39 protein-coding genes (1 of these 39 running past the window's edge) are annotated in these 45323 nt (G+C 65.7%); 16 read left to right on the forward strand and 23 right to left on the reverse strand.

Annotated elements, in window-relative coordinates; translation table 11 throughout:
• The 4 genes from ACU8YE_RS19125 to ACU8YE_RS19140 all read right to left on the reverse strand — a co-directional run.
• Window positions 1-31, reverse strand: partial view of an SDR family NAD(P)-dependent oxidoreductase gene (locus ACU8YE_RS19125; RefSeq protein WP_147218435.1) — the beginning only. It extends 860 nt beyond the left edge of the window; only the first 31 of its 891 coding nucleotides appear in the window; it begins with the start codon at window positions 29-31; its stop codon lies off the left edge, out of view.
• A gap of 28 nt (window positions 32-59) precedes the next feature.
• Window positions 60-1682, reverse strand: coding sequence for a flavin-containing monooxygenase (locus ACU8YE_RS19130; RefSeq protein ID WP_232041241.1), 1623 nt, complete (start codon window positions 1680-1682; stop codon window positions 60-62).
• A 145-nt stretch (window positions 1683-1827) separates the two neighbouring features.
• Window positions 1828-6168 carry an ATP-binding protein gene (locus ACU8YE_RS19135; protein ID WP_446929362.1) on the reverse strand — a complete coding sequence of 1447 codons (4341 nt, stop codon included), beginning with the start codon at window positions 6166-6168 and terminating at the stop codon, window positions 1828-1830.
• Between the two features lie 4 nt (window positions 6169-6172).
• Window positions 6173-6841, reverse strand: a complete 669-nt coding sequence (locus ACU8YE_RS19140) for a response regulator transcription factor (RefSeq protein ID WP_232041239.1) — start codon at window positions 6839-6841, stop codon at window positions 6173-6175.
• Window positions 6842-7080: 239 nt separating this feature from the next.
• On the opposite strand from ACU8YE_RS19140, the gene ACU8YE_RS19145 reads away from it, so the two are divergent.
• Window positions 7081-8229 carry a cation diffusion facilitator family transporter gene (locus ACU8YE_RS19145; RefSeq protein WP_446929363.1) on the forward strand — a complete coding sequence of 383 codons (1149 nt, stop codon included), beginning with the start codon at window positions 7081-7083 and terminating at the stop codon, window positions 8227-8229.
• Window positions 8230-8239: 10 nt separating this feature from the next.
• On the opposite strand, the gene ACU8YE_RS19150 is transcribed toward ACU8YE_RS19145, so the two are convergent.
• Window positions 8240-9454 carry a hypothetical protein gene (locus ACU8YE_RS19150; RefSeq protein ID WP_446929364.1) on the reverse strand — a complete coding sequence of 405 codons (1215 nt, stop codon included), beginning with the start codon at window positions 9452-9454 and terminating at the stop codon, window positions 8240-8242.
• A 273-nt stretch (window positions 9455-9727) separates the two neighbouring features.
• Here ACU8YE_RS19150 and ACU8YE_RS19155 point away from each other — a divergent pair, with 273 nt between their 5' ends.
• The 4 genes from ACU8YE_RS19155 (at window position 9728) to ACU8YE_RS19170 (ending at window position 11412) form a co-directional block, all read left to right on the forward strand.
• The gene (locus ACU8YE_RS19155) at window positions 9728-9937 is read left to right on the forward strand and encodes a hypothetical protein (protein ID WP_024977449.1); all 210 of its coding nucleotides are present in this window, start codon (window positions 9728-9730) and stop codon (window positions 9935-9937) included.
• Window positions 9938-9981: 44 nt separating this feature from the next.
• Window positions 9982-10209 (forward strand): hypothetical protein, encoded by a 228-nt coding sequence (locus tag ACU8YE_RS19160; protein WP_232041236.1) that lies wholly within the window; start codon window positions 9982-9984, stop codon window positions 10207-10209.
• Window positions 10210-10546: 337 nt separating this feature from the next.
• Window positions 10547-10969 (forward strand): hypothetical protein, encoded by a 423-nt coding sequence (locus tag ACU8YE_RS19165; protein WP_316870699.1) that lies wholly within the window; start codon window positions 10547-10549, stop codon window positions 10967-10969.
• A gap of 41 nt (window positions 10970-11010) precedes the next feature.
• The gene (locus ACU8YE_RS19170) at window positions 11011-11412 is read left to right on the forward strand and encodes a hypothetical protein (RefSeq protein WP_232041234.1); all 402 of its coding nucleotides are present in this window, start codon (window positions 11011-11013) and stop codon (window positions 11410-11412) included.
• Between the two features lie 41 nt (window positions 11413-11453).
• On the opposite strand, the gene ACU8YE_RS19175 is transcribed toward ACU8YE_RS19170, so the two are convergent.
• Window positions 11454-12170 (reverse strand): glutathione S-transferase, encoded by a 717-nt coding sequence (locus ACU8YE_RS19175; protein WP_260803846.1) that lies wholly within the window; start codon window positions 12168-12170, stop codon window positions 11454-11456.
• A gap of 119 nt (window positions 12171-12289) precedes the next feature.
• On the opposite strand from ACU8YE_RS19175, the gene ACU8YE_RS19180 reads away from it, so the two are divergent.
• Together ACU8YE_RS19180 and ACU8YE_RS19185 are read left to right on the forward strand one after the other, a co-directional pair.
• Window positions 12290-13543: an MFS transporter gene (locus tag ACU8YE_RS19180; protein ID WP_446929365.1), complete on the forward strand. Its 1254-nt coding sequence runs from the start codon at window positions 12290-12292 to the stop codon at window positions 13541-13543.
• A 66-nt stretch (window positions 13544-13609) separates the two neighbouring features.
• Entirely contained in the window at window positions 13610-15880 is a 2271-nt protein-coding gene (locus ACU8YE_RS19185) for a mechanosensitive ion channel family protein (RefSeq protein WP_446929366.1), read from the forward strand.
• 273 nt (window positions 15881-16153) lie between these two features.
• Here ACU8YE_RS19185 and ACU8YE_RS19190 read toward each other — a convergent pair whose 3' ends face one another.
• The gene (locus ACU8YE_RS19190; RefSeq protein WP_316870704.1) at window positions 16154-17200 is read right to left on the reverse strand and encodes a porin; all 1047 of its coding nucleotides are present in this window, start codon (window positions 17198-17200) and stop codon (window positions 16154-16156) included.
• Window positions 17201-17487: 287 nt separating this feature from the next.
• On the opposite strand from ACU8YE_RS19190, the gene ACU8YE_RS19195 reads away from it, so the two are divergent.
• A complete protein-coding gene (locus tag ACU8YE_RS19195; RefSeq protein WP_232041229.1) occupies window positions 17488-18351 on the forward strand; it encodes a MurR/RpiR family transcriptional regulator in 864 nt (287 codons plus the stop codon).
• Window positions 18352-18421: 70 nt separating this feature from the next.
• Here the strand turns inward: ACU8YE_RS19195 and ACU8YE_RS19200 are convergent, their stop codons facing one another.
• On the reverse strand, window positions 18422-19198 hold the full coding sequence (locus tag ACU8YE_RS19200; protein ID WP_260772010.1) for a PepSY-associated TM helix domain-containing protein: 777 nt from the start codon (window positions 19196-19198) through the stop codon (window positions 18422-18424).
• A 90-nt stretch (window positions 19199-19288) separates the two neighbouring features.
• On the reverse strand, window positions 19289-20239 hold the full coding sequence (locus ACU8YE_RS19205) for a helix-turn-helix domain-containing protein (RefSeq protein ID WP_446929367.1): 951 nt from the start codon (window positions 20237-20239) through the stop codon (window positions 19289-19291).
• Window positions 20240-20356: 117 nt separating this feature from the next.
• On the opposite strand from ACU8YE_RS19205, the gene ACU8YE_RS19210 reads away from it, so the two are divergent.
• Window positions 20357-21277: an alpha/beta hydrolase family protein gene (locus ACU8YE_RS19210; RefSeq protein ID WP_446929368.1), complete on the forward strand. Its 921-nt coding sequence runs from the start codon at window positions 20357-20359 to the stop codon at window positions 21275-21277.
• A gap of 12 nt (window positions 21278-21289) precedes the next feature.
• On the opposite strand, the gene ACU8YE_RS19215 is transcribed toward ACU8YE_RS19210, so the two are convergent.
• The gene (locus tag ACU8YE_RS19215; RefSeq protein ID WP_446929369.1) at window positions 21290-22087 is read right to left on the reverse strand and encodes a MipA/OmpV family protein; all 798 of its coding nucleotides are present in this window, start codon (window positions 22085-22087) and stop codon (window positions 21290-21292) included.
• A gap of 202 nt (window positions 22088-22289) precedes the next feature.
• Here ACU8YE_RS19215 and ACU8YE_RS19220 point away from each other — a divergent pair, with 202 nt between their 5' ends.
• Together ACU8YE_RS19220 and ACU8YE_RS19225 are read left to right on the forward strand one after the other, a co-directional pair.
• Entirely contained in the window at window positions 22290-23021 is a 732-nt protein-coding gene (locus tag ACU8YE_RS19220) for a response regulator transcription factor (RefSeq protein WP_316881096.1), read from the forward strand.
• A 3-nt stretch (window positions 23022-23024) separates the two neighbouring features.
• Complete coding sequence (locus ACU8YE_RS19225) at window positions 23025-24332, forward strand: ATP-binding protein (RefSeq protein ID WP_446929370.1); 1308 nt, start codon at window positions 23025-23027, stop codon at window positions 24330-24332.
• A gap of 30 nt (window positions 24333-24362) precedes the next feature.
• Here the strand turns inward: ACU8YE_RS19225 and ACU8YE_RS19230 are convergent, their stop codons facing one another.
• The gene (locus ACU8YE_RS19230; protein ID WP_433865529.1) at window positions 24363-25160 is read right to left on the reverse strand and encodes a helix-turn-helix domain-containing protein; all 798 of its coding nucleotides are present in this window, start codon (window positions 25158-25160) and stop codon (window positions 24363-24365) included.
• A 282-nt stretch (window positions 25161-25442) separates the two neighbouring features.
• On the opposite strand from ACU8YE_RS19230, the gene ACU8YE_RS19235 reads away from it, so the two are divergent.
• Window positions 25443-26534, forward strand: a complete 1092-nt coding sequence (locus ACU8YE_RS19235; protein ID WP_260803837.1) for an ABC transporter substrate-binding protein — start codon at window positions 25443-25445, stop codon at window positions 26532-26534.
• Window positions 26535-26951: 417 nt separating this feature from the next.
• On the opposite strand, the gene ACU8YE_RS19240 is transcribed toward ACU8YE_RS19235, so the two are convergent.
• From ACU8YE_RS19240 to ACU8YE_RS19250, 3 genes are read right to left on the reverse strand one after another with little or no spacing between them, the layout of a single operon-like run.
• Window positions 26952-27743 carry a GNAT family N-acetyltransferase gene (locus tag ACU8YE_RS19240; protein WP_446929371.1) on the reverse strand — a complete coding sequence of 264 codons (792 nt, stop codon included), beginning with the start codon at window positions 27741-27743 and terminating at the stop codon, window positions 26952-26954.
• A 6-nt stretch (window positions 27744-27749) separates the two neighbouring features.
• On the reverse strand, window positions 27750-29051 hold the full coding sequence (gene tcuC / locus ACU8YE_RS19245) for a tricarballylate/proton symporter TcuC (protein ID WP_446929372.1): 1302 nt from the start codon (window positions 29049-29051) through the stop codon (window positions 27750-27752).
• Window positions 29052-29059: 8 nt separating this feature from the next.
• Window positions 29060-30298 carry an AGE family epimerase/isomerase gene (locus ACU8YE_RS19250; protein ID WP_446929373.1) on the reverse strand — a complete coding sequence of 413 codons (1239 nt, stop codon included), beginning with the start codon at window positions 30296-30298 and terminating at the stop codon, window positions 29060-29062.
• Between the two features lie 276 nt (window positions 30299-30574).
• Between ACU8YE_RS19250 and ACU8YE_RS19255 the strand changes: the two genes are divergently transcribed.
• Window positions 30575-32188 (forward strand): glucan biosynthesis protein, encoded by a 1614-nt coding sequence (locus ACU8YE_RS19255; RefSeq protein WP_446929374.1) that lies wholly within the window; start codon window positions 30575-30577, stop codon window positions 32186-32188.
• A 273-nt stretch (window positions 32189-32461) separates the two neighbouring features.
• Here ACU8YE_RS19255 and ACU8YE_RS19260 read toward each other — a convergent pair whose 3' ends face one another.
• Complete coding sequence (locus tag ACU8YE_RS19260) at window positions 32462-33088, reverse strand: DUF1415 domain-containing protein (protein ID WP_446929375.1); 627 nt, start codon at window positions 33086-33088, stop codon at window positions 32462-32464.
• 192 nt (window positions 33089-33280) lie between these two features.
• Here ACU8YE_RS19260 and ACU8YE_RS19265 point away from each other — a divergent pair, with 192 nt between their 5' ends.
• A complete protein-coding gene (locus ACU8YE_RS19265) occupies window positions 33281-33646 on the forward strand; it encodes a hypothetical protein (protein WP_045205362.1) in 366 nt (121 codons plus the stop codon).
• Between the two features lie 66 nt (window positions 33647-33712).
• Here the strand turns inward: ACU8YE_RS19265 and glpK are convergent, their stop codons facing one another.
• The 8 genes from glpK to glpD all read right to left on the reverse strand — a co-directional run bounded on the left by glpK (window position 33713) and on the right by glpD (window position 43225).
• Window positions 33713-35209 carry a glycerol kinase GlpK gene (gene glpK, locus ACU8YE_RS19270; protein WP_232041217.1) on the reverse strand — a complete coding sequence of 499 codons (1497 nt, stop codon included), beginning with the start codon at window positions 35207-35209 and terminating at the stop codon, window positions 33713-33715.
• Window positions 35210-35338: 129 nt separating this feature from the next.
• On the reverse strand, window positions 35339-37075 hold the full coding sequence (locus ACU8YE_RS19275) for an ABC transporter substrate-binding protein (RefSeq protein ID WP_232041216.1): 1737 nt from the start codon (window positions 37073-37075) through the stop codon (window positions 35339-35341).
• 168 nt (window positions 37076-37243) lie between these two features.
• Window positions 37244-37525: a DUF2160 domain-containing protein gene (locus ACU8YE_RS19280; protein ID WP_232041215.1), complete on the reverse strand. Its 282-nt coding sequence runs from the start codon at window positions 37523-37525 to the stop codon at window positions 37244-37246.
• Between the two features lie 144 nt (window positions 37526-37669).
• Complete coding sequence (locus ACU8YE_RS19285) at window positions 37670-38500, reverse strand: carbohydrate ABC transporter permease (protein ID WP_316870720.1); 831 nt, start codon at window positions 38498-38500, stop codon at window positions 37670-37672.
• Window positions 38493-39383, reverse strand: a complete 891-nt coding sequence (locus tag ACU8YE_RS19290; protein ID WP_232041214.1) for a carbohydrate ABC transporter permease — start codon at window positions 39381-39383, stop codon at window positions 38493-38495. The genes ACU8YE_RS19285 and ACU8YE_RS19290 overlap by 8 nt, the downstream gene beginning before the upstream one ends.
• The gene (locus ACU8YE_RS19295; RefSeq protein ID WP_260803830.1) at window positions 39380-40477 is read right to left on the reverse strand and encodes an ABC transporter ATP-binding protein; all 1098 of its coding nucleotides are present in this window, start codon (window positions 40475-40477) and stop codon (window positions 39380-39382) included. Before ACU8YE_RS19295 ends, ACU8YE_RS19290 begins: the two co-directional genes overlap by 4 nt.
• A complete protein-coding gene (locus ACU8YE_RS19300) occupies window positions 40464-41582 on the reverse strand; it encodes an ABC transporter ATP-binding protein (RefSeq protein WP_446929376.1) in 1119 nt (372 codons plus the stop codon). The genes ACU8YE_RS19295 and ACU8YE_RS19300 overlap by 14 nt, the downstream gene beginning before the upstream one ends.
• Window positions 41583-41647: 65 nt before the next feature.
• Entirely contained in the window at window positions 41648-43225 is a 1578-nt protein-coding gene (glpD, locus tag ACU8YE_RS19305) for a glycerol-3-phosphate dehydrogenase (RefSeq protein ID WP_446929377.1), read from the reverse strand.
• A gap of 77 nt (window positions 43226-43302) precedes the next feature.
• On the opposite strand from glpD, the gene ACU8YE_RS19310 reads away from it, so the two are divergent.
• Window positions 43303-44142, forward strand: a complete 840-nt coding sequence (locus tag ACU8YE_RS19310; RefSeq protein ID WP_446929382.1) for a DeoR/GlpR family DNA-binding transcription regulator — start codon at window positions 43303-43305, stop codon at window positions 44140-44142.
• A gap of 109 nt (window positions 44143-44251) precedes the next feature.
• Complete coding sequence (locus ACU8YE_RS19315; protein WP_446929378.1) at window positions 44252-45112, forward strand: CHAD domain-containing protein; 861 nt, start codon at window positions 44252-44254, stop codon at window positions 45110-45112.
• Window positions 45113-45323: the final 211 nt, after the last annotated feature.

Consider the following 45323-nt stretch of genomic DNA (forward strand, 5'->3'; position numbering starts at 1 on the left):
TGGCGGCAACCTGGTTGTTGAATGACTTCATGGCGTGGTCTCCGTGGGGCTGGCGCGCTTCAGACGCGGTCGAGCGCTTCTTCGTTGGGGGTGTTTTGGGCGGCCGGCACCGTGCGGGCGGGCACGCGCAGCGGCACACCCTTCGGGACGGCCATCGGGCGCGTGCGGTAATCGGCCAGCCGGAAATGCGCGGTGGCACGGCGGAACTGCCACGTGAATCCCGGCCACAGCGTGGTGTTCTTGCCGGTCTTCGGGTCGAGGTACCAGCTCACGCAGCCGCCGGCCGACCAGATCGCATTCGACAGCCGCTTCTGGATGCCGTCGTTGAAGCGGCGCTGCACGTCGGGGCGTACGTCAATGGCCGCCACGTTGTGCGCACGCATCGACTTCAGTGCGTCGACGATGTACGCCACCTGCGACTCGATCATGAACACCATCGACGAGTGGCCGAGCCCCGTGTTCGGGCCCACCACCATGAAGAAATTCGGAAAGCCCGACACGGTGGTGCCCAGGTAGGCCTCGGCGCCGTGCTTGTCCCACGCATCCACAATGTCGACGCCCTGGCTGCCAAGCAGCACGCCGCGCGGGAATGGGTCCGTCGCATGAAAGCCGGTGCCAAAAATCAGGCAATCCACCTCGCGCCGCGTGCCGTCGGTGGTGACGATGGCGTTGGGCTCCACACGTGCGATGCCGGAGGTGATCACGTCGACGTTCTCGCGCGTGAGCGCCGGGTAATAGTCATTCGAGATCAGGATGCGCTTGCAGCCGATGGTGTAGTCGGGCGTGACCTTCTCGCGCAGCACCGGATCGGCAATGCGGCGCTTGATGTGGCTGCGCGCCATGCGTTCCACCGCCTTCATCAGCTTCGGATGAATCACAAAGCCGAGCACGCGCGACTCCAGCATCCAGTAGATGCCCGTGCGCATCAGCTTTTGCGTGAACGGCAGGTGGCGGAAGAGCCAATGCTCCGCGCGCGACACCTTGCGGTCGGGCTTGGGCAGAATCCACGGCGGCGTGCGCTGATACAGGTCGAGGCGGCCGACCTTCGGCGCAATCTGCGGCACGAACTGGATGGCCGACGCGCCGGTTCCGATCACGGCCACGCGCTTGCCGCGCAGGTCGTAATCGTGCTCCCAGAGCTGCGAGTGGAAAGCCTTGCCCTGGAAGGTTTCGATGCCGGGAATGTTCGGCCAGGCCGGACGGCTCAGGCCGCCCATGCCGGAGATGAGCGTGCGGGCGCGGTAGCGGCGGCCGTCGGCCATTTCCAGGTTCCACACGCCGGCGGCTTCGTCAAACGTGGCGCGCGTCAGTTCGTGATGGAAGCGCACGTGCGGGCGCACGCCAAATTCATCGGTGCAGCGCTCCAGATACGCGCGAATTTCCGGCTGCGGCGAATACATGCGCGACCAGTCCGGATTGGGTGCGAACGAAAACGAATACAGGTGCGATTGCACATCGCACGCGCAGCCGGGGTAGTGGTTGTCGCGCCACGTGCCGCCCACAGACCCCGCTTTTTCGAAGACGAGGAAGTTGTCGATGCCGTTCTGCTTGAGCTGGATCGCCATGCCCAGGCCGGCAAAGCCCGTCCCAATGATGGCGGCATCGATCAGGGCGGGGGCGTCAGGGCTGCGCGGGGTCGGCGCAAAAGCGTCGGGGCGCGGAAAATCGGTCCGTGCGTTCACGTGGTGTCTCCGTGGGCACCACATGGGCGCCTCTTAATGTGACATTGGTCGATGTCATCGTAGGAGGCCGCCAGGACCGAGTCAATCGGGCGATTGGAGTTGCACGTCTAAAAGCGATGCATCGATCGCTTGAAACGGTTTTCCCTTATGAATCCGTCACTTGCGTGCGGTGCACAACGTCGGCTGACACCGGCAAGAAGGCGTTCAACAACGCGTTGATGTGCGTTAGCAGACGCAAAGCGCGCCTGCCGGCGGCGTGGATGTCGTCATGGCTGCCATCGTGCACGGCATGGCGGAAGGCTTCCGCCACAGCGTCGACGTCGGGGCTGTGCAGAAGTGCCAGTGCGCCGCCGGTGCGATGGGCCCACTGGCGCAGGGCGGGGCGGTCCATCGCGTCCAGCAGCGGCTGGAGCCGCTGCGCATCCTCGGCCAGCGACGACAGAAAGACCTGCGCCAACCCGGCTGCGGCCGGGTCCGTCCCGAGCGCGGCGTGCAGATCGTCGAGCGACAAAGTGAATGGATCTTCCGGGGGCGTGCCCGCAACCGCGAGACCATCGGGGCTCCACAGCGCAGACAGCGCTTCCTGCAGCGTGGCGAGGGTGGTTGGTTTCAGCAGGCTCGCGTCCATTCCAACGGCACGGCAGCGCGCGTGCTCTTCAGCGAGCGTCGTTGCGGTGATGGCGATGATGGGAAGGCGACGCTCGTCGGCGTGTTTTTGTTCTTCGTGGCGGATGTGCCGGGCCAGGTCAAAGCCGTCCATGCGCGGCATGTGGCAATCGGTGAGCAAGGCGTCGAAACGGTGTTCGTGCAGACGCTCAAGCGCAACGACGCCATCTTCGGCCAGCGTGACCCGATAGCCGAGCAGACGCAGTTGCTGGGCGATCAGCTCGCGGTTGATCGGATGGTCTTCCGCCACGAGGATGTGTGCACCGGGCGCTTCAGTGGGTGCGGCGGCGGGAAGCGCGCGTACCGTCGCGCTGGCGGCTTGCGTGGATTCGGGTTGCGGGAGGGCGCGTTCGCACGCCTGCACGAAAGCGTGCCAGCTCAGCGGATTGACGCTCAGCGCGTTGCCCGGTCCCGCATAGCCCGCTTCTGACGTGATGCGGATGGCGTGCGCGTCTGCCTGCGCCGCCGAGGTCAGGAGGATGTCGGCGTTCGGTGGGTGGCCGGCCTGCAGTCCGGCCGCAACCGCGAATTGCGTGAGGCTGTGGCGCACGGCAGGGTCGTCCACCACGATGGCGACGCTGCGGCCCGCCAGTTGCGGCAGCGCATACCGCGCTTGCAGAACCGGCACGGCCAGCCGCAGCGTGACAGCCGTGCCGTATCCGGGGGCGCTCTCCATCAGCAGTTCACCGCCCATCAGACCCGCAAGCTGACGAGAAATCGCCAACCCCAGACCGGTGCCGCCGTAGCGCCGCGTGGTCGAGCGCTCGGCCTGCACGAATGGCGCGAACAGCGTTGCCTGCACCTCCGGTGAGATCCCGATGCCCGTATCGATGACAGAGACGACGAGGTGCGCCGTGCCGTCCGTAACACGCGTGCAGTCGGCTGACAGTCGTACGCTTCCCGTGTCGGTGAATTTGATGGCGTTGGAGAGCAGGTTGAACAGGATTTGCCGTAGCCGAATGCTGTCGACAGAAACACTGGCCGGCACATCGGCGCCCACATCCACGTGCACGGCGAGCGATTTCTCGTGTGCGCGGCTTGCCAGCAGGCCGACCGTGCCGTCAAAGACTTCGCGAAGGTCTGTGGCTGAGGGGGAAATATCCAGTCGGCCGGCCTCGACCTTTGCGTAATCGAGGATGTCATCGAGGATATGCAGCAGCGCGCGCCCCGAATCCTGTACCAACGAAACCATCTGCTTCTGCTCGCCCTCGAGCTTCGTCTGCTGCAGCAGTTCGACCAGGCCGAGCACGCCGTTCATGGGCGTGCGGATTTCGTGGCTCATCATGGCCAGGAAGCGGTCTTTCGCGTGCAGGGCCGATTCCGCTGCGTTCTTGGCGGCTTCCAGCGCGTCGGCCTGCTCGCGCTCCGTGGTGACGTCGCTCAGGTAGCCGTTCCAGACCGTGCGGCCGTCCGGCTCGCGGTGCGGGATCGAGCGCGCGTGCAGCCAGCGCACCGTTCCATCTTCACAAACGTGGCGGAATTGCTGGTCGAACGGCGTCAGGTGTTGCGCAGAGGTAAGCACCGTGTCGATCATGCGCTGCCTGTCCTCTTTATGGATGAGCCGTTCAGGTGTGGACAGGTAGCTCAGCAGGTCCTGGGGTTGTGCGCCGAGTGTTTCGTGCGCTTTGCCGGCCACGTAGGTGATGCGGCCCTGCCCCTGGCCCGGCGGCAGCTCAAACTGATAGACAAGCGCGGGCAACGACTCGGTGACCTCGCGCAGGCGCTGCTCAAGGCGTTCGGCCCGCGCCTGCGTTTCACGGATCTCGCTGATGTCGACCAGCGAGGCCACGGTGCCGGCAGGTTGCCCGTCCGGCAGGTGAAACGGCTCGATCCAGTACAGCACGTTGCGCGATTGGCCGTCCGGCGTGTCGATGATGAGCTCTTCGCGCGTGCTTTCGCTGGCCTGCGCCGCGCGTCGGTCGATATCGGACAGCGGCGACGTGTCGCCGACCGAATACAGCCCCAGCTCCTGTGGCGTGTGCCCGAGCAACGACGCGCGTGTCCGGCCGAACATGTTGCAGAACGCCGCATTCACGGCAACGTAACGGTGCGCGGCGTCATGGGCGACGAGCGGGAACGGCACCGCCTCCATCAGCGCGCGTTGGAAGCTCAGTTGCCGCGCCAGGCTTTCCTCGGCGCGGCGGCGCTGGTGGTTCTCACGGCGCAGTTGCATCTGCTTGATGGACAGTGCGACCAGTGCAGCCAGCACCAGCGCCGCCGCTGGCCCGAACTTGCCAAGCACAGCCGAAGTGGACGGTCCCAACTGGTAGCTGACCGACAGCCACTTGTTGCGGATGCTCACTTGTTCGCCTTCGGGCATGGCGAAGAGCGCGCGGTTGATGAGCGGCACCAGCGCAGCGTACCGCGACGATACCCCCACGCCGATGCTTTCGATCGTATTCGCAGAACCGGTAACCTTCAGCTCGCCTGGAAAGTGATGACGGATCAGCGCATCGGCCACCGGCAGGTTCACGATCGTGAAATCGGCTTCCCCGGTCGCCGTCATTGACAATGCATCGCTGACCGAGCGTGCAGGCAGGATGCGAATCTTCGGCACATTCTGGTTCAGCAACGTGGTCAGGGTCTCGCTTGCCGGCAGAGCGACGGTCTTGCCGGAAAGTTCGGGAAGCGCAGCCACCGTGAGCGCGTCGCTGCGCCCGACGATCACCATCGGTGTGGCATCGATCGGTTGAGAGAGTGTGAAGCCGGGCGGGCGGGAATCCTGATCGGATATACCGAGCAGGATGTCGACCTCGCCGCTGCGCGCCTTCGCGAGCGCTTCAGCCCAGTCGCGCACGGTCACTCGCTCGAAGCGCAACCCGAGCGTACGCGAGAGGAAGTTCTGATATTCCGGGAAGATTCCCAGCATCCCGCCGCCCGTTCCGTTGAAGGTGTAGGGCATGTAGTCGGGGTCGGCGGCGTAGCGCAGGGGCGGGAGCGACGCGAGCATGGCCCGCTCGTTGTCCGACAGCTGCACGCCCATAAACGAACCGCCGCCTTGCGTGATCCACCGCGCGCGCAGCTCGCTCATGGTGGCGTCGGGCAACTGGGCGAGATGGCGGTCCAGATAGCGGATCAACATCGCCTGCCCGCGCGGCGCGGCAAAGTGCAGCGCGTCGACCTGCTGGTTCACAAGCTGCACGATTGAAAGCCGCCGGTAGCGAGGCTGCGACATCAACTCCCGCGTCGGATAGGTGACGCCCACGTAAGCGTCTGCCGCGTCGTGCAGCACGGCGTCCAGGGCGTCTGCCGCCGTTGGCGTACTGATCAGGCGGATGCTCGGGTATTGGCCAGCCAACTCTTCTTCGAGCGAAGAGCCCTGCTCGACGGCGATGCGCATGCCGGAGGCAAACGGGTTCTGCGCGACTTGCGTGTTGTCGTTGCGCGCGACCACCGCGGTGGGACGTTCAAGGTACGGCGCCGAATAGATGAGGCAATGGTCGTACTGCGAGCGCGGTGCCACGCTCATGATGATGTCGACGTCGCCGCGGCAAGCCGCCTTGAGCAGCTCATCACGCCGTGAAAAGACATGCGGGATGACGCGTACCTGATCCTGGGGAATCAGATGCATCAGCAGGTCACCGGAGAAGCCGCTGAGCCGGTCGGCCTCGACGCCCTCCAGCGGAGCCATGGCATCACTGATGACGCCCACGGTCACCTTGGGCGGAAACTGCGTCAGCCGTTGAACGGCCTGCGCCGCATCTTCCGCATCGGCATCGGGCGAGCTGCCCAGCCAGCCCAGCGCAACGGCACAGGCGAGCAACCCCGCGCCGATGCCGATGCGCAGGCGAGCCGACACCGAAAGCGTGACGCGGGCCATCGTCTCAGGCCTCGCTGCTGCCAAGCAGTCCGTGGCGCACGGCAAAGTCGAACAGCGCCGCCTCGGTGCCAAGCTCGAGCTTGCGCATGGCCGTCTGCTTCTGCGAGCTGATGGTCTTGACGCTGCGGTTGAGCTGCAAGGCAATCTCGCTGACCGTCTTGCCGGTCACGTACATGCGCAGCACTTCCAACTCCCGCTTGCCCAATTTGGCGACGGGGTCGTCGTGGACAGCCTGTGGCTCCCCGTTACGGCAGAGCAGCTTGGCATTGAGCATTGGCGAGAGATAGATGCGACCGCCCGCTGCCGCGTGCATGCCTTCGAGGATGTGCTGTGGCTCGTCGGATTTGCTGACAATGACCTTGATGCCCGCGCGCAGGATGTTGCTCATCAGTGCGCGCGTCTCGAGCATGGTGAGCACCATCACGCGCAGGTCGGGGTGGCGGCGCACGAGGAATTCGAGCAGGAGGATGCCGTCGCCGTAGCGGCTGCCAGGCATGGCGTAGTCGGTGATGACAAGGTCGCATCGCACGCGACCCAGCACGGCGAGCAGCTCATCGGCGTTGCTGGCTTCGCCCACCACCTCGAAGCCGTCGACCCCCGATACGAGGCGCCGCACGGCCGCCACCACGCCAGGGTGATCATCTGCAATGACGAGTTGGACGGGGTTCTGCATTCGACGTGTCTCCGAGCGTGTAACGCGCGGCAATGTGTTTGCCGCATTGCTGAGAATCGCCGAAGCCTCCAGGGCGGAACATCGGAAACGTCCTATAAATGCGCCCCAATCCGCGCTCTTCTGGTGCAAATTTGTCGCAGCACGTTGCGATCGTGGCCATCATTTCGGATCGGGGCGGTGTACCGGTGCGTGGCACAATGCTGGCGATTGCCTCGCACGCTTGATCGCACCGATTTCCCATGACGCCCACATCCTCGACAGCACCTTCTGCGGCCGCACGCAAGCAGAGCGCCGAGCGCTCCACCTTGGTGAGCGCTGGCGTCAATTGCCTGCTCTCGGCGGGGCAGATTGCGGCGGGCCTGTGGTCGCACTCGCAAGGCCTGGTGGCGGACGGGCTGCATACGCTGTCCGACTTAATTGCCGATGGCATCGTCTTCATTGCCAACCGCAACAGCCACAAGGGGCCGGACGAAGACCACCAGTACGGCCACGCGCGTTACGAAAACGCCGCGTCGCTGGGCTTGGGGCTGCTGCTGATCGGGGCGGGCGCGGGCATGATCTGGGCCGCGGTGGAAAGCCTGCGCTCGCCGCAGGGGCCGACGCCCGTGCATGGACTGGCGCTGGTGGTGGCGCTGATCGCGCTGGCAGCCAAAGAAGGGCTCTTCCGCTACATGCTGGCCGTGGCCAAGCGCATCAACTCACGCATGCTGATTGCGAATGCGTGGCATGCGCGTTCCGATGCGGTGTCGTCGTTGGTGGCGGCCGTCGGCGTGGCGGGCAACCTGATGGGCTATCACTGGCTGGACCCGATAGCCGCCTGCATCGTCGGGCTGATGATTGGCCGTGTGGGTGTGCGCTTTGGGTGGGAAGCGCTCAACGACCTGATGGACCGCGCCTTGCCGCCCGCGCAGGTGGAGGCGATCCGCACCAGTCTGGAAGCCACGCCGGGCGTGATCAACGTGCACGACTTGCGTACGCGTGTGACAGGCGACCAGGCATTGGTGGACGCGCATATCGAGGTCGATCCGCGTGTCTCCGTGAGCGAAGGTCACGCGATTGCCGTCCGGGCCCGCACCAACGTACTCAGTGCGCATACGGCGATGGCGGTGCTCGACGTGCAGATTCACGTCGACCCGCGCGAGCACATCGCAACCGACCCCGTGCCGCTCCCCGACCGCGATGCGCTGCACGCCGTGCTGGCCCAACTGCTGCCGCCCGGCACGCCGCTGGACGCACGCCACTGCGTGCTCCATTACGTCGATGGCGTGGTGGAGGTCGACCTGGTCCTGCCACCAGCGCTGGCCGCCGAAATCGCCCGCATCGCCGATGCCATCCACACAAGGTGGGATGGTCTCGTGCGCCTGCGCGTGCTTGTTACGGACGCTTAAGGTTGTCGCGCTAGCGGCACTGGTCGACCGCGTTGGCCGGCTGCATCTTGGCGGGGTCGAAGTGCAACTGCTCCAGCCCCTTTTCCGTCAGCGACATCCAGTCGATCGCGCCCGACGTGCGCAGCAAACCGGTGCTGCCGACCGGCCGCCATTGCACGCGCTTGCCGTCGGTGTTCAGCAGCGTGGCCGATAGCGTGAGCGAATCCGGCCCCGCCTGCAGTTGCAGCAGGCGGCCATCGGCGGCGGGCGTATAGGCGGTGTTCTGGTTCACGGTGATGCCCGCTTCGCGCACCGTTGCCGGCATGCACGCAATGGACGCGCGCACCTTGCCCGTGGTGTCGATCAGATCGGCAAAGCCGTTGCCCTTGGCCACGCCGACCAGCAGGTATCGCTCGATCGCCGGCATCCACGTGACGCTGTAGGTGTAGTACTGCAGATGCTTGTGCAGAAGCTGCTCGCCGGTCACGCGTCCGCTAACGGGATCGAACACGGCGATTTTCAGATTGGCCTCCGTCTGGCCTGGCACGAACTGCTGCCAGGCAAGCAGCGCATTGGTGCTGCCGCCAGCCACCATGGGCCACCATTCGCGCCGGCCATCGGCAACATCGACGTTGTGCAGACGACGGCCTCGCCCGTCGTAGACCTTCAGGTAGACGCCGTTGCCGCTGCCGAGGTTGTCGACGCCACCGCCAGTGATCCAGCCGTCGGAGTAGAACACCACGAAACGGTCGCCCACGGCCGTGATGTGGCCCGAATGGCTGCCGGATTCCACCAGTTGCGGATACGGCTTGATGGGCCGCAGCGCGGTGTCGTAGATGCCGAAGCGCTGGTTGACGTTTTCCGGCGCATTCCACCCGTCTTCAAACGACACCATCACCTGGCCGGCGCGGTTGCGCGCCACCGTCACGGGCTCCTGCGCTTCGGGCTTCTGAATGAAGATGCGCGGGGCATCGAGCACGCCCGTGTCGGCATGCCATTGCGCGACATAGACATCGTGCGGCCAGTTTCCGCTGCGATCGGCACCGCGCGGCGGCAGGCCCGAGCTACTGAAGAACACGTTGAAGGTGTCGGCCTTGGCGCCAGGCACCGCGCTGATGCCATGCATGTATTGACGCGGATCGGGGGCGCCAGCCGTCGCAACGGCGGGCAAGGCCAGCGCGCACGCAACGGTCAGCAAGGTACGGTGCAGGAAAGACAGTCGGGACACGTGACGCTCCATCTTCATCGGTGGCTCGGGTGGCGGTTTCAGAACCGATTGGGCCGCGGGCACCCGCCGAAGTTGCTGCGCGAATGGGGGAGCCCGTTTGGCGGAGAGGCGCTCAGTGGCACCCGATCCCGGGCGACCGGTTTACCCCCCGCCGAGGCGATCAAGTTTCAGTCCCGTGTGCCGTTCTTCACAAACAAGAGCGGAACCCATTCCGCCAATCCCTTCCCAGCGCGGCCAGAGTGGGCACAAGCCCGCCGCCCACCGCGCCAGAACCGACCCAACGAGAACAACATGACCCAGCGACTCGACGCCCGATGGCGAAGCGAAGTGACGGAGGCTCTACGTACCGTGGAGGCGCAGTTCGGCGTGGCACCGCAAAGCCTGCCCCGCGACGCGCTGATTGCGGCCTTGACCGACGCGATCTGGGCACAGCGTGCCGCTTATGCGCGTGTGCGCCGGACGCTGGTTGCGTGTCCTGAGCTGGCAGACGAATCGATGTAATCGGCGCACCGCGGTGCCGCCGCCATTTTGAAGAAGGTGATGTGATGCGGTACTGCGGTTCGCTGGATCTGAACCATCTGCTGCGCCAGCCGTTTGCCCAACTCGGCCGGCTGGTGCGCGATGAAGACTCGGGGCAGCCCCTGCCCCCGGTGGAGGTGGCCGCGCGCGCGGTATTGCTGCGCGCTGCCGGCTACGAGGTGATGCCCACCTGTGGGCACCATGACCGACGTGGCTTCTGTCTCGGCCACGCAGACCAGATCATCGGGATGTAAGCGCCGCACCTACGACGCATGCGCCACGTGCGCGCAGCCATGCGCACATGCTGTTGCGAACGCGCATCAGGGCATGCCAAATCGGCCCCGTCGCGTGGTGTCTGAAGCACCCGTAAAGCGTTGACTGGCGCACCTTTGCGGGCGATCCGTTGCCAAAAAGCAAACGGTAAAAATGACTTACATTCCGGTCCTTTTTCGGCCCATGGTTCTGGTGCATCCTGAACCAAGATAGATCGCACGGATGGCAGATTGTGCGACGTCGGACGCAACGTCAGGCCGTAAGTCGGAAGTGAATCGAAGCGGCGGCGCCTGCAATCTTGGGGTCAGGGGAAAGAACATGAAGACGCAATATCTCAGCAAGCAAGAAATCTACGACGGCGCGGTTCGCCATCTGTTCGGTCAGGGGGGCGCTGCCATCCTGCCGCGCGGCGGTGCGGCGTACCACGGCCAGGGCGGCCGCTGCTGCCCGATCGGCAACCTGATCGGCGTGCGTGACTACACGACGTCGATGGAAAGCGTGCCGGTGCGCTACATCCTCAAGCCCACCAACGAGATTCCGCGTTATATGGACGCGGGCGTCATGGCGTTGCGCCGAGCGCTCAAGCGCGCGCGCATCGATGTGGACGACCGCGACACCGTTGAGCTGCTCTCCAAGCTGCAGAACGCACATGACGTGTTCGGCACGTGGGAGTGGAAGGAACGCCTGCAGTCGATTGCGCGCCAATTCGGCCTCAGCGGCGCTCTTGTCGATACATTCTGACCGACCGGCCGGTCACAGATCACCCTATAGAAGGTGACACCATGAAAGGGAAGGGGACGTTCCTCGGCATCGAGGACATTTTTGAACGCGTGCGCGCACACCTGCTCGCACAGCAATGCCGCTCTGAAGACGCCGACGGCGAGCCGCGTTATCGCGGGCTCGACAACCGCCGATGCGGCGTCGGCATTCTTATTGACGATGCGTTCTACTGCGCCGCGATCGAGCGCCTGGGCGTGAGCCTGCTGCGTGTGCCGAGCGATGATCCGCTCGCGCGTGCGCTGCGCTGCTCCGGCGTGAATGTCGACGACGACCAGGTGGTCGATCTGCTGATCGATCTGCAGGACATCCACGACTTGGCGGCCATCGAAAGCTGGCCCGCGGCACTGGAAGACATCCGCCGTCGGTTGCCCGACCGATTGCCCGATACACCACTGGCAGCCTGAACGACGTATCCACCGCGAACCCGGCCCTGCGCCGGGTTTTGTCATTTCAGGGCATCAAGCTCCGGATAGTGGCGGAAGATGCCCATCGTATTGAACGGAATGCGCCGCGGCGATTCCAGATACGCCGCGATGTTCGGCTGCGCCGCCACGCGATCATGTAGCGCCACCAGATGTGGCAGCTCATGCTCGTATCGCTGCATGTGGCGAGGAAATGCGTAGCGCAGCCCCGCCACGATCTGGAATAGCGACAAATCCACATACGTCAGTGCATCACGCACGGCCCAAGTCGGGCCGGCGGGGTTGCGCGCGAGCACGCGCTCGAAGTAATGCAGGAATTTGGGCGCGCGATTGTCGAGAAAATCCTGCGTGCGGCGCTTCGCTTCGGCGCGCTGGTCTTCGTAGTACTCGCCTGAAGCGATGGGGTGGTGCGTGTCGTGAATCTCCACCACGAAATCGGCAATCGTCAGTTGCAGGCCGTGCGTCCAAAGGCCGCCGGCTTCGTCGTGCGGAGCCAGGCCGTAGTGCTGGCCCAGGTAAAGCAGGATGTTGGCTGTCTGCGAGATCACCAATTGGCCGGCCACCAGGAACGGCGGCGCGAACGGCGGCGTGGGAATGCCCGCGTCGTTCAGAAACGCCTCGATGGCGGCTTCGTCTTCGCGGCCGAGATCGGTGTAGGGCACGGCGGCCTGCTCCAGCGCCAGCCGGACGAATTCACCGCGGCCCTGGATTTCGGGCCAGTAGTAGAGCGTGGTTTCCATGGTCGGGCGGATAAGCGAGGTGGGGGCTGCGCAGCAAGAGCGATGCCGCATCGCAGCGGGAACGGTGCCTGCGAACGATAATAGGCGCTTGCCCCTGCGCCTGTTTCAACCCGCCCGCCGTGAACGCTCCGCTTTCTCCTTCGCCCGCCATCGAACCCGCCGATCCTTCGCGCTGGCTGGTCCGGGGGCATCCCGGTTTTCTGCGCGCCAATCTGGCGCTGTTCGCGGCGGGCTTCTCGACGTTTTCGCTGCTGTATTGCGTGCAACCGCTCATGCCGATGCTGGCGCACGACTTTGGCCTCACGCCCGCGCAGACGAGCCTTGTGCTGTCGGTGTCCACGCTGCTGCTGGCCTTTGCGATCCTGTTTGCGGGGCTGCTGTCGGAGTCGATTCATCGCAAGACACTGATGGGCGTGTCGCTCGTGCTCTCGTCGGCGCTCACGCTGGCAGCGGCGGTGCTGCCGGGCTGGCACGGGTTGCTGGCCACGCGGGCATTGCTGGGCGCGGTGCTGGGCGGCGTGCCGGCGGTGGCGATGGCGTACCTGGCCGAAGAGGTGCATCCGCAAGGGCTCGGCATGGCGATGGGCCTCTACGTCGGCGGGACGGCATTCGGCGGGATGGCCGGGCGTGTGCTGACCGGTGCCGTGGCAGATCACTTCGGCTGGCGTGCTGCCATGGGTTTTACCGGCACATTGGGTTTGCTGGCGGCGCTGGCATTCCTGTGGCTGCTACCGCCGTCGCGGCGTTTTGTGCCACGCAAGGGTGTGGCGCTGGGCGATCTGTTCGATACGCTCGGCGCGCATCTGCGCGAGCCGGGCCTGCGTTCGTTGTTCGCCATGGGCTTTCTGCTGATGGGCGGCTTCGTCACGATCTACAACTACGCGAGCTTCCACTTGCTCGATGCACCGTACGCCCTCAGCCAGACGGCGGTGGGCGGCATCTTCATGGTGTACCTGCTGGGTATTGGCGCCTCGGCGTGGTTTGGCCGATTGGCGGATCGCCATGGCCGGGGCCGCATTCTGCTGGCCGGCACAGTGCTGATGTCGGCGGGCGTGCTGCTGACCTTGGCGGGGCCGCTAGTGCTGGTGATTGGCGGTATTGCGTTGCTGACCTTCGGCTTTTTCGGCGCGCACGCGGTGGCCAGCGGCTGGGTGGGGCGCCGTGCGCAGCGTGCCAAGGGGCAGGCTGCGGCGCTGTATCTGCTGGCGTATTACCTGGGCTCCAGCCTGATCGGCACCACAGGCGGCAAGCTCTACGCACCGTGGGGCTGGCCCGGGGTGGTGGCCCTGGTGATGGCCTGCATGGCATGTGCGCTCGGCACGGCAGCGTGGCTCTGGCGGCGCGCTCCGCTGCCGCCGGGCGCCAAGCGCTGAAGTTGTGCACCCTGGGAATTCGCGTATCGTGCCGTGGTCGATGTCTGCACGATCGCTTTCCCTGTCATGCGTACTCATTCTCTCTTCCTGACGCGGCGACTGTGGCCGCTCGTATCGGTCCTGCTTTTTCTGATGGCGTGCGTCGCCAACCCGGCCGACGCTGCCCCGGTGTCGTTTTCCAAGCTGGCCGGGCTGCCAACCTCCACCGCCAGCGCATCGGCGCCGGCAGCGGACCCTGCGCAGACGCGCCAATCGCTCGACACCGTCATCACGCTGCTCAACAACGACCAGCAGCGCACGGCTCTCGTCAATGAACTGAAGCAGTTGCGCGACGGCATGAGCGCGCAGCAGAAGGTGCAGGCCGAACAGGCGCCGGGTCTGCTGGGCGCGGTGGCGTCGCTCATCGAGAACGGCTCGTTGCAGGCCGATGTTGAAGCCGGCGCCCCGCGGTATTGGCTGCGCCGTATCGAGGCCGCCAGCGGTAACGCGAGTCTGCTCCTCTCGCCCGAGAAGCGCATGCCGCTGGCTGCGGACTTTGCCAGCACCGTGGGCATCTGGGCCGCCATCGCCGCTGGCCTGCTTGGCCTGGGCTGGTTGATCCGCCGCGTGTTCGGCCTCACTGCAGGCCTCGGGCCGCATCCGACCACGCGCGCGCTGTTGATCGACGCGGCGCGCAAGATCGGCCCATGGGCGATTTCCTTTGCCGTCATCATGCGGCTGGAGCGCGATGCCTCGCCCGGCTTTGTTCTGGCGGTGGTGCTGGCCTACGCCATCGTATGGGGCGCGATCATCACGGCCGGTGTGGCGATGCTGTTCTCGCTCTTTTCCGGCAGCGCGCATCGGCGTGTGGCGGTGGAATACCTGTTCAAGCACGGCATGTGGCCGATCTTTCTGACGGCCAGTCTGGGCGCCTGCGGCGACGCGCTGGTCGATCCGCGCGTTGCCTTGGTGCTGGGCGGCTCGCTCAGTCTGCTGCTGGCCACGGTGTGCAACGTGGTGGCGTCATTGATGCTGGCGGTGGGCGCGTTGTGGGCGCGCCGGCCGATCGGGCAGTTGATTGCCAACCGACCGCTGGAGCTGCGCAGCGGCGAACACACCGGCAACCAGATTCGCCGTCTGCTGGCCGCGTTCTGGCCGGTGCCCGTGGTGGTGCTGGCGAGCGCCACCGTCGTGGCCACCCTGACGACGCCCGACAACGTTGACGTGGTGGCGCGCCGCGCGGTGATGACGTCGCTGCTGCTGGTGGCGGCGTTCTTCCTGTCGGCGCTCATCCGCCCCCGCGCCAACTGGCGCTCACACCTGCGTCTGGCGCGCAGCTCGCCTTATGTGGAGAGGCTCAAGCATTTCGTTGGCGCGCTGATCAAGCTCGTCATCTGGATCGCCTTCCTGGAACTGGTGCTGCGCGTGTGGGGCCACACGCTGGTGGAGGTTGCGCATAGCTCCGTCAACGGCAAGCGCATCGCCGATGCCATGGTGGGCCTGATCGGCACCGTCTTTGCCACCTGGCTCGTCTGGATCCTGCTCGACACGGCGATCTTGCGGGCGCTGTCGCCGGCCTCGGCGCGGGCGCAGCCCAGTACGCGCGCGCTGACCATCCTGCCGCTGCTGCGCAATGGCCTGAAGGTGACGCTGGTGGTGACAGCCAGCATTGGCGTGCTGGCCAACCTGGGTGTGAACGTGACGCCGCTGGTGGCGGGCGCCGGGGTGATCGGTCTGGCGGTGGGCTTTGGTGCGCAGTCGCTGGCGCAGGACTTCATCACCGGCATCTTCATCTTGATGGAGGACACGATCAGCGTGGGCGATACGGTGGACGTGGGGGTGGCCACGGGCTCCGTCATCAACCTGACCATTCGCACGGTGCGGCTGCGCGATGGCACGGGCGCGGTGCTGTCGATTCCGTTCAGCCAGATCAAGACCGTGCGCAACCTCTCGCGCGATTACTCGTTTGCCGACTTTGAAGTGCGCGTGGCGATGGAGGCCGAACCGCAGCAGGCGATCGATCTTGTGCGCGCGGCGGCCGACCAGATTGCGGGTGAGCCGCGTTTTGCCTACACGCTGCTGGGCGGTGCGGAGATCTTTGGGCTGGACCGCTTTGAAGGGGGCGCGATGATCGTCAAGGGGCGGTTCAAGACGCGTCCGCAGAAGCAGGCGGATGTGCTGCGGGCGTTCAACGTTGTGCTCAAGGATGCGTTCGACAAGGCGGGCGTGCCGCTGGCGGCGCCGGGGACGGTGTTGCGGACTTCTGCGGCGTTTGAGGCGTGGATGACGCGGGTGGCGCCGGATGAGGGGAAGGTGATATCGGCTGCTGGTGAGCCGCCTGCTGCTGCGCCGGCGTAAGGGCGTTGGTGGTTTGCTGGGGTTTCGTCCCCTGCCGGGGCCGACTCACTTTCTTTGTCTTGCCAAAGAAAGTAAGCAAAGAAAGGCGCGCCCGAGATGGCGAAAGACTCCTTGGATTTGTGTCACGGGGAGGGAGGAGAGGCAAACTCGCTGCGCTCAGACAGGCCTCCCCTCTTTTTCCTCCCCGCGACACAAATCCAAGGCGCCATCTAGGGCAGGGTACGGCCAAACCGTCTGGGCGCCGGTGTTGGCGCCCAGGCCTTGTGCTTCGTTTTAGAAGCCGTGGCGCATGCCGACCATGACGCCGGTCTGCGAGGCTTTCGGCAGTGCGGCTGCCAGGACGGTGCCGGCGTCTTTCTGGTGGGTGTAGTCCATGCCGACGTACAGCCACGTGCGCTTGCTGACCACGTAATTCATGATCGCGTAGGCGGTGTAGCGCAGGCCGTCGGGGTCGCGCTGGCGCGTGGCCATGCCGCCGACCACGAGATTGTACTGACCGCTGAAGTCGTATTTCACGCCGCCGAGGATGAGGTCGTTCTTGGTGGGCGTGCCATCGCGGTAGTTGATGTAGCCGAGCATCAGTTTTGCCGGGCCGACCTGCACGCTGCCGCCGGTGGTCCAGGTGCGGGTGCCGACCGATTGCAGGTCTTTCTGCTGCTCCCACGCGCCGCCGAACGCGAACGGGCCGCTGGCGTAGTTGAGCGACAGCGCGCTGTAGTTGCCTGCGGAGAACGCGCCCGCCTGCTCGCCCATGCCGACCATCACGCCCGGGCGCCAGCCGTTGAAATCGCCCACGTACTTGACCGCGTTGTCGATGCGCACGCCGGTGGCGGTGACGTGCCAGGCCGTCGCGCCGAGGTTGCCGATAGAAAGCGCGTCGTACTGGCCGGCCGTGTTGAAGACAAGGTTCTCTTGTCGGCCGAACGTCAGCGAGCCAAAGCCGCCTTCCAAGCCGACATACGCCTGGCGCCCGAACAGGCGCGACGTTGCGGGCGTGGTGGGCTTGTAGCCGCCCAGGCCCATGTCGTTGGTGGAGCCCACGCCGGTGTCCGGCGCGAAACCGCTGACTAGGTGGAACACGGCCTTCAGCCCGTTGCCCAGGTCTTCCGAGCCCCGAATGCCGAAGCGGCTGCCGCTGTAGTAGCCGCCCGCCATCTCGGCCTTGCCGTGGCCGTCGGCGTCGTTGTTGGTGCTGTAGCGCAGGCCGGTTTCCATCACGCCGTACAGCGTGACGTTCGATTGCGCATGCGCGGTACCGCAGGCCAGCAGCGCCGACAGTGCAACAGCCGATAGCGGAATGGAACGGATCGAAGTAGTCATGTGGCTCCCTTGTTGTCGTGACGACTGTTGTGTCGGCCGGAACGGGTTTTCCGGCCTGGCTCGGGGGCCGACTCTCAGGCAAGTCTGCTCTGTAAGGGTTGAAGTTACGCATGCACCGGCAAAGCGCCGCACACGTCGCGCCGGTTGGAGCATTGCCCGCTGAAGGGGCATTGCGCGTAAACCGCGGGCTTACAGATTCTTGGGGGTTTTCCCTCGGCCAGGCGGCGTGGCGCGGGGCTGCCGCTACACTGGCGACGCTGATTTCCGTTCGCCGACTACGTACCGCCATGCCTTCGTTCTCCGTTCCCCTGCTCAACGCCCTGCGCGACCAGTTGTCTGCGCTCTCGCCGGCGCAGCAGGGCGTGGCGCGGTTGATCCTGGAGGCGCCGGAGCTGTCGCTCGAGCAATCCGTCGAGACACTGGCCGTGCGCGCAGGCGTGTCGATGCCGACCATCGTGCGGATGTGCCAGGCGCTCGGCTTTGAAGGCTTGCGCGAGTTCAAGGCCACGCTGGCCGCCGAGCTGGCGCACGCGCAGCCGACGCTGCCGGGGCATGTCGGCCGGGCGGACCCGCCTGCGTTGGTTGCCAGCAAGGTCATCGATGGCGCCACGCGGGCGCTGGCCAAGCTGCGCGAATCGCTGTCCACCACGCAGGTCGACGCCGCCGCCGAGCGCATCGCACGCGCGCGCCGCGTCGATTGCTATGCGGCCGGTGCGGCCTCATCGTTCATGGCGAACGACATGCAGGCGCGGCTGATGCGGCTGGGGCTGGCGTCCAACGCTTACTTCGATGCGCATCTGCAGCTTGTGTCAGCGGCCATGTTGGGCGCGTCCGACGTTGTGGTGGCGTTCTCGCACGTGGGGCGCATGCCGTATCTGCTCGAGTCGATTGCCTATGCGGCCGAGCAGGGCGCGTGCGTGATCGCCATCACCCAGGCGGGCACTCCGCTGGCCGAGCGCGCGCAGATCGCGCTCACGGTGGACGTGCCGGAAGATGCGGTGATGCGGGTCGGCACCGAGGCGTACCTCGTGCACCTCACCGTCATCGAAATCCTGATGACCTGCGTGGCGCAGCGCCGCGACGAGATGGTCCGCTCGCGCATGCGGGCAATCCAGCGGCTGCTGACCGAGCGCAGCGTCGATCGCCCGTAAGCGACGGCGACGAAGCGACGAAGGCAAAAAAATGGCGCCACGCGGGCGCCATCTACAACACATGCGGTACTCAGAGCCGCGAGATCGCCAGCCCGATCGCCAGCAGACTTCCCAAACCGAAGATCGTCCAGCCGACTGTGCGGCGTTTGGTGGTCATCACCCACAGCCACAGGCCCGAGATCGACAGGAAGATCAGGCAGCCGGCCAGCGTATCCACCAGCAGAATCCACGGCACCGTCATGCCGACGCCCTTGTGCAGGCTCATCAGCGTGCCGAGGAAGCCGTTGTCAGTCTGGCGGATCGCTACCGAGCGGTTGCCGGCCCAGTATTCCGCCTGGATTTGCGTGGTGGCGCTGCCGAAGTTGAAGGTCCATTGCTCGGGCTGCATCAGCGGTTTGGCGGCGGGTTCGCGCGGCGCGTCGGCGGTCTTCTCGTCCTTGGCGCCTTCGCCCTTGGCGGGGCGCTCGGCCCAGGCCACCGGCTTGGCCTTTTCTACGCGCGTACGGGTGGCCGGCTCCGGCGTGTTCAGCGTCTGCTGCAGCCAGGCGGCCATCGCTTCAGGTGTTGCGGGCACGGGGTCGGGCAGGGCGATCTGCGTATTGATGCGCTGTTGCGCCACGGGCAGCTTCAGCACCGCGCGGTGGTTCAGCCAGATGCCCGACACACCGAAGATCAAGCCCATCACCGCGCCCCACAGCCCGAACCATCCGTGCGTCTTGCGTAGCCACCGGACGATCGTGGCGCGGCGGTTGGCTGGGTGTTCGGATTTGGCCTTTGCCGGGCGGGCGTTGGCGGCCGGTTTGGCGGCGGGCTCGGCCGAAAGCGGGGGATGGGACAGGTCGGTCATGAAGCACAAGGCGGCGTAACAGCCGCCGGAGGGAGGCAAATCGACCGGCCAATATAGATGAGAATGATTCTCGTTGCAATTGGGTGCAGCTTACAACGTAATACGCTCCAGCGCCCGCCGCGACGCTTCATCCGCCGGATAGAAGCACTCGATGCGCATCTCCTGCAGCCCCGCATCGCGCGGGGTGCCCAGCGTGGTGAGCGTGGAGAACAGCGAGATCGTCACGCCGTCGCGCTGCAGTGAGATGGGCAGGAACGGCGGCGGATCGCCGGCCTCGTGCGCGGGTGCGGCGTGGGCTGCCGGCGCATCCGACGCATCGAACAGCGCCGGTTGCATCGCGCGGATGTCGTGCAGCAGCCGCTGCGTCGCCGGGTCGATGGCTTGCAGCGCCAGTTCCTGCCGCACGCGCCGGGCCAGGTAGCGCCCGACGGCATCGCGGTTGGCGATGGCGGGCCATAGCGCGGTCGGGTCGAACACCAGCTTCATCATGTTGACGGCACCCGGCGCGCCTTCGGACCGGTCGTCGCCGATGGCCCAGCGCATCAGGCGGCGATGCGCGGCATTGGCATCGAGTACATGCCAGAAACGGTCGAGCACGATGGCCGGATACGGCGCCTGCTTGTCGAGGATCAGCTTCACCGCGTGGCGCACCGCCTGCATCATCGGCGAGCCCTCATCGGGCGGTGTGGCGAGGCCCTGTTCGGAATAGGCGGGGGCGAAACCGGCAGCCAGCAGCATCTGGTTGCGATGGCGCAGCGGCACGTTCAGCTCCTCGGCCAGTTGCAGGATCATGTTGCGGCTGGGCGTTGCGCGGGCCGATTCCAGAAAGCTCACATGCCGCTGCGACACACCCGCCGCCAGGGCCAGCGCCAGCTGGCTATAGCCGCGCCGCGTGCGCCAGAAGCGCAGCAACTGCGGGAAGCGCGAGAGCGCTGCTTCAGGCGGCTCGATCGCCACCTGGGCGCCATGGGAGGCATGGGCGTCTTCAAGCATGAGGGTGTCGTCGATGGACGAGGCGGAGGTGGGCTTGGTGGGCGTCATGTCACCTATTGAAGCAGAGTCAGGTAGCTGCCGCGATTACCTGCCGCGTAATTGTGACCGCCTCTGGCGTCGCCAATACTCGGTCCATCCCAACCCGATACCTCGAGCGGAGTGCCCATGCAGCGCGAACCGATCGACTACCCCGCCGATGCCCTTCCCACCCGCGACGACCACGTTCGCACGGCCGACGGCTGGACGCTGCCCGTGACGGTCACCAGCCCCGGGCTGGGCGCGCACGGCACGGTGGTGATCTGCTCGGCGCTGGGCGTGCCGCGCCAGTTCTACGCGGCGTTTGCGCGGGCGCTGTGCCTGGCGGGCTGGCGTGTGGTGACGTTCGACTACCGTGGCATTGGCGAGGCGGTGGCCACCGGCCCGGGCACGCCGCGCTTTGCCGACTGGGGCCGGCACGACATCGACGCGGTGCTGAAATGGGTGCACGACACGCTCGTCCCCGAGGGCTGCGGCGGCCGCAGGCTGGTGGTGCTCGGTCACAGCGCGGGCGGGCAACTGGCGGGGTTGGCGCCGCACATCGTGCATGCCGATGCATTGGTGCACGTGGCGGTCCCGCTGGCAGATGCGCGGTTGTGGCCGTGGCGCGGGCCGCTGGCCCGTCCGCACTTTGCTTGGCTGCTGCATGTGCGGATTCCCTTGGCGGTGGCGCGCGTGCGCGGCGGCATGCTGCCGCTGGCAGCCGTCGGCATGGGACCGATGTCGATTCCGGCTGCCATCCTGGGTGATTGGGCGCGCTTTGCCCGACGTCGCGGCTACATCTTCGGGCCGCGTTCCGGGCAGGACACCTCGCGCTATCCGAGGCTTGCCGTGCCGTTGCTCGCCTGGGGGTTTGACGATGATCCGATGGCGCCGGCCAGCGCCGTCGACGCGCTCATCGCGCAGTTTCCTGCCACCCGCGTCACGCGCCGCCAGGTGAGCGGCGCTGCGCTGGGCCCCAAGGGTGTCGGCCACATGGGCTTCTTCCGGGCATCGTCCGGGGCGCCGTGGTGGCGCGAAACCGTGGCGTGGCTCGATGCCCTCGCTTGATTGAGGGCCTGCTCAGAAGGTGTAGACGAGGCCCGTGCCGCCAAAGTAGCTCTGCTTGTTCTGCACGATCGGGCTCTTGGCCGCGTTGCCCAGCAGCCGCGAGGTGCCCACCGCCGTCTGCACCGCCCAGTGGCGCGAGAACGTATGCGTCCAGGCCACCGTGAGCGTGGCCGCCTGCAGGCCGCTGCTCGCGCTGTACTGGGCGAAGCCGCTGTTGACCGACTGCTGCGGCGTCACCCCGAAGTACGTCTGCATGTATTTGCTCGAGCCGAAATGCAGGCTCGGGCTCACGGTGATCTTGTCGCTGCCCCAGCTCACGACCGGCGCCGCCACGTCAACGTGGCCCGACCAGCCGCGCTCGCGGTGGGTGATGGGCACTTCCAGCGTGGCGCTGCCCGAGATGTCGCCGATCAGCTTGCCGCCCACCGTGAACACGCCCAGCAGCGATCCCTTGACGGTGCCCATGCCCTTGAGGTGATCCGAGCCGGGGCGGCCGTAGCGGTTGGTATCGGAGCGGCCCGAGTCGTACGACAGCGCGGCCGAGGCGAACATGCCGTTCAGGAAGCGGAGGGCATAGCCGGCGCCACCCTGCGTCGGGTCGATGAACCAGCCGTTGCCGAAATCTGCCCGGAAGCCCGGGCCGGCTGTCACGGTGTACTCCTTGCTGCCCTGGTAGCGCGGCGCCACGCCCGCGTTGAGCGACAGCGAATACGACGATTCATCGGCATACACCGAAGACGTCGGCAGCCACATGCCGGAGAGCACGGCCAGATAAACGAAGGAAAACCGCGGGGAGAGACGATTGAGCACGTAGGACCTCTTGTTGGACCTCTTGAGAGAGAGCCCGCAGTCTGGCGAGGTGCCGCACGCACGTCTGTCTGGAAATTGCCGGGAAGTTGTGCGCAATTGTGCGCGAGTGTCTGCAAGTTTCTCCGCCCCATCCGCTCGCAAGGCGGGCGCCGTACACTGCGCGCCAACACAAGAAGAAACGGGGGTACGGGCGATGAACGCGATGACCGACGCGCCGCTCAAGACCAAGGTGTTGCTGATCGAAGACGACGACCGTCTCGCACAGCTTGTCGGCGAATACCTGGGCAACTATGAATTTGCAGTTGAAGTGGTGCGCCGCGGCGACATTGCCGTGGCCGCCGTGCGTGAACACCAGCCCGCGCTGGTGATCCTCGACCTGATGCTGCCGCACATGGACGGCATGGAAGTGTGCCGGCGCATCCGCGCGTTCTCGCGCGTGCCGGTGCTGATTCTGACCGCGCGTGTCGACACGTACGACCAGGTGGCCGGGCTGGAAATCGGCGCCGACGACTACGTGCTCAAGCCCATCGAGCCGCGCCTGCTCGTGGCCCGGGCCCGCGCGCTGCTGCGTCGGTCCACGCCGGCCATGTCGACATCCGAGCCGGTGACGCCGCGCGACGACACGCTCGTCTTCGGCGAGCTGGCCATCTCGCCGCCCAACCGCACCGTCACGTGGCGCGGCCAGCCCGTCGACCTCAAGACGGCGGAGTTCAACCTGCTGCTGATCCTGGCGCGTGCGGCCGGCACCGTGCTCAGCCGCGACGACATCCTCAAGCAGTTGCGCGGCATCGAGTTCGACGGGCTGGACCGGACCGTCGACTCCGGCATCTCACGCCTGCGCCGCCGCTTTGGCGACGCCTCGCCCGAGCCGCACAAGATCAAGACGATCTGGGGACGCGGCTATCTGTTCAGCCCGTCGGCGTGGGAGGACTGACCCATGCTCAAGTCGTTACTGAAGCTGTACGCGATGGTCGTGGTGGCGGCCGCGCTCGCGCTGATCGGCGTGAACAAGTCGTTCGTGTGGCTGTTCCACGACACGCTCACGCATGGCGAGCGCGAGGTGCGCAAGGGCTACGCCTTCGTACTGCAGGAGTATCTGGACCGCGCCGATCGCACTGACCCCGCTGGCCGCGATGCCGCCATCGCCCGCTTGAACAAGAACGCCTGGGAGAAATTCGACATTGTCGATCCGGATACCGTGCCGGATTTCTCGGCGCAGCAGCGGCGCGACCTGGCCGACCACAAGCTTGTGCTGATGACCAACGGCAAGGACTACTACCTGCCGCTGCACGACGGCGCCGTGCTGCACGCTTACAGCGCCGATATGGACTACCTCGGCATCCAACTCATGGCCTACGCGCTGATCGCCATTGCCGCGCTACTGCCGTTGCTGCTCTGGGTCTGGATGCACTGGCGCGACCTGCGCGTTCTGGAAGATGCGGCGCGCGGCTTTGGTGCAGGCAATCTGGCCACGCGCGCCAATTTGCGCAAGCGCTCGAACGTGTATGCCCTGGCGCGCCAGTTCGACGAGATGGCCGAGCGCATCCAGGGCTCGATCCAGCACCAGCGCGAGATGATGAACGGCATCTCGCATGAGCTGAAGACGCCGATTGCCCGGCTGGAATTCGGTATCGCGCTGCTGCAGTCGCCCGAGTCGGAAGCTCAGCGCAACGTGCGGTTCGATGCGCTGCGCCGCGATGTGCGTGAACTCGATGAACTGGTGAGCGAGCTGCTGGCGTTGAGCCGCCTGGAGCAGGGCGCCACGCATCTCGTGCTGATGCGCGTGGCGGTGGGCGAGTGGCTCGACAGCGTGGTCGCCAGCGTGGCCAACGACGTGGCCGACCGCCAGCTCACCCTGGCTGTGCATGCCGATACCGCCCCCGCGCACCATGTGTGCGACCCGCGCCTGCTGGCGCGCGCGTTGCTCAACCTGATCCGCAATGCCGCGCGCTATGCCGGCAACACCATCACCATCCGCGCTGAAGCCGGCCCCGCCGGCGCGCTGCGCCTGACGGTCGAAGACGACGGCCCCGGCATTCCCGAGTCGGATCGCGCGCGCGTGTTCGAGCCGTTCCTGCGCCTGGATGCCAGTCGCGACCGCCACACCGGCGGCTTCGGTCTGGGGCTGGCGATCGTGCGGCGCATTGCGCTGGTGCATGGCGGCGACGTCCGCCTCGATGCGGCAACGTCGGGCGGTGCACGCTTTGCGGTGCTGCTGCCTGCCATGACGCTTCCGCCGTTGTAGGCGCAGCAGGAGGTGGGCGTTCCAGGCGCGCTAAGCGTCTTCGCCGCCCGGTCGATGCAGAAACGCGCTCGGGCTGCTGCCGAACGCCCGGCGGAACATCGCAGAAAACGCGCTCTGGCTGTTGTAGCCGAGTTCCTGCGCCACGCGCGACAGCGGCATCCCCTGCGACATCATCGGGATGGCACTGGCCAGCACGGCCTGCTGGCGCCACTGCGAAAAGCTCACGCCCAGCTCGTCCCGGAAGCGCCGCGCCAGGGTGCGGGCGCTGGCGCCTACATCGCGGGCGAGCGCGTCGAAGGTGAGCGAGGTGCCCGGGTCGGCCATCACGCGTTCGCACAGGGCGCGCAGGCGCTTGTCGGCAGGCATCGGCAAATCCAGCGGCAATGGGGCACTGCGGCGCAACTCGTCGAGGATCAACATGGCCAGCGCCTGCTCGCGCGCGGCCGGCAGTGGCTGGCGGACATCCATCGCGGCAATCAGCTCGCGCAGCAGCGGCGACACCTCCATCACGCGGCATTGCGTCAGCGTGCCGGTCACCACGGACGGGTCGGCATACAGCGTGCGCAGGAAGGCGGCTTCGACCACCCACACTTCGTGTTCGATGCCGGGCGGAATCCAGATCGCCCGCGAGGGCGGGACCACCCAGGCGGTGTCGCCGGCCTGCACGCGCAGCACACTGTTGTGGCTATACGCCACCTGCGCCCACGGATGCGTGTGGCGCGGAAACCGCGTGTTGGCGTCCATCTGCCGCGTGTAAAGCCGCACCGGATGTGCCGCTGACGGCGGCGTGCGGCCTTCGATATCGGTTGGCAGGATGCGCTGTGGCATGGCGGGTTTGCGACAGAAACGGTCGGGCCAGTGTAAATGCGGCAGCAGGACTTGTCGAAGCCAGATGTCGATGGCAGGCTATCGCCCGGCGCCGGTGAAGTTTGGCGTCACACAACAAAGCGGATCGCTCAAGCGGTCTCGACAAAAACGCCGTCGCCCACGAGGCACGCGGCGACATGGGTGCGAACAATGCAAACGGGAAATCACACGCGTAGCCGGGGGGCGCGCGGGGCGATGGGATGGTTGCGGCCGTGGGCCGCGCTTGCCACGTGTGTGGCATGCATGGCGGCGCTGACAGCGCCGGCCGCCCGTGCCGACATCAGCATCATCCAGTCCTTGCCGCTGTCCGGCACACAAGCCGCGACGGGGCGGGCGCTCAATGCCGGGGCCCGGCTGTATTTCGACTGGCTCAACCTCGATGGCGGCATCAACGGCGAGACCATCCGCCTGGTCGCCCGCGACGACGAGCAGAAGGTCGAGCAGACCCTGCGCAACGTGCGCGACATGGCCAAGATCGACAACCCCGTGGCGGCGCTCACCGTGGTCGGCACCGCCAATGTGGAAGCGCTCATGCGCAGCGGCGTGCTGGCCGAAGCCAATCTGCCGCTGGTCGGCCCCGCCACCGGGGCCTCCAGCATGACCGGCGATCCGCTGGTGTTTCCCATCAAGGCGAGCTACCAGCAAGAGATGGACAAGATGGTAGGCGCGCTTGTCACCATCGGCGTCACGCGCATCGGGGTGCTGTATCAGGACGATGCGCTGGGCAAGGAAGTGTTGGCCGGCGTGGAGCGCACGCTCAAGCCCTACAAGCTAACGATTGCGGCCACCGCCTCATACCCGCGCAATACGGCCTCGGTGAGCGCTGCCGTCGACAAGCTGCTCGGCACCGATGTGCAGGCCATTTTCCTCGGCGCCACGGCGGAGCCCGCCGCGCAGTTCATCAAGCAGTACCGCGCGCGCGGCGGCGGTGCGCAGATCCTGGGGCTGTCGTCCATTGATCCGGGCATCCTGCTCAAGGTGGCCGGCATCGATGCGGTGCGCGGCTATTCCCTCGCACTTGTCATGCCGAACCCCGGCAAGAGCGTGAACCCCGTCATCCGCGAATTCAATCGAGCACGCACGGCCGTGGGCGCCAGAGATGTCGAACTTTCATTCCGCGCGGTAGAAGGCTTTGTGGCCGCCAAGGTGCTGGCCGAAGCCGTGCGCCGCGCCGGCCCCAAGCCCACGCGCGACCAGGTGCGCCGCGAGCTGGCCCATCTGCGCAATTTCGATGTGGGGGGCGGATTCATGGTGGACTTTTCTGACCGCACGCGGCCCGGCTCGCACTATGTGGAGCTGGGGGTGGTGGGGCCGAATGGGCTGGTGATTCAGTAACGCTCGCACTGCGATGATGGGGTTCGTGACGCCTAACGCCGAGTTCGGAACCTCATGCATGGCGTTCTGAACCTCAAGCGTGAGCCTATTTGCTCGGCACGCCGAGTCCGGAACTCGGAGCGCAAGGTTTTTGACTCGGCCCGCAGAGTCGGGAACGCCACGCGTGAGGTTTTTTTCTCGACGGTGTGGGGTTCGGAACGCCGAGCGCGAGCCTTTTTGCTTGGCGTGTCGGGTTCGGAACGCCAAGCGAGGGGTTTTGTTCTCGACGCACCGGGTTCAGAGCTCGGAGGGGGCGGGCTTTTTGCGTGGAGTGCGGCGCTCAGGGCGCAGAACCCAAGGCTTTGCGGCCCGTGTGTCGAGCTTTGGGCTGGAGACCCCGGGTTCAGAACTCCAGACGTGAGGCGCTGGGCCTGAAGCTCAGGGCGGCCCGACGCGATAGTGGTACGCGTAGGCCTCGGCAAAGCCGAGCGAGCGGTACAGATTCAGCGCGGGGACGTTCTCGACGCTGACTTGCAGATAGGCCGTGACGGGCGCATCGGCCGTGCCTGCGCCGCGCGCCCAATCGAGCATCGCATTGGTGACAGCCCGACCCAGGCCACGTCCGCGTGCGGTGCTTGCCACGCGCACATCGAACAAGCCTGCGTACGTGCCGTCGCGTACGGCCAGCCCGAGCCCCAGGATGGTTTGCTCAGCATCCCGCAGCGTGATCGCCGCGTGCGGACGGTCGAGCGCACCGAGCATGGCGCGGCGCGTGGCCCGTCCCTGCGTGTCGAGACCGTCGAACTGCGCGAAGGCGTCGTGCCATAAGTCCGGGATGGTCGTGTCGATGCTGACGGTGATGCCGTCGTACGGCGTGGGAGGCGCCGTGGGTGCAAGCTGCGCCGTCATGACGAAGCTACTGTCGGCGATGCGGTAACCGCGCGCTTCAAGCAAGGCATCGGCCTCGGGCGACGCCAGCGGTGTGACGCGCACGATAGGCCGAAAGCCCACGTGGCGGTAGAAGGTTTCGATGCGGGTCAGACGATCCGCATCGAGTACGGCGCCCGGGGCGCGCGGGTTGGCGGAGTTGGCTCGTTTGGCCAGGCCCCCCGCCATGCGCAGCACCCAGGGGCCGTCTTCCAGTGTGCGTTCGGACGGCAGTGCGGCAAAGCCGCAGTGCTCAAGCGCGACAATGTCGACGAAATCGCTCAGGCCAGCCGGGTTCCGCATAGGCGATCAGGCTGCCGTTGCCGTACCCGCCCCATGCTCATGCCTGCCCGCCGGCTTCACAATCGCCAGCGTGGCAATCAACCCGCACAGCGCGGCGAACGACACCCACACGCCGGGCATCGCCTTGTTGCCGGTGGTGTGGATCAACCACGTGGCAATCGCCGGGGTGAAGCCACCGAAGATGGCCGTGGCCAGGCTGTATGCCAGCGAGAAACCGGTGGTGCGCACTTCCGGCGGCATGATCTCGGTGAGGGTGACGACCATCGCGCCGTTGTAGCTGCCATACAGGAACGACAGCCACAGCAGCACGATCAACATGCGCGCGAACGACGGTGCGGCAACCAGCCACTGCATGGCCGGGTACGCCGTCACCAGCATCAGCACGGTAAAGAGGATCAGCAGCGGGCGGCGGCCGACGCGGTCAGACACCGCGCCCATCACCGGCAGCCAGAAGAAGTTCGAGGCACCCACGCACAGCGTAACGATCAGGCTGTCCATGTCCGACAGGTGCAGCACGCTCTTGCCGAAGGTCGGCGTGTAGGCGGTGATCAGGTAGAACGACACCGTGGTCATCACGACCATCAGCGTGCCTGCGCCCACCAAGCGCCAGTTCTGGCCCATCGAGCGGAACACGGCGGCCAGGTCCGGACGGTGCTTGCGCTTCTGGAATTCTTCGGTCTCTTGCAGCGAGCGGCGGATGATGAACAGGAACGGCACGATCAGGCAGCCGATCAGGAACGGCACGCGCCAGCCCCATGCGCTCATCTCGGACGGCGGCAGCAGGTACGACATCAGCACGCCGAGCAGCGCGGCAAACATGACCGCCACCTGCTGGCTGGCCGACTGCCAGCTCACGAAGAAGCCCTTCTTGCCCGGCGTGGCGATTTCGGCCAGGTAGACCGACACACCGCCCAGCTCCACGCCGGCAGAGAATCCTTGCAGTAACCGGCCGATCAGCACCAGCAGCGGCGCCGCCAGCCCGATGGTGGCGTAGCCCGGCACCAGTGCAATCAGCAGCGTGCCGCAGGCCATGAGCGCGAGCGTGACGATCAGGCCCGTGCGGCGGCCGTGACGGTCGATGTAGGCGCCCAGGAAGATCGCGCCCAGCGGCCGCATCAGGAAGCCGGCGCCAAAGGTCACCAGCGAGAGCATCAGCGAGAGAAACTCGTTGCCGGCCGGGAAGAAGGTGTCGGCGATGGCCTTGGCGTAGTAGCCATAGACCATGAAGTCGTACATCTCCAGGAAGTTGCCGCTGACTACCCGGAAGATGGTGCGGGCCTTGGATTCGTTGGGGTTGGAGGTATGCATGGTGGGTTTCACTCAACAGCTTGGGTACAACGTGCGGGCGAGCCAGACAGCGAGCTGCGGGCCGCCTCGTAAAAGGTGGTGATGTGGTACGGCGTGCTCGACGGCATGTCGGCGCGCAGGCGCTGGCCCGCGGGGTCGATCACCTCGTTCCAGCCTTGTGCGTGCAGGAAGCGTGCCGACCACGCCGGCAGCAGGCGCGCGAGCATGGCGCCCTGCGTTTCGGTGCACAGCGCTAGGGCGCGGCCGTATTCGGTTTGGGCCCAGATGCGCTGGCTGGCGTCGCGCATCGTGCCGTCCAGATTGAGTGACAGGCACACGCCCTGCGTCTCGGCATCCACGCCGTCGGCGCAGGCGGCATCCACCGCGCGGGCGAGGCTATCGGCCAGATGGCGGCCGGCTTCGGAGCGCGTAAAGACGTCGGCATGTGCGCGCACGAGATAAAACCATTCGAACTGGTGACCGGGCTCGATGCGGTTGTCGGTGCTGGCCTCGTCAACCGGCAACTCGGCGATGCTGCCCGTGCGCGTATCAATGAAGCGCGCGAGGATGCCCTCGGCCAGCGTGCGCACGCCGGCTTCGGCCCAGGCGGGCGGTTCGTCCAGCGCGGCGGCGGCCAGGTAGGCCTCGGTCAGATGCATCACGGGGTTCTGTGCGACACCGGCCAGCGTGGTGCTGAACGTGGCGTCCATGGACGCAACCGGCAGCGGCTTGACCCCGGCCCGCGCAAAGCTGCGCGCGATCACGTCGTGCGCGTCATGCATCAACGCGGCCGCACGCGGGTCGCCGCTCACGGCCAGCCAATGTGCGGCGGCAAACAGCACGAAGGCGTGCGTGTACAGATCCTTGGTGGTGTCGTGCGGGGCCAGCGCGCTGTCGATCGCAAATACCCAGCCGCCGTGGATCGTGTCGCGAAAGCGCGTGTCCAGCGCATGGCACAGCGCAGCGGCCCGTTCGGCGCAGAGATCGCGGTGGCGGCTGGAGAGCTGCGTAGCGCGCGCGAACGTATACAACTGTCGCGCACAGGCCATCGCCCGGTAGCGCGCGGTCGACGCTGGCACCAGCGCGCCGTTGTCGACGACGAGGGCCTCATAGCAGAGACCAGCCTGCGCGTTCCAGCCCGGGCCGAGCCACATGGGCAGCAGAACGTCGTCGTAATAGCGGTCGAATGACGCGAGCGCAGCCTCAGTGGCGGCGGACAGCTCGGTGGCCGTATCGGGCAGCGGGGGCGAGGAGGATTGTGAAAGCATGTGCGCCGTGATGATCGTGGCGGGCGTCGACCCGTTTCAGCCAGGCCGATTGCTCGAATCTGTTCTGTTCACCATAGGCGACGTACTTGCGTTGTACATGTGAACAGACCCGGGATTGTGCTCCAACTGGTTGCCCCGCGCCACGCACAACAGGGGCAATCCCGGTCATGGCGCAGGGTTGTGGGTCCAATGAAAGGTTTTTCCCGGATGCTGCCTGGGCGTGGGTTGTGCGAAGATGAATCACCCCCTGGCTCACCCCTGGTCCTGCCCCGATCCATGCACCGTCGCGACCTGCTCAAGCAGTTGGCCGCCGGGCTGCTTGCCCTGGCGCCTAGTTTGTCCCGCAGCGCTACGCCCGGCACCGCCGCTGGCGCCCCCGAACCGTTTGACGAAGCCCGCCTGCTGGCGCGCGCCCGTGCGTTGGCCGCAAGGCCGTACCGGCCGCGCAGCACGCAACTGCCCAAGCCGCTGGCCGCACTGGACTGGGACGGCTACCAATCCATCGGCTATCGCCCTGATCACGCATTGTGGGCCGGCCAGCACCTCCCGTTCGAGGCCAAGTTCTTCCATTTGGGGTTGTTCTTCAAATCGGCCGTGCAGATGCACGAGGTCGTCGACGGCCACGCCCGCTTGATTGCCTACGACCCCGCCATGTTCGATTACGGCAAGAGCAGGCTGGATCGCCAGGCGTTGCCGGCCGATCTCGGCTTCGCCGGTTTTCGGCTGACCACCAAGGCGGACCCGACGCGCGATGTGGCCGCCTTCCTGGGTGCCAGCTACTTCCGCGCTGTGGGCGGGCAGTGGCAGTACGGCATGTCGGCGCGGGGCTTGGCGATCGATACCGGCTTGCCCCGCGCAGAAGAGTTTCCGGACTTCACTGAATTCTGGCTGGTGCGCCCGACCGCCGATGCCGACACGTTGCGCGTCTACGCGTTGCTCGATTCACCCAGCGTGGCGGGCGTCTACCGCTTCGACATCCGCCCCGGCGACACGCTCGTGATGGACGTGGCCGTCACGCTTTACGTGCGCAAGCCGATCGAGCGCCTGGGCATCGCGCCGCTGACCAGCATGTTCCTCTACGGCGAGAACGACCGCACCGACCGCGCCGGTGATCGCCACAGCGCAGCACGTCGCTGGCGCGCATCGGACTGGCGCCCGGAAATTCATGATTCGGACGGCCTGGCCATCTGGCGCGGCTCGGGCGAGTGGGTCTGGCGGCCACTGGCCAATCCGCCCATGCTGCGCAGTCAGCGCTTTGCCGACGACAGCCCGCGCGGCTTCGGCCTGCTGCAGCGCGATCGCAATCCCGATCATTACCAGGATGACGGCGTGTTCTATGAGAAGCGCCCGAGCGTGTGGGTGGAGCCCACGCATGACTGGGGTGAGGGTGCGGTCGAACTGGTGGAGCTGTCGGCCAACGATGAAACCTTCGACAACATCGTCGCGTTCTGGCGGCCTGCCGTGGCGCCGCATGCGGGTCAGGAACTGGCGTTCGGCTATCGGCTGACGTGGGGCGCGCAGCCTGCTGCGGCCTCACCGCTGGCGCGGGTGGTGGCCACGCGCACGGGCATTGGCGGCGTGGTGGGGCAGCCGCGTAAATACTTCTCGTGGCGGTTTGTCGTGGACTTTGCCGGCGGCGAGTTGTCGCGGCTGGGGCGCAGCACGGCGGGGTCGACTGTGGAGCCTGTCATCCGTGCCTCGCGCGGGCGGGTGGAGATTGCGTCGGCGCGGCCGCTGGCGAGCATCGATGGTGTCCGGGCGATGTTTGATGTGGTGCCGGATGCTAGCAATGCGCCGATTGAGTTGTTGCTGACGTTGCAGTCGGGGGAGCGGTTGCTTTCTGAGACTTGGGCGTATCAGTGGACGCCGCCGGTGGATCGGGCGGTTTGATTCTTTGGTTTGCTTGCTCGGTTGATTGATGCGGGTGGTGCATCTCTTGTTTCACCCCCTGCCGGGGGCGACTCACTTTCTTTGTCTTGCCAAAGAAAGTAAGCAAAGAAAGGCGCGCCCGATGCGGCGAAAGACTCCTTGAATTTGTGTGACCGTGCGGGGAAGGAGGCAAACTCGCTGCGCTCAGACAAGCCTCCTTCCTTTTTCCGCCCGCTCACAAAAATTCAAGGCGCCGCATAGGGCAGGGTACGGCCAAACCGTCGCTGCTTTTGGTCAGTTGCGGGGCGGTGTTTTGCTGAACTTCTCGACCATTGCGGCCCAGCCTTCTGCTCCTAGCTTTTCCATCGTCGCGATATTGCGTTCGTAGATGTCCGCGGCGTCGGGTACGGCTGCGGCGGCGCGGGCGATGCTGTCTTCGCGCAGCAGATGCAGGATGGGGGCGGGCGCGCGGTTGGTGGCGTTGGCGATGTCGTCTGGGTCGGCATCGGCGAAGACGAAGTGGGGGTGGAAGCTGGCCAGTTGCAATTCGCCTTCGTAGCCGGCTTTAGCGAGCAGCGATTCGGCGCGCTCCGTGAGCGAGTGGAAATCGAGGAAGTCGGTCAGGGCGGGGACGATCAGCAGCGTGGTGTCGATCTGTGCGGCGGGCGTGGCGTGCAGCCGGTCGGCTTCGGCACGCAGGTGGTCGAGCACGTCGCCGTCCATCGTGGCGCGGCTGACGGCGTATCGAACCTGCCGCTTGACGTGCACGGCCTTGGCGAAGGGGCACAGGTTCAGGCCGATGACGGCATCTTCCAGCCAGCGCTGCACGGTCGCGACATGACGGGCGGCGGCATCCGCGTCCAAGTTGAGGACATCGGCGGGTGGATCGAGCAAGACGAAATCGAGGGCGTGATTGGACACGGCGTGCGGGGAGGGATGAGACAGCGCGCAGTGTAGTCGATGGTGTGGGAGCGCTTCTTGCGACGGAATGGGTGTTGTGATTTGCAACGTCCGGCGCGCGCCCTTGATGTGCGCCGAGATCACTTCGGGTGCTTCGCGCGCCGCTTATGTGGTCAGTCCATTCCGTGTTTTTGTAAAAGAAGGAGCTCAACCATGATTGAACTGCGCCTGAAAACCGCCCTCGCCGTGGCCGCCACGTTTGCTGCGTCGGCTGCTTTCGCACAGATGACGCCGGCACCGCAGACTTCTCCGCAGACCACCGGCACCGTGCAGGCCGCCCCACAAGGCGGGCCGGCCACCTCGTCGTCTGACCCGCTGGTGCAGAAGCGCATTGACGACAAGGCTGCCAGCGACGAATACAAGGCCCGCAAGTCCGACGCCAAGGCCGCGTACAAGGAAGAGAAGAAGGCCGCCAAGGCCAACCGCAAGGCCGAGAAGAAGGAAGCCCGCGCCAAGCGCAAGGAAGCCATGAGCGAACAAGGCGGCCCTGCCCAGACGCCGAGCAGCGAAGGCAAGTAAGCCGCCGGCCGAACATGAAAAAAGGCGATCCGAGGGTCGCCTTTTTTCTGCCTGTTGCTTCCGCCGTCAGTGCCCGCGTGTGGTCGGCAGACGGACCTGCGCGACGGCCATTTCCCACTGGGCGATGCGATGCGCCGCCTCGTCGCGGCTGATCACGGGGTGGAAGGTACGCGAAGCACGCCATTGCTGGGCGACTTCGTCCTCCCCCTGATAGAAGCCGGTGGCGATGCCAGCCAGGTAGGCTGCGCCGAGCGCAGTGGTTTCGATGATCTCGGGGCGCACGACCGGAATGCCGAGCAAATCCGCCTGGAACTGCAGGAGCAGGTTGTTGGCCGATGCGCCGCCATCGACGCGCAGTTCCGAGATGGTGGAAACGGCATCGCGCGTCATGGCTTGCAGTAGCGCGGTGCTTTGGAAGGCAATCGACTCCAGTGCGGCTCGGGCGATGTGGCCGATGGTCGTGCCGCGCGAGAGGCCCACGATGGCGCCTTGTGCGGTTGGATCCCAGTACGGTGCACCCAGGCCCGTGAACGACGGCACGAACACCACGCCGCCGGAATCGGGCACCGAGGCGGCCAGGCCTTCGACGTCGGCGGAGCGCTGGATGGCGCGCAGCCCGTCGCGCAGCCACTGCACCACCGCGCCGCCCACGAACACGCTGCCTTCGAGCGCGTAGCTGCGTTTCGGGCCGCTCTGACAGGCCGCCGTGCTGATCAGCCCGTTGTGCGACTGGACGGCCTTGTCGCCCGTGTTGAGCAGCATGAAGCAGCCGGTGCCGTAGGTGTTCTTGGCCATGCCGGGCTTGAAGCACGCTTGGCCGAAGAGGGCGGATTGCTGGTCACCGGCAATGCCGCCGATGGTGAGCGAGGCGCCGAGCCAGTCGGCATCGGTCTGCCCAAATTGATACGCGGACGGATGCACCTCGGGCAACAGGCTCGGGTGGATGTCGAGTGCGCGCATCAGGTCCGCATCCCATTCGCCGGTGTGGATGTTCCACAGCATCGTGCGGGAAGCGTTCGATACGTCGGTCACATGCAGGCGGCCGCGCGTGAGTTGCCACACCAGCCAACTGTCGATGGTGCCGAAGGCGAGTTCGCCACGCGCGGCGCGCTCGCGGGCGCCGTCCACGTGGTCGAGAATCCAGCGCAGCTTGGTGGCGGAAAAATACGGGTCGATGATCAGGCCGGTGCGCTTGCGCACCTCGTCTTCCAGACCCTCGGCGCGCAGGCGTTCGCAGATGGCTTCGGTGCGGCGGTCCTGCCAGACGATGGCGTTGAAGATCGGCTTGCCCGTGGCGCGCTCCCACACCATGGTGGTTTCGCGCTGGTTGGTGATGCCAAGCGCCGCCATGTCGGCGGCGGAGAGCTTGGCTTGTTCGAGTGCGGCGCGGCAGGTGGCGAGCTGGCTGTTCCAGATGTCGAACGGGTCATGCTCGACCCAGCCGGGCTGCGGGAAATGCTGGGGAAACTCCTGCTGGGCACTGGCGACGATCTGGCCGGCGCGGTTGAAGACGATGGCGCGTGAGCTGGATGTGCCCTGGTCGAGCGCGAGGAGGTATTCCATAAGGCAGAGTCTGATGACTGTCGGGCCAGGTCAGGGTGCTCCCTGCCCGACAGTGGATGAAACGGAAACAAGCATGGTAGCCCGCAGGTGGCCGTCGTCAAAGACCGGCGCCCTGCGGGCGGCGCGTGATCAGCGCACCTTGCCGGCCTTCCAGGCTGCGAGCAGCTTGTCGTAGGCCACCGTCTCACCCTTCGGACGCTCGTTGTCGAGCTTCTTCCACGGGGCGTGTTCGGTCGACAGCCACTTCGACGGATCGCTTTCCGGGTTCAGCTTCGGCGCGCAGTTCTTCATGCCTGCGCGCTGCAGGCGACCCATCACCTGGTCCATTTCCTTGGCCAGGTTGTCCATCGCGCCTTGCGGGGTCTTCTCGCCCGTGACGGCCGTGGCGACGTTCTTCCACCAGAGCTGTGCCAGCTTCGGATAGTCGGGCACGTTGTTGCCGGTCGGCGTCCAAGCCACGCGGGCCGGGCTACGGTAGAACTCGATCAGGCCGCCGTACTTGGCTGCGTTCTTGGTGAAGTAGTCGCTGTGGATATCGGAGTCACGAATGAACGTGAGGCCGGTGATCGACTTCTTGAGCGACACGGTCTTCGACGTGACGAACTGCGCGTACAGCCACGCGGCCGAGCGGCGCTCGAACGGGGTGGATTTGAAGAACGTCCACGAGCCGACGTCCTGGTAGCCGTTCTGCATGCCGTCCTTCCAGTACGGGCCGTGCGGCGACGGGGCCATGCGCCACTTCGGCGAGCCGTCGGCGTTCACGACCGGGCCCGGCTTGGTCATCGGCGCGGTGAAGGCGCTGTACCAGAACACCTGCTGGGCGATGTGGCCTTGTGCGGGCACCGGGCCGGCTTCGTTGAAGGTCATGCCGGTCGCCTCGGGCGGGGCGTACTTCTTCATCCAGTCGATGTACTTGGTGAGGGCGTACACGGCGGCCGGGCTGTTGGTGGCGCCGCCGCGCGACATCGAGGCGCCCACCGGTGCGCAGCCTTCCACGCGGATACCCCATTCGTCGACCGGCAGGCCGTTCGGGATGCCCTTGTCGGCGGAGCCGGCCATCGACAGCCATGCGTCGGTGAAGCGCCAGCCGAGCGACGGGTCCTTCTTGCCGTAATCCATGTGGCCGTAGACGCGCTTGCCGTCCAACTCCTTCACGTCGTTGGTGAAGAAGTTGGCGATGTCTTCATAGGCCGTCCAGTTGACGGGCACGCCCAGGTCGTAGCCGTACTTGGCCTTGAACTTGTCTTGCAGATCCTTGCGGGCGAACCAGTCGGCGCGGAACCAGTACAGGTTGGCGAACTGCTGGTCGGGCAGTTGGTACAGCTTGCCGTCCGACGCGGTGGTGAAACTCGTGCCGATGAAGTCCTTCAGGTCCAGGCCCGGGTTGGTGAACTCCTTGCCTTCGCCAGCCATGTAGTCCGACAGCGGCATCACCACGCCATAGCGGTAGTGCGTGCCGATCAGGTCGGAGTCGGAGATCCAGCCGTCATAGATGCTCTTGCCGGATTGCATCGAGGTCTGCAGTTTTTCGACGACATCGCCTTCCTGCATGATGTCGTGCTTGACCTTGATGCCGGTGATTTCTTCAAAGGCCTTGGCCAGCGTCTTCGATTCATAGGCGTGCGTGTCGAGCGTTTCCGACACGACGTGGATCTCGGTCACGCCCTTGGCCTTGAGCTTGGCCGCGGCGTCGATGAACCACTTCATTTCCGCCATCTGCTGCTGTTGATTCAGCGTGCTGGGCTGGAACTCGCTGCTGATCCACTTCTTGGCTTCGGCTTCGCCGGCATGGGCTGCGCCGACTGCCAGGGCGCTCGCCAGTGCAATGGCACTGATTTGGAGCGTCATGCGCCAGGATGTTTTCATCGGTATCTCCTCGTGCTTGTTGGCTTGTTGTTCTCCCCGCAGCGAAAACATCCGGCATTCCGACGCGGGGAGCGTGATGGAATGCCTGTGCCCGTACGTCAATTTGGGCGTGGAAGCATCAACGCGTGCCGATGCCCCCGGACCTGCAAATTCAAGTTCGATGGCGCGTCAGCCGCGCCACATCACGATCAGCAGCACCACCATCGAGGCGATGAAGCCGCCCCAGGCGCTTGTCTCTTCCGACGTGAGCCCAACCCACGCCAGGTTGATATAGGCCGCGGTCAGCAGGCCAATGAAGAGGCGGTCGCCGCGCGTGGTGGCGATGGGCAGGAAGCCCTTGCGCTCCACGGTCGGTCGAACCACCTCCCACACCGTCATGCTGGCCAGCATCAAGGCGATGCAGCCAAAGAAGATCGCCACTTCGGGCGTCCAGGCCATCCAGCTGAACATGTTCATTTCTCCAACATTCGTTCCCTCGTCCGTGGAAACGTGATCAGGGCGAAGCGCAGCGGTTCTGACGGTTCGGCGCGGCCGCAGACAGTACGTGTGGTACGGCAAGGCCGCGCCGGGCCGTCAGAATCGCCCTGATCGCGTTTACACGCGGCCCATCGCGAAGCCCTTCGCGATGTAGTTCCGCACAAACCAGATCACCAGCGCGCCCGGAATGATCGTCAGCACACCGGCTGCGGCCAGCACACCCCAATCCATGCCCGAGGCCGACACCGTGCGCGTCATCACCGCGGTGATGGGTTTGGCATCGACCGAGGTGAGCGTGCGCGCGAGCAGCAGTTCCACCCAACTGAACATGAAGCAGAAGAACGCCGTCACGCCCACGCCGGCCTTGATGAGCGGCAGGAAGATCTTCAGGAAGAACTTGGGAAAGCTGTAGCCGTCGATGTAGGCCGTCTCGTCAATCTCGCGCGGGATGCCCGACATGAAGCCTTCGAGAATCCACACCGCCAACGGCACGTTGAACAGCATGTGCGCCAGCGCCACGCCCAGGTGCGTGTCCATCAGGCCGACCGTCGAATACAGCTGGAAGAACGGCAGCAGGAACACCGCAGGCGGCGTCATGCGGTTCGTCAGCAGCCAGAAGAACATGTGCTTGTCGCCCAGGAAGCGGTAGCGCGAGAAGGCGTAGGCCGCCGGCAGCGCCACCATGGTCGAGAGCACCGTGTTCATCGTCACGTAGATGATGGAGTTGATGTAACCCCAGTACCACGACGGATCGGTGAAGATGATCTTGTAGTTATCGAACGTGACGAGCTTCGGCCAGATCGAGAAGCCGGCCAGCGTCTCCTCGTTGGTCTTGAGCGACATGCTCAGCATCCAGTACAGCGGCAGCACCGCAAACGCCACGTACACCGCCAGGGTGATCGCCCGGGCGATCTTGCGCTGGTGTTCGTTGTTGTTGTTCTTACGCATGGTCGTCTCCCACGGCCGTGCTGGCGCTGCCCATGCGTTGCATCCAGTTGTAGAGGACGAAGCAGAACAGCAGGATGATGAGGAAGTACACGATCGAGAATGCCGCCGCCGGGCCCAGGTCGAACTGGCCGACCGCCTTCTGCGTCAGGTACTGCGACAGGAACGTCGTGGCATTGCCGGGGCCGCCGCCGGTCAGCACGAACGGCTCGGTGTAGATCATGAAACTGTCCATGAAGCGCAGCAGTACACCGATCATCAGCACGCCGCGCATCTTCGGCAGCTGGATGTAGCGGAACACGGCCAGACGGCTGGCGCCGTCAATCTCCGCCGCTTGATAGAACGCATCCGGGATCGAGCGCAGCCCGGCATACGCCAGCAGCGCCACCAGCGGCGTCCAGTGCCACACGTCCATGATGAGCACCGTGATCCACGCATCGAACGAGTGCGACGTGTAGTTGTAGTCGATCCCCATCTCGTTGAGCCAGTAGCCGGCCAGGCCGATATCGGAGCGCCCGAAGATCTGCCAGATCGTGCCGACCACGTTCCAGGGAATCAGCAGCGGCATGGCGAGCACCACAAGCGCGGCCGAGGCCTTCCAGCCCTTGGACGGCATCGACAACGCCAGGCCGATGCCCAGCGGAATCTCCACGGCCAGCACGCACAGCGAGAAAATCAACTGGCGCGTGAGGGCGTCCTGCAGATCGCCGTCGCGCAGGATCTGGCGGAACCAGTCGACGCCCACGAACACGTGCTGCTCGGGGCTGATGATGTCCTGTACCGAATAGTTCACCACCGTCATCAGCGGCAGGATGGCGGAGAACGCCACGCACAGGAACACCGGCAGGATCAGGAACCATGCCTTGTTGTTGAACGGCTTGTTCATCGGCCGATCCTCTCGTCATTGCTGTAGTACAGCGTCTGCGGCGCATCCAGGCGCAGCCACACGCGCGATTCGGTCACGCTCACTTCGTTGGGCAGCTTGGCCTTGATGGGCAGGCCGCCAGCCTCGCCCAGGCTTGCAGTCAGCAGCTGGTGCGTACCAAGTTGCTGCACCTGGTGAACGTTGGCCGCCACGGTGCCGACTTCTCCCGGTGCGGCCAGCTGCACGAACTCCGGACGGATGCCGAGCTTGAGCGAACCGTTTGCGTTCTTGAGCGTAGCGAGCGTGTCGTGTCCGACCGTCAGGCGCTGGTCGCCCAGTGCGATGACGTCACCATCCACCGCCACCGGATACAGGTTCATGCCCGGGCTGCCGATGAAGTAGCCGACGAAGGTATGGTCCGGCCGCTCGAACAGCGCTTCCGGGCCGCCTTGCTGCACCACCTTGCCTTCGGTCATCACGACCACCTCGTCGGCAAAGGTCAGCGCCTCCACCTGATCGTGCGTCACGTAGATCAGCGTGAGCTTGAGCTGCTGGTGAATCTTCTTGAGCTGGCGACGCAGTTGCCACTTCAGGTGCGGATCGATGACGGTGAGCGGCTCGTCGAACAGGATGGCCGCCACGTCCTTGCGCACTAGGCCGCGGCCCAGCGAGATCTTCTGCTTGGCGTCCGCGGCCAGGCCCGAGGCGCGGCGCTTGAGCGCGTGCTGCAGCTCGAGGATCTCGGCCACTTCCTCCACGCGCTTCTTCACTTCGGCTTCCGGCGTCTTGCGATTGCGCAGCGGGAAGGCGAGGTTGTCGAACACGGTCATCGTGTCGTAGATGACCGGGAACTGGAACACCTGCGCGATGTTGCGCTCGCGCGGGCTGGCGTGCGTGACGTCGCGGTCGTCGAAGAGCACCTGGCCTTCGGACGGCGTCAACAGCCCCGAGATGATGTTCAGCAGCGTGGACTTGCCGCAGCCCGACGGGCCCAGCAGCGCATAGGCACCGCCGTCGCGCCACGTCATGTTCATCGGCTGCAGCGCGTAGTCGTTCAGACTTTGCGGATTGGGGCGGTAGCTGTGCCCCAGGTTGCGGAATTCAATGCGCGCCATGTGCGCCTCCCTGCTTGGGCGCGCTCACCAGCTTGCCCGCTTCATCGAACAGGAACAGTTCGGCCGGATCGACAAACACGTCCAGCGCCGCGCCGAGTTCGAACTCATGCACACCCGGCAACTGCGCGACCAAGCCGATCGTGCTCGACTGGCCGGCGGCGTGCGCGCGCACGTGCAGATACGTTTCGGAACCCGACAACTCGGCCAGCTCCACCGTGCCTGGCAGGGCAACCGCGCCAGCATTGCGCGGCGACAGGCGGATGTGGCTCGGACGCAGGCCGATGCGACAGCGCGTGCCGGCCGCCATCGGCAGCGGGCGCGTCCATGCAACGTCAATGCCTTGCGGCAGGCGGATCTGGTTGCCCTCAACCACGGTGGCGTCCAGCACGTTCATCGGCGGGTCGTTGAAGATGGCCGCTGCGTTGACCGACACCGGCACTTCATACATGTCGAGCGTCGGGCCATCCTGCAGCACGCGGCCTTCATGCATGACGGCGGTGTGGCCGCCCAGCAGCAGCGCTTCCTGCGGCTCGGTGGTGGCGTAGACGACCGTCGTGCCGCCGTCGGCAAAGAGCGATGCCAGCTCGGCACGCAGTTCTTCGCGCAGCTTGTAGTCGAGGTTGACCAGCGGCTCGTCCAGCAGCACCAGCGGCGCACGCTTGACGAGTGCCCGGGCCAGCGCGCAACGCTGCTGCTGTCCGCCGGACAACTCGGCCGGCAGGCGCTGCAGCAGGTGTTCAATGTGCAGCTTGGCGGCGACGGCACGCACACGCGTGTCGATCTCGCCCTTGTTGGTGCCCTGCAGGCGCAGCGGCGAGGCGATGTTGTCGAACACCGTCATCGCCGGGTAGTTGATGAATTGCTGGTACACCATCGCCAGATTGCGATCGCGCACCCCCACGCCCGTCACGTCCTTGCCATCGACCAGTACGCGGCCGGTGGTCGGCCGGTCCAACCCGGCCATGATGCGCATCAACGTGGTCTTGCCGGCTTGCGTCGGCCCCAGCAGCACGTTGATGGCGCCGGGCGCCAGCCGCAGGCTGGTCGGGTACAGGTGCGTCTGCGCCCCGACCATGGCCGTAACCTGGTCCAGTTCCAGAATCAATTGATGTCTCCCGTCTTACTGCTTTGATTTCTTGATGTCTTGGCGCGTGCGCCCGGCCCGGTGCGTCAGGGCGCGCGTTCCGCAATTGGCGCGGGCTCGCCTTCCGGCAGATGCCGCGCCAGCCAGCCTTCCAGGCGGCTGCGGTCGGCATCGCTGGCGTGCAGGCCCAGCTTGGTCCGCCGCCACAGGATGTCCTGCGCCGTGCGAGCCCATTCGTGTTCGATCAGGTAACGGATTTCGGCTTCATACAGGCCGGGCGTCACTTCGGCGCCCAGCTCTTCCAGCCGCGTGGCGCCCGCCAGCAGCGTGTTCAGGCGCGTGCCGTACTGGTGCGCATAGCGCATCGCCAGTTGGGTAGGCAGCCACGGCAAACGTTTTTGCAGGCGCGTCACAAAATCGTCGAAGGTGTATTCGGCAACCAACTGCCCTGGCGCTTCCAGATCGCCGCCCGGCAGCGATGCAGTGGCTGTCCACGAAGGCTTGCCGGCCAGCGGCAGATGCGGGGCCAACTGGTCCAGCGCTTCTTCAGCCAGCTTGCGGTAGGTCGTGATCTTGCCGCCCCACACGTTGACGAGCGGTGCGCCAGTGCCGTCGGCGCCGGTCTCGCATTCGACCAGGTAATCGCGCGTGATGGCCGAAGCGTTGGCGGCGCTGTCGTCCAGCAGCGGCCGCACGCCCGAGTAGCTCCACACCACGTCGGCCGGCGTCAGCTGCTGGGTGAAATAGCGGCTGGCCATCTCGCACAGATACTGGATTTCGTCCGCGTCGATGGCGACTTGGTCCACCGAGCCCTTGTATTCCAGATCCGTCGTGCCGATCAGCGTGAACTCGTTCTGGTACGGGATCGCAAACACGATCCGCCCGTCCGGGTTCTGGAAGATATAGGCGAACGGGTGATCGAACATGCGCCGCACGACGATGTGGCTGCCCTTGATCAGGCGCAGGCCGCGCGTGCTCGGCAGCGCGTGCGCAGAGCGGGCGAACTCTGCCGCCCACGGCCCGGCGGCGTTGACGACTGCCTTGGCGCGCACGGAGCGGATGCCGTCCGGGCCAGCCAGAGCGGCGTGCCACCCATCGGCGCGGCGCTCGGCGTTCAGGCAGCGCGTGCGGGTGAAGATGTGCGCGCCGCGGTCTGCCGCATCGCGGGCGTTGAGCACCACGAGGCGGGCGTCGTCCACCCAGCCATCGGAATAGACGAAACCGCGTGTGTAGCCTGCCTTAAGCGGCTTACCCGCCGGATGCTGGGCGAGCTTGATGGATTCCGAACCGGGCAGAAAGCGCCGGCGCGCCAGATGGTCATAGAGGAAGAGGCCCGCGCGGATCATCCACGCCGGGCGTTGCGCGGCATCGTGCGGCATCACGAAACGCAGGGGCCACATGATGTGCGGCGCCATGCGCAGCAGCACCTCGCGCTCCTGCAGCGCCTTGCGCACCAGGCTGAATTCGTAATATTCGAGGTACCGCAGCCCGCCGTGGATCAGCTTGGTTGAGGCCGAAGAGGTGTGCTGGGCCAGGTCGTCCTTTTCACACAAGACCACCGACAGGCCACGGCCTACAGCGTCACGCGCGATGCCCACGCCGTTGATGCCGCCTCCGACCACCAGCAGATCACAGTCCAGATGCGACGCGTCAGAAAGTTGCATGGGTTGGAATCTGTTGATTTGCGCGTCTTTTCTTGCGAATAGTGACGCGTTGGCGGATAGTTTAGTGAAGGGCGAAAATAAAGCAACATAGGGAATCGCCTAATCCGCTCACATGTGTTCGTTTGTGTTCATTTCGTGACTTGATGCTTCCGCGACACCGCCAAATCCTTGAATACGTTCGCCAGCACGGCGATGCCTCCGTTGACGCGCTTGCCCGCGTGCTCGGTGTCACGACGCAAACCATCCGTCGCGATATCCGTCAGCTTGAAGACGAGCGCCTGCTGGCGCGCTACCACGGCGGCGTCGGCTTGCCGTCGTCGGTGGAGAACATCGACTACGACCAGCGCCAGGTCTTGCACATCGACGCCAAGCGCCGCATCGCCGAAGTCGTTGCGCGCCACGTCGAGCCCGGCCGCTCGCTCATCATCAATATTGGAACGACCACCGAAGAAGTCTCCAAGGCGCTGGTCGGCCAGAACGGCCCGCGTGGCCTGCGCGTCATCACCAACAACCTGAACGTCGCGTCGATCCTCTCCGGTAGCCCGGATGCCGAAGTCATCGTCGCCGGCGGCCTCGTGCGCAACCGGGATCGCGGCATCGTCGGCGAGGCCACCATTGACTTCATGAAGCAGTTCCGTGTTGACATCGGCATCATCGGCGTCTCCAGCATCGACGAAGACGGCACGCTGCTCGACTACGACTACCGTGAAGTACGCGTCGCCCAGGCCATCATCGAGCAGTCGCGCGAGGTCTGGCTCGTCGCCGATCACTCCAAGTTCGGCCGCCGCGCCGTCGTCCGCCTGGGCCACGTCTCGCAGATCGGCAAGTTCTTCACCGACGTCCCGGTGCCCGAGCCGATGGCCGAAGTCTTCCGGGCTGCAGAGGTCGACGTGATCGTCGCCAGCGAAACGCTCTGATGTTTGATCTGGCGCTCCTGCAGTCTTCGCCCCGTCGACTACAGTGAAATGACAAGGCGCGCACCTTGCGAGCCGCTCTGTCGTCCAGACTCGTCATACGGGGAGCATCGTGAGCGAGCACTCACATGCGGCAATCCTTTCGATCTTCGCGGGCATCGTCACCGAGCACATCGCTGCTTTGCGCGATGCCCTTGCCAAGCTGGTCGCGCCCAGCCCCAGCCATGAAGATCTCCACCAATTCCGAGTCACGTTGCGCCGTCTACGTTCGGCTTGGGTGACGTTCGCGCCCGTTTTGCCGCGCAGTTTTGCCACAGAGTGGAAGCCTCGCCTGCGTGCACTCGCCGCATCCACCGGCCCTGTGCGCGAATGGGATGTGCTGCTTTCCGATTGGCTGCCCGCGGCTCAGCAGTCCTTATCTAATGACGATGAGGTAGGCCGGGCGTGGTTGGACCGGGCGCTGACGAAGTCCAAAGAGACGCGCAATCGTGCTTGGGAGGCGTTGCGAGCCGAACTGGCGTCGCCTGATGTGGCGGAAACGCTGCTCGAACTTGAGCGTGCGGTCGCGGCATTTCATATAGAAGGCGAGTCGGAGCAGCATCCTCGTTTCGCTCGCGCCCAGGCCCGGGCGCTCAGAAGGAAGCTGATCCGTCGCGGCCGCCATCCCAAGCGGTCGTCCGCACCACGGCTGCATCGCGCCCGAATCGCCGCCAAGCAGTGGCGCTATCTGTATGAAGCGTTCTACCCGGCGCTTGGAGCCCACGCAGCCAAGCGCTACCGCAACCATTTGCGCAAATTGCAAGACGCCTTGGGGGAAGTGCACGATGCGAGCGTTGCTCTGGATTGCGTTGCCGACTTATTGGGTGCGCCGCCACCGCTTTCTATAGTGAACGCCTTTCACAAGCGCGCCTGCACTGCGCGGGAGCGGGCAGCGAAGGGGCTGCGATGGATGCGGTCTCACAAAGCGCCGTAAACCCAGAAAAAGCGCAGAAAAACCCTGTCGCAAGAAAGGGCTTGCACTGTTCGGGAAACCCGCCTATAGTTCGCCCCTCGCTGCAAAACACAGCGCCGAAACGCAAGTGGCGGTGGTGGTGTTGAGTGGTGGAGAAGCAGGAGTGGAGCGGGTTTGCGGTCGATTGTGTGGTTGGCGATTGGCGGTAGATCGGGTGGTAGTTGGCAGCGAG

The sequence above is a fragment of the Ralstonia sp. VS2407 genome (genome assembly GCF_052950655.1).

Coding starts and splice junctions, on each gene's coding strand:
- ACU8YE_RS19160 (WP_232041236.1), top strand. CDS start 9,982: ATGCGGTACTGCGGTTCGCTGGATCTGAACCATCTGCTGCGCCAGCCG.
- ACU8YE_RS19220 (WP_316881096.1), top strand. CDS start 22,290: ATGACCGACGCGCCGCTCAAGACCAAGGTGTTGCTGATCGAAGACGAC.
- ACU8YE_RS19165 (WP_316870699.1), top strand. CDS start 10,547: ATGAAGACGCAATATCTCAGCAAGCAAGAAATCTACGACGGCGCGGTT.
- ACU8YE_RS19205 (WP_446929367.1), bottom strand. CDS start 20,239: ATGACGCCCACCAAGCCCACCTCCGCCTCGTCCATCGACGACACCCTC.
- glpK (WP_232041217.1), bottom strand. CDS start 35,209: ATGGAATACCTCCTCGCGCTCGACCAGGGCACATCCAGCTCACGCGCC.
- ACU8YE_RS19230 (WP_433865529.1), bottom strand. CDS start 25,160: ATGCCACAGCGCATCCTGCCAACCGATATCGAAGGCCGCACGCCGCCG.
- ACU8YE_RS19150 (WP_446929364.1), bottom strand. CDS start 9,454: ATGAAGATGGAGCGTCACGTGTCCCGACTGTCTTTCCTGCACCGTACC.
- ACU8YE_RS19210 (WP_446929368.1), top strand. CDS start 20,357: ATGCAGCGCGAACCGATCGACTACCCCGCCGATGCCCTTCCCACCCGC.
- ACU8YE_RS19240 (WP_446929371.1), bottom strand. CDS start 27,743: ATGCGGAACCCGGCTGGCCTGAGCGATTTCGTCGACATTGTCGCGCTT.
- ACU8YE_RS19265 (WP_045205362.1), top strand. CDS start 33,281: ATGATTGAACTGCGCCTGAAAACCGCCCTCGCCGTGGCCGCCACGTTT.
- ACU8YE_RS19170 (WP_232041234.1), top strand. CDS start 11,011: ATGAAAGGGAAGGGGACGTTCCTCGGCATCGAGGACATTTTTGAACGC.
- ACU8YE_RS19190 (WP_316870704.1), bottom strand. CDS start 17,200: ATGACTACTTCGATCCGTTCCATTCCGCTATCGGCTGTTGCACTGTCG.
- ACU8YE_RS19295 (WP_260803830.1), bottom strand. CDS start 40,477: ATGGCGCGCATTGAATTCCGCAACCTGGGGCACAGCTACCGCCCCAAT.
- ACU8YE_RS19225 (WP_446929370.1), top strand. CDS start 23,025: ATGCTCAAGTCGTTACTGAAGCTGTACGCGATGGTCGTGGTGGCGGCC.
- ACU8YE_RS19290 (WP_232041214.1), bottom strand. CDS start 39,383: ATGAACAAGCCGTTCAACAACAAGGCATGGTTCCTGATCCTGCCGGTG.
- glpD (WP_446929377.1), bottom strand. CDS start 43,225: ATGCAACTTTCTGACGCGTCGCATCTGGACTGTGATCTGCTGGTGGTC.
- ACU8YE_RS19275 (WP_232041216.1), bottom strand. CDS start 37,075: ATGAAAACATCCTGGCGCATGACGCTCCAAATCAGTGCCATTGCACTG.
- ACU8YE_RS19250 (WP_446929373.1), bottom strand. CDS start 30,298: ATGCTTTCACAATCCTCCTCGCCCCCGCTGCCCGATACGGCCACCGAG.
- ACU8YE_RS19195 (WP_232041229.1), top strand. CDS start 17,488: ATGCCTTCGTTCTCCGTTCCCCTGCTCAACGCCCTGCGCGACCAGTTG.
- ACU8YE_RS19285 (WP_316870720.1), bottom strand. CDS start 38,500: ATGCGTAAGAACAACAACAACGAACACCAGCGCAAGATCGCCCGGGCG.
- ACU8YE_RS19280 (WP_232041215.1), bottom strand. CDS start 37,525: ATGTTCAGCTGGATGGCCTGGACGCCCGAAGTGGCGATCTTCTTTGGC.
- ACU8YE_RS19255 (WP_446929374.1), top strand. CDS start 30,575: ATGCACCGTCGCGACCTGCTCAAGCAGTTGGCCGCCGGGCTGCTTGCC.
- tcuC (WP_446929372.1), bottom strand. CDS start 29,051: ATGCATACCTCCAACCCCAACGAATCCAAGGCCCGCACCATCTTCCGG.
- ACU8YE_RS19200 (WP_260772010.1), bottom strand. CDS start 19,198: ATGACCGACCTGTCCCATCCCCCGCTTTCGGCCGAGCCCGCCGCCAAA.
- ACU8YE_RS19155 (WP_024977449.1), top strand. CDS start 9,728: ATGACCCAGCGACTCGACGCCCGATGGCGAAGCGAAGTGACGGAGGCT.
- ACU8YE_RS19185 (WP_446929366.1), top strand. CDS start 13,610: ATGCGTACTCATTCTCTCTTCCTGACGCGGCGACTGTGGCCGCTCGTA.
- ACU8YE_RS19140 (WP_232041239.1), bottom strand. CDS start 6,841: ATGCAGAACCCCGTCCAACTCGTCATTGCAGATGATCACCCTGGCGTG.
- ACU8YE_RS19235 (WP_260803837.1), top strand. CDS start 25,443: ATGGCGGCGCTGACAGCGCCGGCCGCCCGTGCCGACATCAGCATCATC.
- ACU8YE_RS19145 (WP_446929363.1), top strand. CDS start 7,081: ATGACGCCCACATCCTCGACAGCACCTTCTGCGGCCGCACGCAAGCAG.
- ACU8YE_RS19135 (WP_446929362.1), bottom strand. CDS start 6,168: ATGGCCCGCGTCACGCTTTCGGTGTCGGCTCGCCTGCGCATCGGCATC.
- ACU8YE_RS19175 (WP_260803846.1), bottom strand. CDS start 12,170: ATGGAAACCACGCTCTACTACTGGCCCGAAATCCAGGGCCGCGGTGAA.